Annotated in this window: 41 protein-coding genes; 22 read left to right on the top strand and 19 right to left on the bottom strand. The window is 62.0% G+C overall.

From position 1 onward, the window contains the following. Window positions 1-85: 85 nt before the first annotated feature. The gene (locus HX899_RS27350; protein WP_181293847.1) at window positions 86-1,276 is read right to left on the bottom strand and encodes a winged helix-turn-helix domain-containing protein; all 1,191 of its coding nucleotides are present in this window, start codon (window positions 1,274-1,276) and stop codon (window positions 86-88) included. 118 nt (window positions 1,277-1,394) lie between these two features. On the opposite strand from HX899_RS27350, the gene HX899_RS27355 reads away from it, so the two are divergent. The 6 genes from HX899_RS27355 to HX899_RS27380 all read left to right on the top strand — a co-directional run bounded on the left by HX899_RS27355 (window position 1,395) and on the right by HX899_RS27380 (window position 5,973). Beyond that, window positions 1,395-2,069 carry an energy-coupling factor ABC transporter ATP-binding protein gene (locus tag HX899_RS27355; RefSeq protein WP_181293848.1) on the top strand — a complete coding sequence of 225 codons (675 nt, stop codon included), beginning with the start codon at window positions 1,395-1,397 and terminating at the stop codon, window positions 2,067-2,069. Next, the gene (locus HX899_RS27360) at window positions 2,069-2,677 is read left to right on the top strand and encodes an energy-coupling factor transporter transmembrane protein EcfT (RefSeq protein ID WP_138387976.1); all 609 of its coding nucleotides are present in this window, start codon (window positions 2,069-2,071) and stop codon (window positions 2,675-2,677) included. The genes HX899_RS27355 and HX899_RS27360 overlap by 1 nt, the downstream gene beginning before the upstream one ends. A 24-nt stretch (window positions 2,678-2,701) precedes the next feature. After that, window positions 2,702-3,265 (top strand): biotin transporter BioY, encoded by a 564-nt coding sequence (locus HX899_RS27365; protein WP_012756299.1) that lies wholly within the window; start codon window positions 2,702-2,704, stop codon window positions 3,263-3,265. Window positions 3,266-3,379: 114 nt separating this feature from the next. After that, window positions 3,380-3,916 carry a GXWXG domain-containing protein gene (locus HX899_RS27370; RefSeq protein ID WP_181293849.1) on the top strand — a complete coding sequence of 179 codons (537 nt, stop codon included), beginning with the start codon at window positions 3,380-3,382 and terminating at the stop codon, window positions 3,914-3,916. A gap of 129 nt (window positions 3,917-4,045) precedes the next feature. Further along, a complete protein-coding gene (locus HX899_RS27375) occupies window positions 4,046-4,837 on the top strand; it encodes an alpha/beta fold hydrolase (RefSeq protein WP_138328831.1) in 792 nt (263 codons plus the stop codon). Continuing rightward, the gene (locus tag HX899_RS27380; RefSeq protein ID WP_181293850.1) at window positions 4,834-5,973 is read left to right on the top strand and encodes a PAS domain-containing sensor histidine kinase; all 1,140 of its coding nucleotides are present in this window, start codon (window positions 4,834-4,836) and stop codon (window positions 5,971-5,973) included. Before HX899_RS27375 ends, HX899_RS27380 begins: the two co-directional genes overlap by 4 nt. 512 nt (window positions 5,974-6,485) lie before the next feature. Here HX899_RS27380 and HX899_RS27385 read toward each other — a convergent pair. From HX899_RS27385 to HX899_RS27400, 4 genes are all read right to left on the bottom strand, one after another. Then, entirely contained in the window at window positions 6,486-8,030 is a 1,545-nt protein-coding gene (locus HX899_RS27385; protein ID WP_181293851.1) for a methionine--tRNA ligase, read from the bottom strand. Between the two features lie 212 nt (window positions 8,031-8,242). Next, entirely contained in the window at window positions 8,243-9,589 is a 1,347-nt protein-coding gene (locus HX899_RS27390; RefSeq protein ID WP_181293852.1) for an SLC13 family permease, read from the bottom strand. 95 nt (window positions 9,590-9,684) lie between these two features. Then, complete coding sequence (locus HX899_RS27395; protein ID WP_181293853.1) at window positions 9,685-11,199, bottom strand: malonyl-CoA synthase; 1,515 nt, start codon at window positions 11,197-11,199, stop codon at window positions 9,685-9,687. Further along, a complete protein-coding gene (locus HX899_RS27400) occupies window positions 11,196-12,620 on the bottom strand; it encodes a malonyl-CoA decarboxylase (RefSeq protein WP_181293854.1) in 1,425 nt (474 codons plus the stop codon). The genes HX899_RS27395 and HX899_RS27400 overlap by 4 nt, the downstream gene beginning before the upstream one ends. A gap of 178 nt (window positions 12,621-12,798) precedes the next feature. Here HX899_RS27400 and HX899_RS27405 point away from each other — a divergent pair, with 178 nt between their 5' ends. Then, window positions 12,799-13,449, top strand: a complete 651-nt coding sequence (locus tag HX899_RS27405) for a GntR family transcriptional regulator (protein ID WP_181293855.1) — start codon at window positions 12,799-12,801, stop codon at window positions 13,447-13,449. A 61-nt stretch (window positions 13,450-13,510) separates the two neighbouring features. Here HX899_RS27405 and HX899_RS27410 read toward each other — a convergent pair whose 3' ends face one another. After that, window positions 13,511-13,912: a thioesterase family protein gene (locus HX899_RS27410; RefSeq protein ID WP_138328841.1), complete on the bottom strand. Its 402-nt coding sequence runs from the start codon at window positions 13,910-13,912 to the stop codon at window positions 13,511-13,513. 288 nt (window positions 13,913-14,200) lie between these two features. Between HX899_RS27410 and HX899_RS27415 the strand changes: the two genes are divergently transcribed. The 5 genes from HX899_RS27415 to dxs all read left to right on the top strand — a co-directional run bounded on the left by HX899_RS27415 (window position 14,201) and on the right by dxs (window position 19,505). Beyond that, on the top strand, window positions 14,201-15,136 hold the full coding sequence (locus tag HX899_RS27415; protein ID WP_017959231.1) for a histone deacetylase family protein: 936 nt from the start codon (window positions 14,201-14,203) through the stop codon (window positions 15,134-15,136). 2 nt (window positions 15,137-15,138) lie between these two features. Continuing rightward, complete coding sequence (locus HX899_RS27420) at window positions 15,139-15,390, top strand: exodeoxyribonuclease VII small subunit (RefSeq protein WP_003545921.1); 252 nt, start codon at window positions 15,139-15,141, stop codon at window positions 15,388-15,390. A gap of 86 nt (window positions 15,391-15,476) precedes the next feature. Further along, a complete protein-coding gene (locus HX899_RS27425) occupies window positions 15,477-16,244 on the top strand; it encodes an SDR family NAD(P)-dependent oxidoreductase (protein ID WP_138328842.1) in 768 nt (255 codons plus the stop codon). A 186-nt stretch (window positions 16,245-16,430) separates the two neighbouring features. Then, a complete protein-coding gene (locus HX899_RS27430; RefSeq protein WP_138328843.1) occupies window positions 16,431-17,354 on the top strand; it encodes a pirin family protein in 924 nt (307 codons plus the stop codon). 234 nt (window positions 17,355-17,588) lie between these two features. Then, entirely contained in the window at window positions 17,589-19,505 is a 1,917-nt protein-coding gene (gene dxs / locus HX899_RS27435) for a 1-deoxy-D-xylulose-5-phosphate synthase (protein WP_131713769.1), read from the top strand. A 264-nt stretch (window positions 19,506-19,769) separates the two neighbouring features. On the opposite strand, the gene HX899_RS27440 is transcribed toward dxs, so the two are convergent. Then, complete coding sequence (locus HX899_RS27440; protein WP_171599129.1) at window positions 19,770-21,704, bottom strand: methyl-accepting chemotaxis protein; 1,935 nt, start codon at window positions 21,702-21,704, stop codon at window positions 19,770-19,772. A 217-nt stretch (window positions 21,705-21,921) separates the two neighbouring features. After that, on the bottom strand, window positions 21,922-22,917 hold the full coding sequence (locus HX899_RS27445) for a DUF4424 domain-containing protein (RefSeq protein WP_181293856.1): 996 nt from the start codon (window positions 22,915-22,917) through the stop codon (window positions 21,922-21,924). A gap of 93 nt (window positions 22,918-23,010) precedes the next feature. Between HX899_RS27445 and HX899_RS27450 the strand changes: the two genes are divergently transcribed. From HX899_RS27450 to HX899_RS27460, 3 genes are read left to right on the top strand one after another with little or no spacing between them, the layout of a single operon-like run. After that, entirely contained in the window at window positions 23,011-23,796 is a 786-nt protein-coding gene (locus tag HX899_RS27450; RefSeq protein WP_181293857.1) for a TlyA family RNA methyltransferase, read from the top strand. Further along, a complete protein-coding gene (locus HX899_RS27455) occupies window positions 23,793-25,043 on the top strand; it encodes a class I SAM-dependent RNA methyltransferase (RefSeq protein ID WP_171599126.1) in 1,251 nt (416 codons plus the stop codon). The genes HX899_RS27450 and HX899_RS27455 overlap by 4 nt, the downstream gene beginning before the upstream one ends. A gap of 2 nt (window positions 25,044-25,045) precedes the next feature. Then, complete coding sequence (locus HX899_RS27460) at window positions 25,046-26,056, top strand: MBL fold metallo-hydrolase (RefSeq protein ID WP_171599125.1); 1,011 nt, start codon at window positions 25,046-25,048, stop codon at window positions 26,054-26,056. 60 nt (window positions 26,057-26,116) lie between these two features. On the opposite strand, the gene HX899_RS27465 is transcribed toward HX899_RS27460, so the two are convergent. Both HX899_RS27465 and HX899_RS27470 read right to left on the bottom strand, forming a co-directional pair. Beyond that, window positions 26,117-26,872: a crotonase/enoyl-CoA hydratase family protein gene (locus HX899_RS27465; protein ID WP_181293858.1), complete on the bottom strand. Its 756-nt coding sequence runs from the start codon at window positions 26,870-26,872 to the stop codon at window positions 26,117-26,119. Window positions 26,873-26,881: 9 nt separating this feature from the next. After that, window positions 26,882-28,660, bottom strand: a complete 1,779-nt coding sequence (locus HX899_RS27470; protein ID WP_181293859.1) for an acyl-CoA dehydrogenase — start codon at window positions 28,658-28,660, stop codon at window positions 26,882-26,884. A 208-nt stretch (window positions 28,661-28,868) separates the two neighbouring features. Here HX899_RS27470 and HX899_RS27475 point away from each other — a divergent pair, with 208 nt between their 5' ends. Next, window positions 28,869-29,864 (top strand): transporter, encoded by a 996-nt coding sequence (locus HX899_RS27475; RefSeq protein WP_138328851.1) that lies wholly within the window; start codon window positions 28,869-28,871, stop codon window positions 29,862-29,864. A 290-nt stretch (window positions 29,865-30,154) separates the two neighbouring features. On the opposite strand, the gene HX899_RS27480 is transcribed toward HX899_RS27475, so the two are convergent. Both HX899_RS27480 and HX899_RS27485 read right to left on the bottom strand, forming a co-directional pair. Next, the gene (locus HX899_RS27480; protein ID WP_138328852.1) at window positions 30,155-30,634 is read right to left on the bottom strand and encodes a BA14K family protein; all 480 of its coding nucleotides are present in this window, start codon (window positions 30,632-30,634) and stop codon (window positions 30,155-30,157) included. A 146-nt stretch (window positions 30,635-30,780) separates the two neighbouring features. Further along, window positions 30,781-32,025, bottom strand: a complete 1,245-nt coding sequence (locus tag HX899_RS27485; protein WP_138328853.1) for an aromatic ring-hydroxylating dioxygenase subunit alpha — start codon at window positions 32,023-32,025, stop codon at window positions 30,781-30,783. A gap of 404 nt (window positions 32,026-32,429) precedes the next feature. Between HX899_RS27485 and HX899_RS27490 the strand changes: the two genes are divergently transcribed. The 3 genes from HX899_RS27490 to HX899_RS27500 all read left to right on the top strand — a co-directional run bounded on the left by HX899_RS27490 (window position 32,430) and on the right by HX899_RS27500 (window position 35,676). Beyond that, a complete protein-coding gene (locus tag HX899_RS27490) occupies window positions 32,430-33,038 on the top strand; it encodes a DUF6656 family protein (RefSeq protein WP_164048109.1) in 609 nt (202 codons plus the stop codon). A 191-nt stretch (window positions 33,039-33,229) separates the two neighbouring features. Further along, window positions 33,230-34,204 carry an L-threonylcarbamoyladenylate synthase gene (locus HX899_RS27495; RefSeq protein WP_181293860.1) on the top strand — a complete coding sequence of 325 codons (975 nt, stop codon included), beginning with the start codon at window positions 33,230-33,232 and terminating at the stop codon, window positions 34,202-34,204. 35 nt (window positions 34,205-34,239) lie between these two features. Beyond that, window positions 34,240-35,676 (top strand): FAD-binding oxidoreductase, encoded by a 1,437-nt coding sequence (locus HX899_RS27500; protein ID WP_181293861.1) that lies wholly within the window; start codon window positions 34,240-34,242, stop codon window positions 35,674-35,676. 18 nt (window positions 35,677-35,694) lie between these two features. Here the strand turns inward: HX899_RS27500 and HX899_RS27505 are convergent, their stop codons facing one another. Next, window positions 35,695-39,024 carry a DUF1217 domain-containing protein gene (locus HX899_RS27505; RefSeq protein ID WP_181293862.1) on the bottom strand — a complete coding sequence of 1,110 codons (3,330 nt, stop codon included), beginning with the start codon at window positions 39,022-39,024 and terminating at the stop codon, window positions 35,695-35,697. A gap of 300 nt (window positions 39,025-39,324) precedes the next feature. Here HX899_RS27505 and HX899_RS27510 point away from each other — a divergent pair, with 300 nt between their 5' ends. Then, on the top strand, window positions 39,325-39,891 hold the full coding sequence (locus tag HX899_RS27510) for a DUF6101 family protein (RefSeq protein ID WP_018486292.1): 567 nt from the start codon (window positions 39,325-39,327) through the stop codon (window positions 39,889-39,891). 159 nt (window positions 39,892-40,050) lie between these two features. Here HX899_RS27510 and HX899_RS35615 read toward each other — a convergent pair whose 3' ends face one another. Then, window positions 40,051-40,512 (bottom strand): Lrp/AsnC family transcriptional regulator, encoded by a 462-nt coding sequence (locus HX899_RS35615; RefSeq protein ID WP_181293863.1) that lies wholly within the window; start codon window positions 40,510-40,512, stop codon window positions 40,051-40,053. Between the two features lie 89 nt (window positions 40,513-40,601). Here HX899_RS35615 and HX899_RS27520 point away from each other — a divergent pair, with 89 nt between their 5' ends. Further along, window positions 40,602-41,579 (top strand): threonine/serine dehydratase, encoded by a 978-nt coding sequence (locus HX899_RS27520; RefSeq protein ID WP_181293864.1) that lies wholly within the window; start codon window positions 40,602-40,604, stop codon window positions 41,577-41,579. 63 nt (window positions 41,580-41,642) lie between these two features. Here the strand turns inward: HX899_RS27520 and ubiA are convergent, their stop codons facing one another. The 5 genes from ubiA to HX899_RS27545 form a co-directional block, all read right to left on the bottom strand. After that, window positions 41,643-42,602 carry a 4-hydroxybenzoate octaprenyltransferase gene (gene ubiA / locus HX899_RS27525; protein ID WP_138388001.1) on the bottom strand — a complete coding sequence of 320 codons (960 nt, stop codon included), beginning with the start codon at window positions 42,600-42,602 and terminating at the stop codon, window positions 41,643-41,645. Window positions 42,603-42,761: 159 nt separating this feature from the next. After that, window positions 42,762-43,574 carry a MipA/OmpV family protein gene (locus HX899_RS27530; RefSeq protein WP_181293865.1) on the bottom strand — a complete coding sequence of 271 codons (813 nt, stop codon included), beginning with the start codon at window positions 43,572-43,574 and terminating at the stop codon, window positions 42,762-42,764. Between the two features lie 125 nt (window positions 43,575-43,699). Then, the gene (locus HX899_RS27535; RefSeq protein WP_181293866.1) at window positions 43,700-44,281 is read right to left on the bottom strand and encodes a histidine phosphatase family protein; all 582 of its coding nucleotides are present in this window, start codon (window positions 44,279-44,281) and stop codon (window positions 43,700-43,702) included. Between the two features lie 67 nt (window positions 44,282-44,348). Continuing rightward, a complete protein-coding gene (locus HX899_RS27540; protein WP_181293867.1) occupies window positions 44,349-45,608 on the bottom strand; it encodes a cyclopropane-fatty-acyl-phospholipid synthase family protein in 1,260 nt (419 codons plus the stop codon). A 133-nt stretch (window positions 45,609-45,741) separates the two neighbouring features. Further along, window positions 45,742-48,051: a Tex family protein gene (locus HX899_RS27545; RefSeq protein WP_181293868.1), complete on the bottom strand. Its 2,310-nt coding sequence runs from the start codon at window positions 48,049-48,051 to the stop codon at window positions 45,742-45,744. Window positions 48,052-48,270: 219 nt separating this feature from the next. On the opposite strand from HX899_RS27545, the gene glyS reads away from it, so the two are divergent. After that, a complete protein-coding gene (glyS, locus tag HX899_RS27550) occupies window positions 48,271-50,385 on the top strand; it encodes a glycine--tRNA ligase subunit beta (RefSeq protein ID WP_181293869.1) in 2,115 nt (704 codons plus the stop codon). The last annotated feature ends 123 nt before the right edge of the window (window positions 50,386-50,508 follow it).

The following is a 50,508-nucleotide window of genomic DNA, read 5'->3' on the forward strand; positions in this document are numbered from 1 at the left end:
TCCTCAACGCCATCATCAGGGACGGACGACCATGGCAAAACGCTTGACAAACAAGACAGTCGCTCTCCCCGCTGGGGAGAAGGGATTATCCTCTCCAGCCGTCGAGAAGCACGACCTTCTCCACACCCGCAAACCGCGCAACCCGGTCAAGCTCCGCTTCCAGTCGCTCCAGCCTCCCAGCCGAAGGTTTCACGCCCGGCTCCAGCCAGAGCCGCTTGACATCGAGCGTCGACTTTTTCCGATCCGCCTTCATGTCGATGCGGCCGATCAGCCGGTCGCCTTCGAGCAGCGGGAAGACATAGTAGCCATATTCACGCTTCGGCTCGGGCACGAAGATCTCGATGCGGTAGAAGAAGCCGAACAGGCGTTCGGTGCGGTTGCGGTCGCGGATCATCGGGTCGAAGGGGCTGAGCACGCGGATGCGCGGCGGAGCACCGGGGTAGTTGTCGAGCGTCGAGAGGAAATCGGCAAAAGCCCAGGATGGGCGCGCCTTGCCGCCGAGCGCCGGTTCGATCAGCACTTCGATCAATTCGTCGCGATGGGCTGATACCCAGGCCTTGGCCTCATCGGGCGAGACCAGGTTCCAGAAGGCTGATATCTCGCCGTGGGTGGCGAAGCCGAGCCGGGTGAGCGCGCTGCGGCAGGCCCAGTCGACGAAGTCCTCGCGGCTCACCTCAGGCTCGCGGAACTCGCTCGGGATGACGCGCTCCGCCAGATCATAGATCTTCTGAAAGTTCGAGCGGCCGGCGATGGCGAACTTGCCGGTGTGCCAGAAATATTCGAGCGCCGTCTTGTTGGGATGCCAGTTCCACCAGCCGCCGGAAACGTGTCCATCGGCCTTGATATCGCGCGAGAGGATTGCGCCGTCGCGCTCAACGCGCTCATAGGTCTCCGCGAACGCCGCCTCGAAGCCCTCGCCGCGCCATTTGCGCCAGCGTTCGATGAGCACCTTCTCCTGATGAAGGAACTTGTGCTTCCAATAGACGAAGAAGGCGCTCGGCAGGATCGAGGCGTCATGCGTCCAGTGCTCGAACAGCGCGCCGTCCTTTTCGAGCAGTGCCGTCAGATGCTCGCGCCTGTAGGTCTGGTTGCGGGAAAACAGGATCTGATGATGGGCCCGCTCCACCGTCTGGATGCTGTCCACCTGGACGAAACCCAGTTCATGGATGAGCTGCAACAGGCCGGCTTTGGTCAAGGCGCGGTTTGGCGGGGCGCTGAGGCCCTGCTTGGCAAGAAAGACACGGCGGGCGTCGGAATTGGAAAGCAGATTCGTCATGGTCACATCATAATCCGGAAAATCTTCCTAGCCACCCGATATCGACAAGGAGATTTACTCTTTCATCACCGGGGATTCCCCGTATAGAAGCGGGATCGCGTGGATGCGAGGGATTGGTTTGGATATTCGTTTCGAAGGCGCCGGGGTCAGTTTCGGGGCACGGGTGGCGCTGCAGCCGCTGACGCTTGGCATCAGTGGAAAACGTATCGGCGTCATCGGGCTGAACGGCTCGGGCAAGACGACTTTCGCGCGGCTGATCAATGGATTGACCAGACCGTCGGTCGGCCGCGTCACCGTCAACGGCCGCGACACGAGCGATGAGAAGACTGCGGTGGCCGATGTCGGTTTCATCTTCCAGTCGCCGCAGAACCAGATCATCCTCCCGATCGTCAAGGACGACATCGCCTTCGGGCTGAAGCGGCGCGGTTTCACCAAGGCGGAGATCGAGGCGAAGGTCGAGGCCGTGCTGGCCCGCTTCGGCGCTGAGGCGCTGGCCGATCGGCGTGCACACGAGCTTTCCGGCGGCGAGTTGCAGGTGGCGGCCCTCTGCTCGGTGCTGGCAACGGGGCCAGGCATTCTGATCCTCGACGAGCCGACCAACCAGCTCGATCTCAAGAACCGGGCGCTGGTCGAAGGGATTATCGCCGGACTGCCGGAAAGCGCCATCATCATCACGCATGATCTGGAGCTGATCGCCGATTTCGAGCGGGTGCTGCTGTTTCATGAAGGGCGGCTTGCCGCCGATGCGCCGGCTGCCGAAGCGATCGCCCGCTACAAGGAGATCGCCGCCTGATGCAGTCGCTCTATGTCGAAGGCAACAGCGTGATGCACCGGCTTTCGCCGCGGCTAAAACTGTTGTCGCTGACGATCTTCGGCGTGGTGCTGTTCATCAGCGGGAACCTGATCCTGCTGTCGATCGCCGTGCTGCTGACGGCGGTTCTCTACCGGATGGTCGGCTTGCCGCTTGCCGATGGGCTCAGGCGGCTGCGGCCGATCTTCCTGACGATCGCGGTCGTCGCACTCTTCAACCTCATCTTCAATCCCTGGCAGGAGGCGCTCGTGCCCCTGCTGCGGCTGACGGCGCTGATGCTGCTTGCCGCCACCGTGACGGCGACGACGTCGATCACCGAGTTCATCGACGAGGTGACGGCGCTTGCCCGCCCGCTCGAACGCACCGGCTGGGTGCAGGCCGACGATATCGGCCTGGCGCTCGGGCTGGTGCTGCGTTTCGTGCCGGAGATCGTCGGGCGTTATCAGGCGATCCGCGAGGCGCATAAGGCACGCGGGCTGAAGGTGCGGCCGACGACGCTACTTGCGCCGCTGATCATCCTGACCCTTAAGGATGCGGATAATATCGCCGCGGCGATTGACGCGCGCGGCATTCGGCGGCATGTGAGTTAACGATTGATAAACACGGAATTCATGATGAGCACTCGCGACCTCGTTCTTACCGCCCTCTTTGCCGCGATCATCGTGGCGCTTGGCCTGCTGCCGCCGATCTCGCTCGGCTTCATTCCGGTGCCGATCACCGCCCAATCCCTCGGCGTCATGATGGCCGGCGTCGTGCTCGGCGCGCGGCGCGGCGCGATTGCCGTGCTGATCGTGCTGGTGCTGGTCGCGATCGGCCTGCCGGTGCTTTCCGGCGGCCGCGGCGGGCTTGCCATCTTCGCGTCGCCGACGGCCGGCTTCCTGATCGGCTGGATCTTTGCCGCCTTCGTCACCGGCTATCTCAGCGAGCGGCTGGTCAACCATCAGCAATCCGGCCTGGTGCAGACGGTGAGCTTCTTCCTCACCGCCATGGCCGGCGGCATCGTCGTGCTCTACGCCTTCGGCATCACCTATCTCGCCACCGTCGCCGGCCTCGGCTTCACGAAAGCCTTCGTCGGCTCGATGGCCTTCATTCCCGGCGATGTGATCAAGGCTTTCGTCGCAGCCCTGCTTGGCCGCGCCGTCATGGTCGGCTATCCCCTGCTGCCGTCGCGCGCCTGACGCATAGGCCTGTCTTGTCTGGCGAATACCCCAACGGCCCCTTCGGGGGCCGTTGCGCTTCCGACCGGTCCGCATGAACGGGAACTTTCCAAACCTTCTTTTCATTTTTCCGCAATGAACGTCCTTGAAGGAGAAACCATGCGAGGCGACCAGCAGGAGGAGATGGCTGCCTGGTTCCGCTCGCTGGAGCCCGTCCAGCCGAAGGACATGGTCGGCCTTTGGAGCGGCGTCGGTATTCCGTCGGGCCATCCACTGGACGGCGTGCTCGAGAATCTCAACTGGTTTGGCAAGCGCTTCCATTCCGACATGCGGGCGGACGCCCTGCTCTTCAACTGGAGACCGGGCCGGCTCGTGGCGATCGAGCCAAATTTCTTACCCATTGGGCTGGCGATCAAGATGGCGCCCCTTGGCCGGACGTTCGTCGCCCGCCACGGGTTCTCGTACCTGCAGAAGCTGCTTCGAGCCAGAGGCACGACCGCTTCGTTGCGGCTTCAGGCGCTCGACGGCATCGAAACGGCTGCGATGATCTACGACAAACAGCCGATCGTGGACTACTTCCGGAGGATTGACGATGACGGGATTGCCGGGATGATGTGCGTGCGCGACGATCCTCGGCGATTCTTCTTCGAGCTCCGGAAAGTGATGGACTAGGCATGCCGCAAATGGCCGGGCGGCCGCCTCGGGAACATCGCGGCACAGAGCCATCGAACCGTTGCCGGGCTGATCTTTCCCCGATCCAAAACAGGCGGAACATGTTATGAAAGCAGGGAAGAGGGCGAGATGACCGTCATCGATCGAAATCATGTTCAAGTCCGGGGCGATGGCCAGCGTGCGATGATCTTTTCGCATGGATTCGGCTGCGACCAGAATATGTGGCGTTTCGTGGCGCCGGCTTTTGAAGGCGACTTCAAGACGGTGCTGTTCGATCACGTCGGCGCGGGGCGATCCGATCTCACGGCCTATGATGCCCGGAAATATGCATCATTGGCGGGCTATGCGGATGACCTCGTGGAAATTTGCCGCGCGCTCGGCCTGACGCAAACGGTGTTCGTTGGGCACTCCGTCAGCGCAATGATCGGCGTCATCGCCTCGCTGCAGGCACCGGAACTGTTTGACAGCCTGATCCTTGTCGGGCCGTCGCCGCGCTATATCAATGACGATGACTATATCGGCGGGTTCAGCGCGGCAGACATAGACGAACTGCTGACGTCGTTGGACGACAACCACATGGGGTGGTCTGCCGCTATGGCGCCCGTCATCATGGGCAATCCCGATCGACCAGAACTTAGCGAAGAGCTGACCAATAGCTTCTGCCGCACCGATCCTGAGATCGCCAAGGCGTTTGCACGGGTGACATTCACCTCAGACAATCGCAGCGACCTTCCGAACGTCACCGCCAGAACGCTGATCCTTCAATGCCGCGATGATATCATCGCCTCTGAAGAGGTCGGCGAATTCGTCCATCAGCAGGTCCCGAATAGTCAATTGGTCGTGCTGAACGCGAGTGGCCACTGCCCTAACCTCAGCGCTCCCGACGAGGTCATATCTGCAATCCGGCGGTTCGTCCGATGACCGGTAGCGACACGCAGATCTTCATGCCGGCGGAAGACCTTGAGGACTTGTACGAAAACGCGCCATGCGGCTATCTTTCGCTGCGGCCGGACGGGCGCATCGTCAAGGTCAACAGAACGCTGTCGACCTGGATCGGCATCCCTGTCGAGCAGCTCCTCGGCAAACGACTTCACGACCTGCTCAACACGTCGGGCCGTATATTCTACGAAACCCATTTTGCGCCTCTGCTGCGCATGCAAGGGTTTTTCAATGAGGTTGCCCTCGATCTCGTGACGGCGGACGACAGAAGGCTGCCTGTGCTCGCCAATGCCATGGAAAGACGTGCAGACGACGGTGCCCTGCTTTTCACCCGCGTGACGATGTTTCAGGCTGCCGAGCGTCGCCGTTATGAACGGGAGCTGGTCGACGCGCGCACAGCCGCCGATGCTGCCGGCGCCACGATCAAATCCAAACTCGCCTTCGAACAGCAAACCGCCGAGTTGCGGGAAGAGTTCATTGCTGTTCTCGGCCACGACCTGCGCAACCCGCTTGCCTCGATTGCAGCCGCGGCGCGCATGCTCCGAAAAGAGAAGCAGACCGATCGCGCGATTAAAGTTCTCGATTTGATGCAGGGCAGCGTCGTTCGCATGTCTGCCCTGATCGACAACGTCCTCGACTTCGCGCGCGGACGATTGGGTGGCGGCATTACGCTCGAGAGGCGGGCGGAGCATCTCGAGCCGCTCTTGCGGCAGGTCATCGAAGAACTCCGCTTCAGTCATCTCGACCGCGCAATTGAGGTGACGATCGAATTCGATGGGCCGATAAACTGCGACAGCGGCCGGATCGGCCAGCTGGTGTCCAATCTTCTGGCGAATGCCCTGACCCATGGGACACCGGACGAACCGGTGCGGCTATCGGCGGCAACTGTCGACGGAAGGTTGGAGCTTTGGATCGCCAACGGCGGCGCTCCGATTTCCAGCGACGCGATGACACGGCTTTTTCAGCCTTTCTTCACAGGCGAGGCCGGCACAAGTCAAAGAGGATTGGGGCTGGGTCTGCACATCGCCTCGGAAATCGCCCGCGCCCATGGCGGGACGATCACGGTCAGTTCCGATGACAAGGAGACGCGCTTCACCTTTGTGATGCCGTTGGATTGATCGGGAACGCAGCCGCGCCGGTATGGGCCGACTGTCCGGTTGATTGCCGCCTCGGCAGCCGGGCAGCCAGGAATCCGGGCAACAAAAAACCGCCTTGAGGCGGTCGGGCATTCTATCGATTTCAGTTTGATTTAGTCTCCTCCTCCACCATCTCCGCCACCGCCGTCACAGTCGCCTGAGGCGTCGAACCAGCCTCCACCTCCATCGCCGGAGCTTCCTGAACTGCCCGACCTGCGCTTGGTGTTTGCGGTGGTCTGGGCAGTGCGCCCTCGTGCTGCCCCGGTGATCATGGCAAACAGGACAAAGCCTGCGATGAGCATGATAGTTATAAGAAATATACTCAATCAGTCTCCTTCGTTTGTTTCAGGAAATCTTGCTTCCTGATTAAAATAGTAGATTATTTTCCCGCTCCCGAAAATAGCCTGAATATGAAACTTTCATGACATACTGGATCACGTCAAAACTCTGCGCTGCCTAAGGTGCAGCACAGAGGATCTCGGGCTGGTTCCCCTTCAAGCTGCCGTGCGTTGCGGAAAGAGGACGGCTTGCGGGGCGGTTTTGACTCCGCCCACGATCAAGGGGTCCCGATAGAGGCGAGGAGACGGTATTCCCAGCCTCGAATGGAGCTTTGCGGCCGAACTTGGCAGGAACGGCAGGAGGCAGCGGGCAATGATCGCAAGGCCGTAGACCTGCTCGGCCAGGCAAGCGCCAAGGCGAGCAGTGGTCGCCTGCCGATCCTCCGGCGTGAGATCGGCAAGCAGGGCTTTCGCATCCGCCCACGGCGCGCATTTTGTAAACCGCCTGTTCGCCTCGCCGATAAACACAAAAATATCGGCGAGGCCGAGATGGAGCTCGTAGGCATCAAAGGCTTCAGCCACCTTCCCCGGAAGGCGGGCAGCCTGGTCCACGAACGCGCTGTCGGGCACAGGCGGAACGATGCCGCCGAATGACGTGGACAGAAGCGCAAGCACCCGGTTGGCGAGATTTCCGAGCTGCCCGGCGAGCTCGCCCGACCACGCGGCTTCGAGACGTTCGCCGGAGAAGTCGCCATCGTCTCCCGAGCGTATATGCCGGAGCAGGTAATATCGCAGTGCGTCCGGCGTTGCGTAGGATTGGATGATGCGTTCCGGATCGATGCCGTTGCCGGCCGACTTGCCGATCTTCCGGCCGTCTACCGTGACGTAGCCGTGCACGAGGATCGACGATGGCGGCGGCAGACCTGCGGACAAGAGGATGGCCGGCCAGTAGATGGCGTGGAACTTGGAGATGCCCTTGCCGACGACATGGATGCGTTGGCCGCCGTTCCAATAGTGCTGCAGCAGGGTCGGATCGGACCCGTGGCCGAGACCAGTGAGATAGTTCGCCAGGGCATCGAACCAGACATAGACGACCTCATCCCCATCGGGCACGGGAACTCCCCAGCCGCGCGCCCGCTCCGCACTGCGCGACACGCTGATGTCGGTCAGGCCACGCCGAAGCAGGGCAAGGATTTCATTTCGCCGATGAGCCGGGACGATCCGAAGCTCGCCGGTCTCGACGAGCTCAAGCAGCCGGTCGCCATATCGCGAGAGACGGAAGAACCAGTTCTCCTCGCGGATGGTCTCAAGGGCAAGCCCATGTTCCGGGCAGCGCCCATCATCGAGTTCCGACGGCTCGTAGAATTGCTCGCAACCGACGCAATAGAGACCCTCATATGCCTTGCGATAGAGGTCGCCATTGCCGGCGCATGCCCTCCACAAGGCATGGACGCAGGCGATATGCCTTGGATCGCGGGAGGTGCGGACGAATTCCTCGTTGGAGATATCGAGCAGGCCGCCGAGGCGCTCGAACCTGTCGGCGTTCGCGTTCACGAAGTCCTTGACCGGCACTCCCGCGGCTTCCGCCGAACGGACATTCTTCAGGCTGTTGTCGTCGGTTCCGCACTGGAACCTGACGTCGTAGCCGAGAAGGCGAAAATGGCGGGCATAGGCATCGGCCTGGACCAGTTCGAGGGCAAAGCCCACATGCGGCGCGGCATTCACATAGGGGATCGAGGTGGTGATGTAGATCTTGTTCATCGGTGTTTCCTTTCGAAGGCTGTTTGCCCCGCGAGACGGATCGACCCATGAAAAGACCGCCTCGAGGGCGGTCGCTGGTGCATTCTGGACGCACGAAACCCGCCACGCTATGAGCGCGGCATCATCATCACGAAAGTGCTGATCACGGTATTGTCCATGCAATTTTCTTAACACTAAGGGCGGTTTCGGACAAGCGCGCTCGTTGCCAGCCGTCACACCAGCCCGGGCACCACGAACACCAACCAGGCGACGATCGGGCCGATGATCGCGATCAGGGCGCTGTAGATCAGTAACTGTCGCAGCACCTGCTCACGGCTGTCATCCGGTGCATTGGCGACGACTAGCGCGCCATTGGTGGAGAATGGGCTGGTATCGACGATCGTCGTCGAGATCGCGATCGCCGCGACCACGCCGATGGCGCTGACATGTCCTTGCAGGAGGAATGGAACGGCGAGCGGGATGATCGCGCCGAGCAGCGCGGTCGAGGAGGCAAAGGCCGAGACGATGGCGCCGGTAAAGCAAAGCAGGAGCGCCACCAGCAGCGGCATGCCGAGACTGGATATGCCGTTCGCCACGTAGTCGACCGTCCCGGCCTTCTCCATGACGCCGACATAGGTGATGATGCCGGCAATCAGCAGTACGGTCGACCAGCTGACCTTGTCGATTGCTGCCTTCTGGGTCTTCGGTGACAGTAGCGCCAAGGCGACAGCCACGGTCATGGCGACGAGGCCGACGTTGAACTTGAAAACCAGGGCGCCGATACCGAGCGCCGTCAGGCCGATCAAGGTGGTAATTCTCTCATTGTTCAGGCGCAATGTCGTCGCGGTATCAGCCGCCGTGCCATAGGCATGCTCTCTGATCGGTTTTGCCGGCGTGCCGCCGTGACCTCTGATCGACGCCGATACACCCTCGGGATGGAGTTCGGGCAAAGGGCCAAGCGATGTGGCGTCCTGCTTCATCACCCTGGCGCCGCCGAAAATGAAGAAGACCAGCACCGCGATCGCCAGGTTGAAGAAGAAGCTGGAGAGAAACAGCGAGGTCGGCGCAAAAGGCAGGCCGGCCTTCGCAACGATCTGGTTGGTGATTCCGCCATAGATGCTGATCGGCGAAAATCCGCCCGCCTGCGCGCCGTGGATCACCATCAGACCCATCATGACAGGGTGAATGCGGTACTGCACGGCAAAGCTCAACGCGACGGGTGCGAGAATGGCGACCGCGGCAGGCCCAAGAGCACCGAAACCGGTAATGATGGCGGCGACCAGGAACATCACCCAGGGAATCAAGCCGATCCGCCCGCGCACCAGGCGGACCGCACATTCGACGAGCCAGTCAATCGTGCCGTTGATCTGCGCTATGGCGAAGAGGTAAGTGACGGCGACGAGCGTCAGGAACAGATCACTCGGAAAGCCGGCGAAAATATCGCTGGTTTTCATCCCGATGATCATCGAGCCGAGCACGAAGGCGCCGGCAAAGGCGAGCGCACCCATGTTGATCGGCTGGATCGTCGCAATGATGAACATGGCGACCAGCAGGCCTATGGCCAGTAATTCAATACCCATGATTCCCCTCCCTCCGACGCCTCCAGCGCCGTGGTTGTTGTGTTCAAGATCGATGCGATTGTCGGCGCACCCTCCTCCCAGAGGCCGCGGTCCTCTTACGTCCTGGTGTAAAGATCGGCGTATTGCTGCCGCAGGATGTTTTTCTGAACCTTGCCCATCGTGTTGCGCGGCAGGTCGTTGGCAAAGATGATGCGCTTGGGTTGTTTGTAGCGGGCGAGACGTTGCTGGAGGGCGCTGACGATGGTCTTTTCATCGAGGACTGCGCCGGGCTTGCATACGACGACGGCGGTCACGCCTTCTCCGAAATCGGGATGCGGCACGCCGATGACAGCGCTTTCGACCACACCCTCGATCTGGTCGATCTCGCCTTCGACCTCTTTCGGATAGATGTTGTATCCACCCGAAATCACCAGATCCTTGCCGCGGCCGACGATGTGGACATAACCGTCCCGGTCGATCTTGCCGAGATCGCCGCTGATGAAGAATCCATCTGCCGTAAACTCCGCCGCCGTCTTTTCCGGCATGCGCCAATAGCCCTTGAAGACGTTCGGCCCTTTGATCTCGATCATTCCCGTTTCTTCAGGCGGCAGCGCGAGCCCGCTGGCGGGATCGGTGACGCGCACCGTCACATCAGGCAGCGGGAAGCCGACCGTTCCGGCAATGCGTTTCCCCTCATAGGGGTTCGACGTGTTCATATTGGTTTCCGTCATGCCGTAGCGCTCAAGAATGGCGTGACCGGTGCGAGCCTGGAACTCGGTATGGGTTTCGGCAAGCAGCGGAGCCGAACCGGAAATGAAGAGGCGGATGCTGGCAACCGCTTGCTCGTCGAGGCGCGGACTTTGCAGAAGGCGCACGTAGAAGGTCGGCACGCCCATCAGCATCGTTGCCTGCGGCATCAGTGAAACGACCTCGTCGGCGTCGAACTTCGACAGCAGGAACATCGAGGCGCCGGCGAGCAGTGTGACATTCGTGGCGACGAACAGCCCATGCGTGTGGAAGATCGGCAAGGCATGGATCAGCCGATCGCCTGATGTGACGCGCCAATAGTCTCGCAAGGTCAGGGCGTTCGAGAGCAGGTTCCCATGCGTGAGCATCGCCCCCTTGGAGCGTCCGGTCGTTCCCGACGTGTAGAGGATCGCAGCCAGATCATCGGCAGAACGCGAGGCATCGACAAAGTCGGCCGGCTCGTCGCGCGCCAGATCCAGCAACGAGCCGCTGCCATCGGCATCGAGCGTTTCGACGATGGCGCCGTGGGGCTTGGCGATCGTCTCCACGCCTTCCCGGGCAGCCGGCGCAACAACCACCAAACGCGGCTCCGCATCGCCGATAAAATAATCGAGCTCAGCCAGCGTATAGGCGGTGTTGAGCGGCAGGTAGATCGCGCCGGTTCGAAGACAGGCGAGATAGAGGATCAGTGCCTCGGGACTTTTCTCGACTTGCACCGCCACCCGGTCGCCGGGGCGAATGCCGAGCGTGTCCATCGCGCCGGCAATGCGGCCGGAAAGAGCGAGCGCGTCATCATAGGTCCATGTGCGATTACTATCGATCCGGATGAACGGTGCGTCACCGGGCGCGGCCGTCCGCATGGCGTCGAAAAGATGGTTGCTCACTTTCGCCCTCCTCCAAGCGTTGAGTTCACTATTTGTTGGAATGGCCGGGAGCCTTGCTGGCCATTGCCACCGCGGCGGCTTTCGTCGTTCTGGCTGAGCAAGCTTTTGACGGCAGGCGAGGCAATCACTTCGCCGCGCTGCGCCAGAGCCTCATGGTTGGCCACGATGTCGTCCAGCTTGTAGAGGTAGTTGACCATCAGGCCGTGGGCCTGCTGCATCGCCTTGGCCGAGCGGTCACCGAGAAAATTCAGTCTTTCCAGTCGAGCGCCGTTGCCGAGATGGAAGCGGGCGACAGGATCGACGGGGCGGCCCTCCGGCGTCCGTTCCGTCAGGAAATAGCGCGCCGCAAGCGGCAGCAGCACGCGCTCCACTTCCGTCGCCGTCTTCTCGTTGTCAGGCCAGCTCGGATCGTCCAGCAGCATCAGCGTTTCGCGGGCCGCTTCCGGCAGCAACAGGTCGGCGGTCGAGGCACGCGCCTTGGCAAGCCAACGGGCAAAGCCTGGAACGGGCGACAGCGTGACGAAATTCTTGAGGCCGGGCAGGTCTCTGCGCAGGTCTTCCACAACCTGCTTGATCAGGAAGTTGCCGAACGAGATTCCCCGCAAACCATCCTGGCAGTTGGAGATCGAATAGAAGACAGCCGTCGTCGCCTCGTCGGCATTGATCTGCTCCCTCCCCTCGACCAGCACATCGCCGATCGCGCTCGGCACCGATCGTGTCAGCGCCACCTCGACGAACACCAGCGGCTCGTCAACCAGCCGGGGGTGGAAGAAGGCAAAGCATCGGCGGTCGGCCGGCGCCAAACGACGGCGCAATTCTTCCCAGCCGGCGATCTCGTGCACGGCCTCGTATTTGATGATCTTTTCAAGAATGTAAGCCGGCGTCGTCCAGTCGATGGGGCGCAGCGTCAGGAAGCCGCGATTGAACCAGGAGCCGAACAGATGCGTGAAGTCGGCGTCAAGCGCGCGATAACCTTCGGATTGGTCTTTGGATGCAAGCAGCTGCTCACGCATCCGGACAAGCTTGGCGGTGCCGTTCGGCGCGTGGTTCAATCGGCGCAGAAGCTCCTGTCGCCGCGGCTCGGCTGCCTGGTGGAGAGCAATGACCGCAGCAGAGCTTTTATCGGTGCGGTAGTTTTCGATCGCCTGGTCGAGCCTGGCCGTGTCGGGTCCGAACTTTTCATGCAGCATATCGAGGAATGCCTGCGCGCCTTCGCTTTCGAGCGCGCCCCAGCGATCGAGGATCTCGGCGGCAAGCGCCATGCCCGAGGCTTCGCCCCGGCTCGATAGCAGCATTTCACAGAGTGTCTGGAGATCGGCCTTGGCTGCGACCTGCGTGGCGCGCGAGCCGGAAAACAGAAGCTGGCGTCCGCGATCGGTGATGCTCTGCAGCATGTCGGTGAAGAAGGAAGCCTCAGACATGCCGTTCTCCTCTCTTTGGCTGGTCTCTTCTGTTGGGCCGGCTGGTTTCGCGGGCTGCTTTGACGGCTGCTTCCCATTGTCGGGTTTCACCGGTAGTATGTAGAATGCCACTCTTCGTACACGAGGTCAATGATCGTGTATACAAGAATTGCGTTTGTGTATGATGGAAGTGAGACGAATGTCCGAGAATGTCGGCCGATGGCTTCGTGATGAGATTGAAAACTCAATTCTTTCCAACGAGTTCTCCCCCGGTGAGCGGCTCGACGAAATGGTGCTTGCGACGCGTTTCGGGGTCTCCCGCACACCGGTGCGCGAGGCGCTGATGCAGCTCGATGCGATCGGCCTCATCGAAATTCGGCCGCGCAGAGGCGCCATCGTCATCGATCCGGGGCCGCATCGCGTCTATGAGATGTTCGAGGTGATGGCCGAGCTGGAGGGCCTGGCCGGATCGCTCGCCGCACGACGGCTGGACAAGGCCTCCAGGGAAGCGATCACGGCGACCCACAGCCGCTGCGAGCAATCGGCCGCGGCCGGTGACAGCGATGCCTATTATTACGACAATGAGGAATTCCATAAGGCCATCTACGCAGCCGGCCGCAGCGAGTTCCTGGAGGAGCAATGTCTGCAATTGCACCGCCGCCTCAGACCCTATCGCCGCCTCCAGCTGCGCGTGCGCAACCGCCTGTCGACCTCCTTCTCAGAACACTGCGCCATCGTCGACGCGATCTTTGCCGGAGACGGCGATGAAGCCCGCCGCCTGCTGCGGACGCATGTCGGCATTCAGGGAGAGAGGTTTAGCGATCTGGTCGCCAGCATGGCGGCCAGGTGATTGGATGGCGTGACATAAGCAGCGAAATCCATTTCACAAAGCGTCCGCCGTCCGCACAACGCTAATCCAAAAACCGATAAAGCCAGTCGCGCGTTTCCTCCGGCAGCGAGGCGGGCAACTGGTCCTCGCGGGTGCGGGCCTGCCAGATGATCTCGACCTCGGCGGCACGCTCCTCCCCGGTGTCGATCGAAACGAGGAAGCCGATGGAATGCATGCCGATCTTGTCGACGGTGGCGGTGAAGGTTGCCGGCTCGTCATAGTGCAGCGGACGGTGAAGCATGCAGGAAACCTTGCTGGGGCTATAGACGGGTTCGTCATCGACATCGGGCCGCGACGACCAGAAGCCCGCCAGGACGGATTCGGCATAGGAAATATAGGAGGCCAGAAACATCTGGCCGTTCATATCGACATCGCGAAACGGCACGCGTATTTCCGCCACATCCGGGCGTTTCGACTGACTCATCAACAGATCTGCCCTACTGAGTTCCCCATGACAACATTACTGCATAATTGCTTATACCGGAACCGGCTTAAGGATAAAATTACGCAATAGTTCAAAGTGTTACAGTATCCTTTGTACGTCTTAAAAGATGCGGCGCCGCTGCAATGGACCGGCTCGACGGAAACGGCGAAATGAAGCAGTGTAGTAGGCCAACGGTCGGAAGGCGCGCGGCAAGAGCACTTGTTGAAATCGTCAGGCGATGCCCCATCTGCTGTGGCACATGACATAAGCGACCGATAGAGTGTCTTCATGAGCACCCGTCTTTATGAACACCCGATCTTCCTGGAACATGTGACCCCCGCCGGCCATCCGGAGCGATCGGACAGGATCCGCGCCATCAATGTCGCGCTGGAACATCCGAATTTCGAGCGACTGGAGCGCCGGCAGGCGCCGCAGGCGAACGAGGATGCGGTGCTGCTTGCCCATCCGGAGGAGCATCTGACCGCCGTCATGCGGGAGATCCCCGAGGAAGAGGGGGAGATCAATCAGATCGAAGCCGATACCTATGCCAGCAGCAAAAGCCTGCAGGCGGCGCTGACCGGCATTGGCGGGGCGATGGCGGCGGTGGACGACGTCTTTACCGGCCGGGCCGACAATGTCTTCGTCGCAGCCCGGCCGCCGGGGCACCATGCCGAGAAGATGACGGCGATGGGCTTCTGTTTCTTCAACAATGCGGCGATCGCCGCCCGCCATGCGCAGAAGACGCACGGCGCCGAGCGCATCGCCATCGTCGACTGGGACGTGCATCACGGCAACGGCACGCAGGATATCTTCTGGGACGATCCTTCGGTGCTGTTCTGCTCGACGCATCAGATGCCGCTCTATCCCGGCACCGGGGCCAAGGATGAAAAGGGCAAGCACAACACCATCGTCAATGCGCCGCTGTCGCCGAATGTCGGCAGCGACCATTTCCGCGAGGCGTTCAAATCGCGCGTCCTGCCCGCCCTTGACGATTTCCGGCCGGATCTCATCATCATCTCCGCCGGCTTCGACGCGCATCACCGCGATCCCTTAGCGCAGATCAATCTGACGGGTGAGGATTTCGACTGGGCGACCGGGCGTGTGCTGGAACTCGCGGACCGGCACGCGAAGAACCGGGTCGTCAGCCTGCTCGAAGGCGGTTATGATCTCGAGGGACTCGCCGAATCGGCGGGCATGCATATTCTGAGAATGATGAAGGGTTGAGAATGACTGACAGCGCCAAGCCGGAGGTGTCCGGCCTTTCCTTCGAAAAGGCGGTCGCCGAACTCGAAAGCATCGTCGCCCGGCTGGAACGCGGCGATGTGGCGCTGGATGAATCGATCGAGATCTACGAGCGCGGCGAAGCGCTGAAGAAACATTGCGAGACGCTGCTTTCGGCCGCCGAAAACCGCATCGAGAAGATCCGGCTCGACCGCGCCGGCAAGCCGCAGGGCGTCGAGCCGCTGGACGGCGCCTGAGACAGCAAACTCCCTTTCGAAGACGCTTGGCTATCGGCTTCCGGCCGATCTATGATCCCCTTGCAAAACGATGAGGGGACGGAAAAATGACGGACAGATTGAAGGGCAAGGTCGCCATTATCTCGGGCGGCGCGACCGGCATGGGCGGTGCCGCCTCGAAGCTTTTTGCAGCGGAAGGCGCGCGTGTTGCGATCATCGACCGCAATGGCCAGGCGGCGGCCGAGACAGTCCAAGCGATCCGTGATGCCGGCGGCGAGGCCGACTGCTGGACGGCCGATGTCTCGGACGAATCCGCCGTCAATGCCGCCGTCGCAGGCGTCGAAGAACGCTACGGCGCAGTGACCGTGCTCTTCAATCACGCCGGCACGATCGTCATCAAACCTTTTCTGGAAACGACCGTCGAGGAATGGGACTGGCTGCATGCCGTCAACGTGCGCTCGATGTTCCTGATGACCAAGGCGGTGCTGCCGAAGATGATTGCGAGCGGCGGCGGGTCGATCGTCTGCACCTCGTCGATCTCGGCGGTCGCCGCCACGCCGATGGAAGTGCTATACGACACGACCAAGGGGGCGGTGCATATGTTTGCCCGCGCCATCGCGGTGGAATTCCGCGATCGCAACATCCGCTGCAACGCCGTCTGCCCCGGCTTCATCCGCACGCCGCATGGCCTGCGCGAGGTGGCCGACCTGCAGGCGCTCGGCGTCGACGTTTCGGATGCCGCCATTGCCGCGCAGCAGGGACGGATAGGCGAGCCCGAAGACGTTGCGCGGGCCGCGCTTTACCTCGCCAGCGACGAATCGAGCTTCGTCAATGGCGCCCATCTCTTCGTCGACAATGGTTTTACCGCGATCTGAGCCCCGACGCGTGTCCGATTGGACGCACGGCGAACTTTCAGGGCTGAGCGTCCTTACGCGTCTGATTGGACGCGCGGCGCGCTTTCAAGTGTTGGAGCGTCCTTAAGCGCGTCCGATTGGACGCGCGGCCCTCCAGGCGCTATCTGTGGGCGATGACGCTCGGCACTGTAGCGATCGGAGATCCCCATGTCCTTCTTTCCCGGTAAAGACCCCCTGCCCGGCGATGCCTTCGCCTGCGATGCGATCGAGAACCTGATCATCCCGCGCACCAGCGATATCGGCGGTTTTCAGGTGCGCCGCGCGCTGCCCAGCCGGCAGCGGCGGCTGGTCGGGCCGTTCATCTTCTTCGACCGCATGGGGCCGGCGATCCTGAAGCCGGACGAGGCGCTCGACGTCAAGCCGCATCCGCATATCGGACTGTCGACAGTCACCTATCTGTTCGACGGCGAGATCCGCCATCGCGACAGCCTCGGCACCGAAAAGGTCATCCGTCCCGGCGATATCAACCTGATGACGGCCGGCCGCGGCATCGTCCATTCCGAGCGCACGCCCGAAAATCTGCGTGGCCATCCGCTGCTGATGTCGGGGCTGCAGACCTGGCTGGCGCTGCCCGATGACAAGGAGGAGATCGATCCCGCCTTCGCCCACACGGAAAAATCCGCCATGCCGCTGATCGAGACGAGCGGCGTGCGCGGGCGGGTGGTCATCGGTTCGTTCGAAGGCATGACATCGCCGGTCGGCGTTTTCTCTGACACGCTCTATATCGATCTCGACCTGCAGGCGGGCGCCAAATTTCCCTTCGGCGCGGCGCATGAAGAGCGCGCCATCTATGTGCTGTCGGGCGAGGTCGTCATATCAGGCGACCGCTTCGCCGCCGACCAGTTGCTGGTCTTCCGGCCAGGCGATGCGATCACGCTGGAAGCCGGCCGCGATGGCTGCCACCTGATGCTCTTCGGAGGGGCGGCGCTGAATTCGAAACGTTATATCTGGTGGAATTTCGTCTCCTCCTCAAAGGAGCGGATCGAACAGGCCAAGGAGGAATGGCGCACCGGCCGCTTCGATATCGTTCCCGGTGACGAAGAGGAATTCGTGCCTTTGCCGGAAGGCTGAACCCCTGATCCGAATGCTCCGGATCGAAGAAATAGAGGGTGATATCCGCCGAAAACCGCTCACACTTTTCGGCATCATGCTTTAATAGTGGGAGCATGATGTTGCCCGAAAACCGCTCACACTTTTCGGCATCATGCTCTAAGGTGAAAACCTTCGGTTCCTGAAATGCACTTGTTTTGCCGCAATCTAATCGAATAAAGCGGAACAAGGAAAAGCAAGAAAGAGCGCCCGCCCGTGACACAACTGCCGAAGACCCCCCTGCTCGACCAGGTCATCTATCCCGCCGACCTGCGCAAGCTCGAGGATCGCGACCTGCCGCAGCTTGCCCGCGAAGTCCGGGACGAAATGATCGATGCGGTGTCGCGCACCGGCGGCCATCTCGGCGCCGGTCTCGGCGTCGTCGAGTTGACGATCGCCATCCACAGCGTCTTCGACACACCTGATGATCGGCTGATCTTCGACGTCGGCCATCAATGTTATCCGCACAAGATTCTCACCGGCCGGCGCGACCGCATCCGGACGCTGCGCCAGGAAGACGGGCTGTCCGGCTTCACCCGCCGGGCGGAGAGCGAATACGATCCCTTCGGTGCAGCGCATTCCTCGACCTCGATCTCGGCCGGCCTCGGCATGGCGATTGCCGCCGACCTCGACAAATCAGACCGCCGCGTCATCGCCGTCATCGGCGACGGGGCGATGTCGGCCGGCATGGCCTATGAGGCGCTGAACAATGCCGGCGCACTCGATGCGCGCCTCATCGTCATCCTCAACGACAACGATATGTCGATCGCGCCGCCGACGGGCGCCATGAGCGCCTATCTCGCGCGCCTTGCCTCGGGTCGCACCTATATGGGATTCCGTGACTTCGGCAAGAAGCTGACGGCCTATCTCGGCAAGAACATCGACCGGGCGATCACTCGCGCCGTCGAGCATGCGCGCGGCTATGTCACCGGCGGCACGATGTTCGAGGAGATGGGCTTCTATCATATCGGCCCGATCGACGGGCACTCCTTCGACCACCTGCTGCCCGTGTTGCGCAACGTGCGCGACAATGGGCGCGGGCCGGTGCTGATCCATGTCGTCACCCAGAAGGGCAAGGGCTATCCGCCGGCGGAAGCCGCAGCCGACAAATATCACGGCGTCAACAAGTTCGACGTCATCACCGGGGCCCAGGCAAGGGTCAAGCCGAATGCGCCGAGCTATACCAGCGTCTTTGCCGAAGCGCTGGTGCAGGAAGCCACACTCGACGACAAGATCGTCGGCATCACCGCCGCCATGCCGAATGGTACCGGCCTCGACAAGCTCGCCGAAGCCTTTCCGTCGCGCTGTTTCGACGTCGGTATTGCCGAACAGCATGCCGTGACCTTCGCCGCCGGCCTTGCCGCAGAAGGCTACAAGCCATTCGCCGCCCTCTATTCCACCTTCCTGCAGCGCGCCTACGACCAGGTCGTGCACGACGTGGCGATCCAGGGACTGCCGGTGCGTTTCCCGATCGACCGTGCCGGCTTCGTCGGCGCCGACGGGCCGACGCATGCCGGCTCCTTCGACACGGCCTTCCTCACCACCCTGCCCGGCTTCGTGGTGATGGCGGCGGCCGACGAGGCCGAACTCAAGCACATGGTGCGCACGGCTGTCGCCTATGATGGCGGGCCGATCTCGTTCCGCTATCCGCGCGGCGAAGGTGTCGGCGTCGACATGCCGGCACGCGGCGAAATCCTGCAGATCGGCAAGGGCCGCATCGTCAAGGAAGGCACCAAGGTTGCCCTGCTCTCGTTCGGCACCCGGCTTGCCGATTGTCTGCTGGCCGCCGAGGATCTCGACGCCGCCGGGCTTTCGACGACGGTCGCCGATGCGCGCTTCGCCAAGCCGCTTGACCACGACCTGATCCGCCAGCTTGCCCGCCACCATGAGATCGTGATCACCGTCGAGGAAGGCTCGATCGGCGGCTTCGGCAGCCATGTGATGCATTTCCTCGCCACCGAAGGCCTGCTCGACAACGGTCTGAAGCTGCGCTCGCTGGTGATGCCCGACATCTGGATGGAACAGGCCAAGCCCGAAGCCATGAACGCCCACGCCGGCCTCGACCGCGCCGGCATCGTTTCGACGGTGTTCAAGGCGCTGGGACGTGGTGTTGCGGTTGGGGTTGCGGGATAGGATTTGGGTGAGGGCATGCCGTGTGGCCCCCTCATCCGCCCTACGGGCACCCGGCCGGGGTCGAGCTACGGGTCTCGACCCGTCCTTCGGACCCCCGAGGGGAGAAGAGGGAGTCGAGACGTCGCCGCGAATCTCTTCTCCCCCCGGGGAGAAGGTGCCGGCAGGCGGATGAGGGGCCGCACGGCAGGTCCTCTCAATAAAAAAGGCGGCGCATCGCTGCACCGCCCTCTTGATTTAACGTCCCTTCCCTAAAAAGGCTGCCTCTCAGAATTCCGTCCAGTCTTCCTTCACGGCCGCAGCACTCGCCTGTCTTCCGCCGAAAGCCTTGGCGACGGTGCGGGTCAAAGCGTGGGCCGGGGAGGCGACCGGGCGGGCGTTGGTGCCGGCAACGCTTGCGCGCGGCGCCGGGGCCACCTGGCCGAGCTTGAACTGGCGCAGCAGTTCTTCGAGGGCGTTTGCCTCCTGGGCGAGCGCATGGCTGGCCGCGGTCTGCTCCTCGACCATGGCAGCGTTCTGCTGCGTGCCCTGGTCCATGTTGTTGACGGCGGTGTTGATCTCCTGCAGGCCGATCGACTGTTCGCGCGTGGCGGTGACGATGGCGCTGACGTGGTGGTTGATCTCCTGCACCTCGGAGACGATGACCTCCAGCGCCTTGCCGGTCTCGCCGACGAGGCCGACGCCGGCAACGACTTGTTCGCCGGAGGTGGTGATCAGCGCCTTGATCTCCTTGGCCGCCTTGGCCGAGCGCTGGGCCAGCTCGCGCACTTCCTGGGCGACGACCGCAAAGCCCTTGCCGGCATCGCCGGCGCGGGCGGCTTCGACGCCTGCGTTCAAGGCCAATAGGTTGGTCTGGAAGGCGATGTCGTCGATGACGCCGATGATGTTGGAGATTTCGCCCGAGGACTTCTCGATCTGCTGCATGGCGGAGACGGCCTTGCGGACGACTTCGCCTGACTTTTCGGCGCCGAGGCGAGCGCGCTCGACGAGATTGCCGACATCCTCGGCGCGCTTGGCGCTGTCGCGGACGGTGGTCGTCACTTCTTCAAGCGCTGCTGCGGTCTGTTCGACGGCGGCAGCCTGCTGCTCGGTGCGGTGGGCAAGATCGTCGGCGGCCGAGCGGATTTCGCCAGCGCCGGCATTGATCGCCGAGGCGTTGCGGCCGACCGATTGCAGTGCTGCCTGCAGCTTTTCGACGGCATGGTTGAAGTCGTTGCGCAGGCTGTCATATTGCGAGGCGAACGGCGTCTGGATACGACCGGCCATATCGCCGTTGGCAAGCTCGGCAAGGCCGCCTGCCAAGGCGTCGATGGCATAGCGGATCTCGCCTTCCTCGCGCGCCTTCTGCTCGTCGCCTGCCCGGCGCTGGCGCTCGGCGTCGTCGCGCATGCGGTCTGTTTCGCCGGCAAGGCGCAGCTTCTCGATCGCCGCCTGCTTGAAGACCAGGACGGACTGAGCCATGCGGCCGATTTCGTCGCCGCGGTCGGTCGCCGGAACCTCGATATCGTTCTGACCGCCGGCGAGGCGATCCATGGCGCTCGTCATGCCGACGACCGGGCGGACGATCGTGCGCGACATCAGCCAAGCAAGCATGGCGGCGGCAAGCGAGGCGACGATGCCGCCGGCAAGCAGCGTCGTCTTCAGATGGCTGTTGGCATCGGCGCGGATCGCGGCCAGCGCTTCCGACTTTTCACGCGCGGTGGCCTTGATCTTGGCCGAGGCCTGGCGGAACCCGTCGAGCTGGCCCTTGGTGGCGTTGACGCCGATCTTGACGACCTCTTCGATCGGCATGTCGGTTTCCTTGCGCGCCTTGGTCTGCGGCTCGGCAAGTTCATGGAAATAGAGATCGGCAGCCTTCTGCATGCCGTCGATCATCTCGACCAGCTGCGGCTCGCCGGCCGCCGTCTGCTTGGCGGCGGCAATCGCCTTCAGCATGCGCTCGCGGTTGGCGAAGACATCGCCATAGGTGCTGTCGCTGCGGAAGAGGATGAAGCCGCGCAGGTTGACGGCCTGCTCGAGCATCGCCTGCAGCGCATCGTCGATCTGGTTGACGAGCAGCTCGGACTTTTCCTGCTCGGCAGACGCGGCCGCAGACGCCGTCGCCTTGGAATAGACGAAAGCGGAAACGGCGACGAAAATGAGAATGAGGGCTGCGAACGTGGCCGCAAGCTTACCGTTCAAGGATATGTTTTTGGCGGACATCGGTGATTTCTCCTGACGACAGTCGACGCGGCGAGGCAGGTCGCACGAGACGCAACCGCCGGGATGTTTGAAGCTGAGAACATGATCGGCGTGGAAACGCTTGCGCCGTCATGGCGCCGAGCGGCTTGGATGAACCGCTACAATCACGCCGAACCTATCCGGCCAGGCTTTAAATTTGTTTAAATTTGTGCGGCGCAACAGCGGCCAAGCCTGAGGATTATTGTGCCGTTTCTGGAGGATTGAGGATCAGGATGTCGAAATCCTTCGCAGGATCGAAATCCTCGGCCGTCATCCGGAAGGTCGTCGGACCGATCTTCTGAACATTGCTGCCGCAGAAGCTGATGAGGCTGCCGGGCTTGCCCTTGTCGATCGTCAGCTGGAAGCGCTTGATCGGTCCCGCCCAGTTGGCGCCGGTCGACAGCACATAGGAGATCCAGCTTTCGGTATAGTTGGCGCCTCCGGCCTCGGCTTCCCGCGCACGCTGCTGGGCAACCCTGACGAAATCTCCGTCGAGGCAGTATTTGCGGGAATATTCCTCGAAGCGCTCACCCTTCGGCTCACCACCTTCGAGAAAGCTGATGGCGACGGTGCCGCCGACGGCCGGCTTGTAACGATGCTCGACGCTGACCTTTTTCTTCGCCGGGAAGGTGGTGCGCCACCAATAGGTCGAGCGCAGCGTCCAGAGCGGCACGAGATCGACCTTGGCATCGCCGGCGCCCATGGGATAGATCAAGCCGCGGGCGATCCAGTCCTTGCGGACGGTTTCGGGAAGTTTGGCGAGCGCCTCAGTCGTCTTCTGGCTGTAGGGCAGGACGGGAATGCCCTGCTTGGCGAACTCGTCGGTCACGTCGATGCCGAGCGAGACGACGCGCTGCTGCAGCTTGGCGGTGATCGGACTGCCGTCCTGCACGGTGGAGAAATGCAGGAAATTATCGCTGTCATAATCGGAGATGGCGGAATTGTTGTCCACCTGGCCTGATATGTCAGGCATCGGAAAGGCGACCAGGCTTTCGACATCCTTGTCGGAGCTGTTCTCAAAGACGTAGTCGACACGCACTTCCGAAGCGGAGATGAAAAGATCCTCTTCCGCCATGCTGACATCGTCGGATTGGGCAAAGATCAGCCCGCCGGTCTTGACCTCGGCCATAGTGTCGTTCGCGAGCGCGGGCGACGCGATCACTGCCGCGACAATCAGAGTGAAGAGCTTCAGCATGGAACACCCCCGTGTCTGCGGCACGCCCCGCGATCGCCGCGGCAGGATTATCGCCGAAAGCTTTTGAGGGTCAATGACGGTCTTGGGAACAAAATGCTTGCAACCGGCGGCTTTGCCGGTCATGCACAGCCGATGTCAGATCAAAACACCCAACGCCTCGACCAGCTTCTCGTCTCCCTCGGCCTCTTTGCCAGCCGTTCACGCGCCCGCGACGCCGTGCAGCGCGGCACCGTCAAGATCGGCGGCCAGGTGGTCACGAAGGCCGGCGCGCTGTTTGGCGCAGACGCGGCAATCGAGATCGACGATCCGGCGCAGGACTATGTCTCGCGCGCCGCGCTGAAGCTTGCCGCAGCACTTGAGCATTTCCGGCTCGATCCCGCCGGCCATCACTGTCTTGATGTCGGCGCTTCCACAGGCGGCTTCACCGAGGTGCTGCTGCAGCGCGGTGCCGCGCATGTCACCGCGATCGATGTCGGCCATGGGCAGATGCATCCGCGCATATCAGGCGATCCGCGGGTGACCAACAGGGAGGGCCTCAACGCCCGCAACCTGACGGCAGAGGATATCGACCATCCCGCCACCTTCATCGTTTCCGACGTCTCCTTCATCACGCTGAAGCTGGCGCTTGCGCCGGCGCTCGAGATCGCCGAACCGGGCGCTGTCGCGATCTTGCTGGTCAAGCCGCAGTTCGAGGCCGGGCGCGAGGCGATCGGCAAGGGCGGGATGCTGAAGGACCCCTCGTCTGCTCCCGCCGTTGCTGCAGAACTGGCGCGCTGGTTCGTCGAGGACATGGGCTGGAAAAGCCTTGGCCTCATCCCCTCCCCGATTTCCGGCGGCGACGGCAATCAGGAATTCCTTCTGGCAGGATTGAAGCCGTGAGCACCGAAACCGTCACGATCGAGAAGCTCGGCGCCCAGGGCGACGGCATCGCCAGCAGCGCCGGCGGGCCTGTCTATGTGCCCTTTTCCCTGCCCGGCGAAACCGTGGCGATTGCCCGCGTCAAGAGCCAGGGCACGATCATGTCGATCACGACACCCTCGCCCGACCGGCAGGAGCCGCCCTGCCGGCATTTCGGCCCGGATGGCGTCAACGGCACCTGCGGCGGCTGCACGCTGCAGCATATGGCAGATGCGCCCTACCGCGCCTTCAAGCGCCAGCTGGTCATCGACGCGCTGAAATCCAAGGGGCTGACGCCGGAGGTCGGCGAGATCGTTCCGGCCCGGCCGGGCGAACGCCGGCGTGTCGTCTTTGCGGCACGCAAGACCGAGAAGGACATGCTGATCGGTTTCAACCAGGCCGAAAGCCACCATATCGTCGCCATCGAGGAATGTCCGATCTCGTCGGCAGGGATCATTGCCCGGCTGCCGGCGATCAGGGCGATTGCTGCTTCGCTCGCGACCAGCGCCGAACCCTTCCGCGTCGCGGTGCTGGAAACGCTTTCCGGCCTCGACATCTCCGTCGACGACGTGAAGAAACTCTCCGACCCGCAGCGGCGCAAGGCAATCGAGACCGCGCTCAGCCTGCGCGGCATCGCCCGTGTTTCGCTGAACGGCGAAATCCTCGTCGAGCCGTCGAAGCCGATGGTCGAATTCGGCGGCGTCCAGGTTTCACCACCGCCGGGCGGCTTTACCCAGGCGACGAAGCCGGCGGAAGAGGCGATGGCGGAGCTGGTCACGGCTCATGCCGGCAAGTCGAAGCGGATCGCCGATCTCTTTGCCGGCTCCGGCACGTTTTCGCTGCGGCTGGCGCGGATCGGCCGCGTGCACGCCGTCGAAGCCGAAGCAAAGGCGCTCGCAGCTCTCGATCATGCCGCCCGCAACACACAGGGGCTGAAACCGGTCACCGTCGAAAAGCGCGATCTCTTCCGCCGTCCTTTGATGACGCAGGAGTTCAAGCCCTATGACGTCGTCGTCTTCGATCCGCCGCGCGCCGGTGCCGAGTTCCAGTGCCAGGAGCTTGCCCGCTCAGGTGTGAAGAAGATCGTGGCCGTTAGCTGCAATCCGCTGACGCTGGCGCGGGATCTCGCGATCCTCGTCGAGGGCGGCTACCGGATCACGCAAGTGACGCCGATCGACCAGTTCCTCTGGACCTCGCATGTCGAGGTGGTGGCGACGCTGGAGAAATAGGCGTGCCTGTCGGAAAGACGAAAAGACGCAACCCATACTATAACGGCCCAGTGTCCGATCACTTCGACGGCACACATTTCTTCAATCCCGAAGGTATTGAGCCCCTTGGCTTCCGCGATCTGCTGCGGTGGCAATTCGGCGGTGGCCGTGAGCGCTGGCCTCAGTCGGTCCCAAGTCCATACCCGGCGGCCAAGCCGGATCCATGCGTCGACGGCGAGGATCTGAGGGTGACCATGGTTGGTCATGCAACAATGCTCGTGCAGGTCGCTGGGCTCAATATCCTCACCGACCCGGTATGGTCAGAGCGCGCGAGTCCCCTCGCTTTTGCCGGACCCAGGCGCGTCGTCCCACCGGGTATCGCGTTCGATGATTTGCCCCCGATTGATCTCGTGCTGGTGTCGCACAATCATTATGATCATCTCGATATCGCAACGCTCAGGCGGTTGGGTGCGAAGCATCGGCCGCGTGTCGTGACGCCACTCGGCAATGACACGATCATTCGCCGTGCGGTGCCCGATATACAGACGACATCGATGGACTGGGGCCAGCACATTTCGCACGCCGGAATAAGCATTGATGCGGAGCCTGCACACCATTGGTCCGCCCGCGGAACCGCCGATCGCCGGATGGCGCTCTGGGCGTCGTTCGTTTTGTCGACTCCAGCCGGAAAAATTTATCACGTCGGAGATACGGGCTTTCACAACGGCATCAATTACAAAGCGGCACAGCAGAAGCATGGCGGCTTTCGCTTGGCCATTTTACCCTTCGGCGCCTATGAGCCGCGCTGGTTCATGAAAGGGCAGCACCAGAATCCACAGGAAGCGGTGATCGGGATGAAGTTGGCAAATGCGGCCTATGTGGCCGGGCATCACTTCGCCACGTTCCAACTGACAAATGAAGCGGTCGACGCGCCGGCAAGAGCGTTGCAAGACGCAATGAGCGAGCATGATATTCCCCCGGAACGGTTCCGGCCGCTCAGGGCCGGCGAGGTATTTAATGTGCCAGCTGTCTAGTCGCTATCCGTTTGCTCCCGGTGTTGGTGTCGATCGCCGCGAAGCGATGCCAGGCGGCGCTCAGCGACGCATGAAGGCTTCGAAGGCCGCCCGCGCCTCGGCACTTTTCAGCCGCGCGGAGAAATAGCGGGCCTCCTCGTCGATGCGGGCGATGATCTCGCCACGATCGCCGCGAATGAGGTCGCGGGAGATACGCAACGCTTCCGGCGGCTTGGCCGCGAGCTTCGCGGCGAGGCCAAGCGTCAGTGAATCGACCTCGCCTGGCTCGACGACCTTCCATACCAGACCGGCTTCCCTCGCTTCCTCGGCCGAGAATGCTTCGCCGGCCGCCAGCAGGGCGAAGGCGCGCTGATGCCCCATCAGGCGCGGCGCGACGAGGCTGGAGCCGGCCTCCGGGACCAGCGCCAGATCGACGAAGGGTGTGCGGAACTGGCTGCGGCTAGAGGCGATGGTCAGGTCGCAAAGGAGATGGATCGTCGTGCCGATGCCGACCGCCAGACCGTCGACGCCGGAGACGACGGGTTTTTCGGCATTCACCAGCGCATAGAGGAAATCGAGGATCTCCTGCTCCAGGCCGCGGCCACCCATCGCGGCAGCCAGAAAATCGTTCAGGTCGTTGCCGGCCGAAAAGCAGCCTTCGGTGCCGAGCAAAGCGGTGGCGCGGATGCCGGGATTTGTGTTGGCCGCATTCAGCGCATCGGCCATTGTCCTGTACATGGCGCGGGTGATGGCGTTCTTCTTCTCCGGGCGATTGAAGCGGATAGACTGGACGCCGGGATGGGCGGAAGGCTGCTCGACGATGATGTGATCGGTCATAAGGTCTCCTCAGGCAAGCAGGATGCGGGCGGCGGCAAGGCTTGCCGCACCATTGACGACCCGGTCGCGCAGGGCGGCGGTCTCGGCAAGCAGGTTTTCGGCGGCAAAGCGGCAGAGCGCGATGCGGTTTTCGGCCGCACCATCGGCACTCTCGGCGAGACCGCCCTTGGCAAGATAACAGCCGGTGAGCACCAGCCCGAACAGGCGCTGATAGGGGGTGGCACCGGAGAGCGCCTCGGCGGCCTTGTCATCGGCAAGCGTCTTTATCAGCCAGGCGGTCGCCTGCTCGAGATCGGCGATCGCCGCGTCGAGCCTCACAGCGGTCTCGCCGAAACCATTAAGATTGGAGCGGCGGACGTCGTCGGCGATCTGCTTAAGCTCGGCGATGAAGCCCTTCACCTGATCGCCGCCGGAGAGCGGCAGTTTGCGGGTGACGAGGTCGATCGCCTGGATGCCGTTGGTGCCCTCGTAGATCGGGGCGATGCGGGCATCGCGAAGATAACGCGCCGCACCCGTCTCCTCGATGAAACCCATGCCGCCATGCACCTGAATGCCGAGCGAGGCGACGTCGACGCCGGCATCGGTCGAAAAGGATTTGGCAATCGGCGTCAGCAAAGCGGCGCGCTCCTGCCAGTGGCGACTGGTCTCCCCTGCCCGGTGCGACATGTCGATCGCATGGGCGCAGGCATAGGAGATGGCGCGCGCGCCTTGAGTCAGCGCCTTCATGGTGAGGAGCATGCGGGCGACATCGGGATGTTCGACGATCGGGCTCATACCGGCGCCGCTTGCGCCCGGCGCCCTGCCCTGCGTGCGTTCCCTGGCATAGGCGAGCGCCTTCTGGGTGGCGGCTTCCGCGATCGCCACGCCCTGCATGCCGACGGCAAGGCGGGCATTGTTCATCATCGTGAACATGCAGGCCAGTCCCTTGTTCTCCTCGCCGACCAGCCATCCGACAGCGCCCTTTTCACCACCGAATTTTCCGTCGCCGTAGATCATCGTGCAGGTCGGCGAACCATGGATGCCGAGCTTGTGCTCCAGCGAATGGCAGAACAGATCGTTGCGGGGCCCAAGCGAGCCATCGTCGTTCACCAGGAATTTCGGCACCAGGAAGAGCGAGATGCCGCGGGTGCCGGCCGGCGCATCCGGCAGACGGGCCAGCACCAGATGGATGATGTTGTCGGCGGCGTCATGTTCGCCCCAGGTGATGAAGATCTTCTGGCCGAACAGGCGGTAGCTGCCGTCATCGCGGCGCTCGGCGCGGGCCTTGAGCACGCCGAGATCGGAGCCGGCATGCGGCTCCGTCAGGTTCATGGTGCCGGTCCATTCGCCGGAGACCATCTTCTCCAGATATGTGTCTTTCAGCGCAGCACTGCCATGGGCGCTGACGGCTTCGATGGCGCCCATCGTCAGCGTCGGGGCGAGCGCGAAGGCCATGGAACCGGAATTCCACATTTCCAGTGCCGCGACATTCAGCATATGCGGCAGGGCCTGGCCGCCGAAGGCCTCGGGGGCCGTCAGGCCATTCCAGCCGCCGGCGATCCAATGGCGATAGAGGTCGCGCCAGCCATCCGGCAGCCTGACCTCGCCATCGATCAGCCGGGCGCCCTGGCGATCGCCGATTTCGGCAAGCGGCGCCACTTCTTCTGTGGCAAAACGTCCCGCCTCAGCGAGGATCGCATCGACCAGATCTTCGCCGAGATCGCCGAGCAGCCCTTTTGAAATCGCCTCGCCCATGCCCGCTACATGCTTCAGCGTGAACGCGATTTCTTCGACGGGCGCCTTGTACATGGTTTTTCCTCCGCAGACCGGCCTGCACTTGGGCAAGCCCCTCCGAGGCAAGGGCTAATTGATTTTTACGTAAACGTCAATTTCGATTTCCTTGGCCGGCATGCGATAAATCGCCGGACATGGCGCTTTGCTCTTGCACCTTTGGACAAATGGACGTCATGAACAATCTCTAAGGGAAGACATCGCCTTCGCAAAGGACCGGCGAACAATGGATACATTGCCCGTCAACATACCCGGTTTCGTCTGGGCCTATCGCTTCTCGCCGGGTGAAAAGACGGCGGTGCGACTGAACAATAGTGCGACGGTGGCGGAACTGACCGCCGACAACTGTTTCTACTGGCTGCACCTCAACCTTGTCGACGCCCGCGTGCCGGCCTTGCTCGATACGCTGGACGGGCTGACGGAGGACGCGAAATCGGCGCTGACGACGCGTGATACGCATGCGGCCATCACCGTCGACGAGCAGATGCTCTATGGCACGCTCGTCGATTGCCAGCGCGATTTTGCCCAGGATACCAACAATCTCGGCTGGCTGCATTTCGCCATGTCCGACCGCTTCCTCATCACCACGAGGCTGCAGCCGCTGCGCAGCGTCGAACGGGCGCGGGCGCTGATCGAGAAAAACCCGGGCAAATTCTCCCGGCCGGTCGATCTCTTCGAACTGCTGGTGATCGAGTTCCAGCGCACGCTGATCGCGATCGTCATCGAACTCACCGAAGAGCTGAACCAGATCGAGGATATCGTCTACGACAGTGCGCAGCGCGACGAGCGCCGGCGCCTGGCGCCGGTCCGGCGCACGGTGGTCAGGCTGCATCGGCACCTGCGCACCGTGTTGGCGCTGATGCGCCGGGCGGCGGCGGCCGACGACGACGAGATGCCCTTCGGCTTCGACGACGTGGCGCGGCGGCTGACGAGCCGGCTGGAAACGGTCGACCACGATATCTACGCGCTGCAGGACCGGGCACGCCTGCTGCATGAAGAAATCGATTCGAAACAATCCTCCGAAACCAACCGCCACCTCTATCTGCTGTCGATCATGACGGCCTTCCTGCTGCCGCCGACGCTGGTGACCGGCTTCTTCGGCATGAACACGGCAAACCTGCCCTTCGCCGTCGGCGACTACGGCACCGAATACGCCGTCGTCCTCATCGTCGGCTCCATTGCCTTTGCCTGGTGGCTATTGAGGCGGGTGGATATTCTTTGAGGGTGAAGGTTCGACATGACTGTCGGAGAGGCGCATTCCCCACCCGTCGCGGTACTTGCTCCAGAAGCTCACCCCACCCTCCGTCATCCTCGGGCCCGACCCGAGGATCCATGTTGGCCTCCATCAGCCGAGGGCATGGATCCTCGGCTCAAGGCCGAGGATGACGGAAGGTGGGGTTACGTTCCGGCCGAACTCGCCGCCGACGCAACGAATGGAACGGCGCTGCGCCTATGGCATCACGCTGCGTTGACACTTAGCGATTGGAAGCGCAACGCGCTTCCTACGACTTATCAATACGGCGAATAGCACTGCTGGCGCGGGCCGTTATAGGGTTGGAACGTGTTGTCGTAGGCGCGATAGGACCGGTAGCGGTTTGCGCACCAGGCGACGTGGCTCGAACCCATGCGGGGAGCGGGCGCGACGTAACGCGGCTGCGCGACGATAGCGCCGCCGATGACCGCGCCGGCGCCGAAGGCGGCGAGCGGATACCAATAGCCGTTATAGCGGCGATAGCCCGGACGCTGATAGGAATAGCCGCGATAGCCGCCGTAATAACCGGGCCGGTAATAGGCGCCGGGACGATAGCCAGGCCGGTAGCCGGGACGGTAACCGGGGCGATAATAGCGGCGGTACTGGACGCTCTCGACGTCGGAGGATTTTTCCACCTGCGGGGCGGTGGGCATCTGGATTGCCTGGGACGGCACGAAGCCCGTCAGCACCACGGCGGCAGCCAGAACTGCGGTCGCAATCTTGTTTCTCAAACCGATCATTGCTTCAACTCCCATTCAACAGCGATCACCGCCTGCCCAGCAACGTCTTCGCGCCCGAATGGTTCCGAAAGCGGCCGGGGCCGGCCTGCTCTCCCTTTTAGATCAGTTGAACTGAACCGGACATTAACCGGTGCGGCAAAGCGCTATCAGGCAACGGCGGAGATTTTCGCCTGGTCGCCCTGCAGACGGTTGACCATGAAGTTCGAATACCATTCGAGGAACTGCATGACGCCGCCCTCGTGCAAGGCGGAATAGGGGCCGGGCTCATAGGCGGGCGAGCGAATGCCGAAGGCGTTTTCCTCGACAATGCGGCGATCCTGATCGTTGGTCTCGGTCCAGACGTGGGTCAGTTCCTCGAGATTGTAATCCACACCTTCGACGGCATCCTTGTGGACGAGCCACTTGGTCGTCACCGCCGTCTCATTGGCGCTGAGTGGCAGCACTCGGAAGGAGATGGCGTGGTCGCCGAGAAGGTGGTTCCACGTCGTCGGGTAATGGAAGAGCAGCATGGTGCCGATATGGCTGATCGAGATATCGTCGGAAAGCGCGCGCTTGACCGCGCTCTTGCCCGACATGGTGTAGCTCTCTGCATCCTCGATCAGCGGCATGCGGGCGGTGCGGAACTGACCGTCCGGCGAAATCTGGAACTTGCTCGGCAGGCCGGCTGCCTCGCAGCGCGCCCAATGGCCGGCGATCTCGGGGTCGTCGGCGCCGCCATCCGTGCCGGTGACACTCGGAGCCTCGGGATAGGTGCGGCAGAGTTCGGGGTGATTGGCGGCGCAGTGATAGCACTCGCGGTTGTTTTCCCAGACAAGCTTCCAGTTGCCCTTCTCGATGATCGTGCTCTGGAAGGCGACCTTGCTCTCGCTGATCCGGTGCGGCGCGACATAGGGTTCGATCTTGTCGCGCACCGGCTGGAAATCCGGGGCGTTATTGGCAAGGCAGATGAAGACATAGCCAGCGACGATTTCGCAATGGACGGGCTTCAGGTTGAAGCCAGTCTTATCGAAATCATCGCCCATGTGGCGGGCGAAGGCGAGCTTGCCTTCGAGATCATAGGTCCACTGATGATAGGGACAGACGAGGCGCACGGAGGAGCCGTGCTCCTTGGTGCAGACGCGCGAGCCGCGATGGCGGCAGCTGTTGTGGAAGGCGCGGATGACGTTGTCGCGGCCGCGGACGATGACGACAGGATAGCTGCCGATCTGGACAGTGAAATAAGCGCCCGGCTTCGGCAGCTCGCAATCATGGCCGATGAACAGCCAGTCGCGATAATAGATCATCTCCATGTCGAGCTGGAAATAATCCTCGTCGATATAGAACGGCTGTTCGAGGCTGAAGCCCTCACGGCGGCTCTTGAGCTGACGCAAAACGTTGCTGCGAATATCCATCTTCATGTCCTCGTGCACCCGGCTGCCGCCTTCCGGCAAGAAGGCCGGCGGAAGCGCGCCCGCTTCCTTCTCTCATGGCGTCATTTAATCACCGAGCCTGCCTGCCGCTTGGTTGTAATGCGACATCGGCTTCGAAATTGACGACAGGATGCGGCACGGCTTGAAGCTGCCGATCCCGGTCGATGACATCGCCCGACTCTCCGGGCAATTATCGTCAATTGCGACATGGCGTAAAGACCCGCTCCGCAAAGAGGTCGGCTGCCTGATATCGATGTCAGTCGCGTTTGCGACATCTGCCGGCATTTGCCCTTCAGCCGGCCGGCTGAGGGGCCATTTTTTAACATCGCCTTAAGCATACGGTCCTATCCTCCTGATGATCACCGACCGACCGAAGAACGCGAACCATGGCCAGACTCCGTTATTTCGACGCGAAAGATGCGAGCAGATCGCAAGAGCCGCAGCTGATTGCCGCCCATTCCGAATTCCTCCGCACCGGCCGCATCCCCCGCGAGCGGCGGCATTGGCTGGCCGAGGAAAAGCGGTATTTCACCCATGACGAGGTCGCCGCGAAGACCGGCCGCAAGCTGCAGGTGGCTGGCGAGAAGACGCATCAGCACATCAACGGCTTTCACCACTCGATCCAGTTTCCGAAGATGATCTTCCACCGGACGCTGGAGGACAGCCCGCATCTCGGCTATTGCCACGTCACCGCCGCGCGGACGAAATTCGCTCATTACGAAGACGTGAGCTGGGCCTTCTACATCTCGAATTTCTATTCCGACATCGGCGAGAACGATAATTTCTTCGAGCGCATCGATGTCGGTTATTCCCGCATGTATTTCGCCGTCGCCATCAAACCTGGCGAGAACTCCGCGGAAAAGATGACCATCGACCGGTCGGTACGCGGCAACGGCCTGCTCTTTCGCACCCACGATCCGCAGGCGGCGATCCGCAACATCCTGCTGCTCGGCGCCCGCAACGAACAGCTGCGCGAAATCATCCGGCAACTCTAAAGCGCGACGCGCTTTAGGTCCTTGCTTGATGCATGTCGTTGTCCCAAAACCGCTGCACACTTTTGGGCGACATGCATAGATGAACAACGCGATTGATCGCGGGCGGCGGAAAGCCTAATGACTGCCGGAATTACAGCGCCGCGCGTCTTTTCAGACGCGCAAAGGGTGCAGTCGCAAGTACCGGGCAGGACATGGCACGCACGATCGATATCACGGCAGACAGGCAGGCAGCGCTCGAGGCGGCCTCAGCCGCTCTTGCCGGCGGCTTTGCCATCGCCATCCCGACGGAGACCGTCTACGGCCTTGCCGCCGACGCCACCAATCCTTTGGCCATCGCCCGCATTTACGAGACAAAGGGACGGCCGCGCTTCAACCCGCTGATCTGCCATATGGCCGATCTCGCGATGGCCGAAGAGCATGCCGAGTTCGACCCGGTCTCGCGGGCGCTCGCCAAAGCCTTCTGGCCCGGCCCGCTCACCCTCGTGCTGCCGCTGAAGCGGGAAAGCCCGATCCATTCGCTGGCAACTGCCGGGCTCGACAGCGTCGGCATCCGCGTGCCGAAGGGATTTGCCGGCGCTTTGATCGGCGCCTTCGGTCGGCCGCTCGCAGCCCCAAGCGCCAATACCTCAGGCGGGGTCAGCGCCACGAGTGCCGCCCATGTCGAAGCCGATCTCGGAGCGAAAATCCCGCTGATCCTCGACGCGGGACCAAGCGCTGTCGGCGTCGAATCGACGATCGTCAAGGCGGAAGGCGGCCAACTCAGGCTGCTTCGGCCGGGTGGACTGGCGGCGCGTGAGATCGAGCGCGTCGCAGGCCAACCGCTGCTGCGGGCGAAAGCGGCATCGGCGGCCATCGAGGCGCCGGGCATGCTTGCCTCGCATTACGCGCCGGGTGCTTCCGTGCGCCTCAATGCAACGGCCGTCGAACCCGGCGAAGCGCTGATCGCCTTCGGCAGCGCTGCGGTCTCCGGCGCAGACAGTGCCCGCATCGTGCTTGATCTCAGCCCGCGCGGCGACCTTGCAGAGGCCGCCGCCAATCTTTTCGACTATATGAAGCGGGCCGATGCCAGCGGCGCCCAGAGCATCGCCTTTTCAGCGATTCCCGAAGAGGGGTTGGGCGAGGCGATCAATGACCGCCTGCAGCGGGCGGCGGCACCCCGCGACTGAAAAGACCGCGCATGACGATGGAGGACCGAGCCCGAATGAGCAATTCCAGCATTTCCACCGAACTCCTCAACCGCTTCGCCGCAATTGTCGGCGAAAAGTACGCCCTTCGCGGCGAGGCCGATCTTGCGCCGCATCTGATCGAAAACCGCGGGCTCTATCACGGCTCCTCCCCTCTCCTCTTGAAACCCGGCTCGGTTGAGGAAGTCTCTGATATCATGAAGCTTGCGACGGAGACCGGCACGGCGATCGTGCCGCAGACCGGCAATACCGGCCTCGTCGGCGGCCAGACGCCGCGTCAGGGCAAGTCCGATATCATCCTGTCGCTCGAGCGGATGAACAAGATCCGTGATGTCGATCCGGTGGCGAACGTGCTGGTGGCCGACGGCGGCGCCATCCTGGCCGAGGTGCAGAAGGCTGCCGAGGCGCATGGGCGGCTGTTTCCGCTGTCCCTCGGCTCGGAAGGCTCCTGCCGCATCGGCGGCAACCTTTCCACCAACGCCGGCGGCACGGCAGTGCTTGCCTACGGCAATATGCGCCAGCTCTGCCTCGGCCTCGAAGTGGTGCTGCCGACTGGCGAGATCTGGGACGGGCTGCGCCGCCTGAAGAAGGACAATACCGGCTACGACCTGCGCGATCTCTTCATCGGCGCCGAGGGCACGCTCGGCATCATCACCGGCGCGGTGCTGAAGCTCTTTCCCCAGCCGCTCGGCCATCAGGTGGCCTTCGCCGGCCTGAATTCGGTGACGGATGCGCTTGCCCTCTTCAACCTCGCCTCCAGCCTCTGCGGCACCTCGCTCACCGGTTTCGAGCTGATGCCGCGTTTCGGCGTCGAGATCACCACGCGCCACATCGACGGCGTGCGCGATCCGCTGGAGGCCGCCTATCCCTGGTACGTGTTGATCGACATTTCGACATCGGATTCGGCCGAGACGGCGGAACGGATGATGAATGGTGTGCTGGAACAGGGCTTCGAGGCTGGGCTGGTGCTCGATGCCGCAATCGCTGCATCGGTAGCACAGCAGAAGGCGATCTGGCACATGCGCGAAAGCATGTCGGATGCGCAGAAGCCGGAAGGCGGATCGATCAAGCACGATGTTTCGGTGCCGGTATCGAAGATCCCGCATTTCATGGCCGAGGCCGAAGAAGCGGTGATGGCGGCCATGCCTGGCGCCCGCATCTGCGCCTTCGGCCATATGGGCGACGGCAATATTCATTACAATATTTCCCAGCCGCTCGGTGCCGACAAGGCCGCCTTCATCGCCCGCTGGCGCGAGATGAACCATATCGTCCACGGGCTGGTGCTGGCCCATGGCGGCTCGATCTCGGCCGAGCACGGCATCGGCCAGCTGAAGCGCGACGAACTGGCGGCGATCCGCCCAACGATCGAAATCGAGCTGATGCGCCGCATCAAGCGCGCCTTCGACCCCGCCAATATCATGAACCCGGGAAAGGTCGTCAGCCTCGATCCGTGAGGCTGCACGCCATCAGGCCTACTGCGTACCGCCGTTGGTCAGGATCATCAGCGCCGGCGACTGCTGGGTGGCGTTCTGGACGTCGTACATCGCGGTGAACCGGCGCAGCAGCTTGTCGACCTTCTTCGGATCCTGGAGATCCTCGAGCTTGACGAAGCGATTGATCAGATCGGCCTGTTTGGCGACATCCATGCCCGAGATCTGCGACGGCAGGCTGTAGGCGGTAGTGATGACCTGATAAAGCGCCTTGTCGCCGAGGATCCCATAGATCGAGGTGATGCTCGAGGCCTTGCGGCTGAAATAGAGCGCCAGGCGGACGCCGTCATTGCTTTCGCCTTCCTGGGCTTCCATCGTCTGCTGAACGTAGAGCTCCTGCGTATGCTCCTCGGCCGCCTTGTTCTGGATGGTGCCGATCTTGGCGCGGGTCAGGTTGCCATCCTTGTCGAAATTGAAGGCGGCGACGATGTCCTTGAATCGCGCATCGGCGGTGGCGTTGAGATAGCTCTTCTTGTCGTCGGGATCGGACGTGAAGATCTTCTTCAGCGTCGCCTTGTCGTAATCCTTAGGGTCAAGGTTGTTCGCCTTCAGCACCAGATCGGTCAGTCGGCTGTCGTCCAGGAAGTCGTCGAGCGACTTTACTTTCGCCATACCCTTGGCGAAATAATCGACTTCGGCCGTCGCATCCTTCGCTGCCTTGTCCTTTACCGGACCGTCCTTCATCAGCATGGTGATATGCGATCTATAGTCGGTGGCGTATTTGGCCATGGTCGCGTCGGGAAGCGCCTGGAAGGGTGAAGCCGCCTTGCCGTCGGGGCCGAAATTGAAGGCGCGGGCAAGATTGGTGATACGTTCATCCTTGAGCGAGGCGACATAGCCGTTAGGATCATAGGCATCGCTGGTCAGGATCTTGCGCATCATCGAACGCGATACGTCCTGGTCAGTCAGGCCGAAAGCCTGCAGCGCCACATGGAAGAGATCCGGCAGATTGTCGTTGCTCTTGCTGAAATCGACCGCCGAATTGGTGCGCAGGAAATCATTGACGCTCTTGATGTCGGAGAAATTCTGCAGGCGGCTGGTATCCGCCATCAGGCTCTTGTAATTGGCAGCGACCTCGTCGATCGCCTCGTCGCGCTCGTCGTCATAGCGCGCGGCGTAGTTATCGTTGGTGGTCTGCGCCTGGTCGGCCGTCTGGACCGAGCTGACGACGGGAAGCGATCCATCGGCGGCGAAGTTGAAGTCGGCATTGAGATCGGCGTGACCGGCTGCTGCAGCCGCCGTCGCATCGGTCAGAATGCTCTTCAGGTCGGCGTTCGAGATATCGAAAGGCAGATTGTAAGTGCTCTTCAGGAAATTGGTGATGCCGTCATCGGCAATAAGATCATCGACATTGGCGATCGCCCCCATGCGTGCGGAATAGTCGTTGGTCCGCGCTGTCGCACTAATTTTCGTATTGCTGATCTGGGCGGCCGTCTGCGCCTGCATACCATCTTCAAGCGTGCCGTCCGCCTTGAAGTTGAAGGCAGCGGCAACGTCGGCATAAGTGCCGGTGCCGCTCTGGTCAGTCAGGATATTCCTGAGATCGACATCGCTGACCGTCGATGGGATGCCGAAGGCATTGCGGACGAAATTGTTCAGTTTCTGGTCTGCCAGCAACTGATCGACGTCCGAGATGCCGGCGATGGTCGCCTGATAATAGACGGCCGCATCATTCGCCTTGCTGGTGGTGCTCGCGCTTTGTGAGGCGCTTTGCGAGGCGTAAAGGGTGGCGACAGAACCATCCGTCTTGAAATTGAAAAGATCGTGGACGTCGCTATAGCCCTGGGCGCTGGCAGCCGCGGGATCGACCAGGATGGTCCTCAAGGTCGCATCAGAGACGCTGTCTGCGATCTGCATGCTGTTTCTGATGTAGCTCACGGCAACGGCATCCGACATGATGTCATCGACATCGGTGACATTGCCGATCATGCCGTTGAAATGCGCGGCGTTCGCCGCCGACTTGTCGGTGGTCGACTTGCGCTGTGCTTCCGTCTGAATCACCGAACCGTTGATCGAACCGTCCGCCTGGAAATTGAAGTCGGCATTGATGTCGGCATGGCCCTGAGCTGCGGCATAGGCCGAATCCGTCAGGATGTTTTTCAGGTCGGCATTGCTGAAGCTCGTGCCGAGACCATAGGCATCCTTGATGTAGCGCGCCAGCACGTTGTCGGCGAGCAGGTCATCGACATTGGTGATGCTGCTCGATTGCGAGGTCAAGGTATAATAATTGCCGGTGTTCGACGCAGCCGACTGCAGATTGTTCGCCTGGGCGATAGACTGGACGCGCGCCGTGTTCGACGTCGAACCGTCGGCCTTGAAATTGAAAGCATTGTAGACGTTGGTGAAGCCCATCAGCTGGGCATAGCCGGGGTCGGTCAGCACCGTGCGCAGCGCTGCAGCGGTAAAGTCCGCGCCCATGCTGTAGGCCGTCGTGATGTAGGAGGTCAGGCGCTTGTCAGCGACCAGGTCGTCGACATTGGTGATCGTGCCGATCTTGGCGGTGTAATAGGCCTTGTTGTATTCGGCCGCCGTCTTGCCGACATAGTAGACGTCGGAGCCGACCGAATTGTCGATGATGACCGATTGGGAATTCAGCGTGTAGGACTCGATGACCGAGGCCTTCTGCGCGGCGGTCTGGGCCGTGCCGGTGACGGTGCCGTCGGCGTTGAAGCTGAACTGGGCGGCAAGCGCCTTGTATTTGTCGCCGCCCTGCGTATTGACGACGCTCGTGGGATCGCTGAGATCGCTGGTCAGCACCTGCCGCAGAAAATCCTTCGACGCATAGGTGGGGTCGATGTTGAAGGTCTTCAGCACATAGGTGCGCAGCCGGGTGTTGTTGACCAGGTCGTCGACGCTCTGCACGCTATCGATATTGTTGCCGTAATAGGTGCTCTCGGCGCTCGCGGCCTTTTCGGCATCGGCGAAAGACTGCTTGTAGAGGCCGATGAGATCGTCCTCCTGCGCGTCTGTCTGCACGTCCTTCTCCGGCGCATTGAAATTAAAGGCGGCGGCGAATTCGCGGTAACGCGTATCGGAGAGCTTGTTGGCGTAGCTGTTGGGATCGGTCAGATCGCTTTCCAACACCTTCTTCATGAAGGCCTTGGCGTAGGTCATGTCCTCGAGGCCATAGGCCTTCATCGCATAGCTGTAGAGCTTGTAGTCGCCGAGGAAGTCGTCGACGTCGGTGACCTTGTTGATATGGTCGGCGTAATACTGGGCATCCTTCTTGACCGTCGTCTGCGACGCGACCTTGTTGAGGCTCGACGTCATGTCCCGCGACAGGATCGTGTAAGCAAGGGAAGCCGTGATCATGGAAAGCGCCCTTTTCGGCAAAATCTCTAAAAGAACGACGAAATGCTGGTGAGCACATTTTGCCATGCAAAGCTTACCTGAGGCTTACCTCCGGATGCATCATTCCAGGACACCGCATCGTTCACCTTCCGGAAACCCTGCCGGATTCGGTTTTGATAACCATCAGAGGAGGCAAAGTTTTCTTAACCGCAATTTTTAAGCTGTACGGAAGGGCAGCTGCCTATTGTCGGCCATAGAGGACGAAAAGTCCCAAGGAGAAGACCGGAAATCGGCTCTCAGGTAAGACAAGGGTAGAATGAAATGAACAATCCCGTTATGAAGCCCGCCTGGGCTGGCACGACGTTACGCCTCGATCCGTCCCGCTTTCCCCAGCAGGTCAGCTACGCCATCCACGATTGTTCGGATGACGTCAATATCACCATAGACGAACGCGGTGCGGTCCTGCGCAAGGTCCTCCCCTCCAGCGGCCTGCCGCTCTCGATTGCGCTGCCGAAGCGCGTTTTCAAGGGCGTCGCCGCCCGCGCCATCGACCATGGCGACGGCGATGTCACCGTCACTCTCGAACTCCATCACACCGATCCGGAGCTCTGCATTCCGCTGCTCGTCGCCCATGATCTCAGCGACATTGCCGCAGACTGGCGCAGCTGGTCGGAAGCCTTCCGCATTCCGATGCTGATGGTCGAGGCCGACGGCGTCGCCCGGCCGCTCGAAGACCACATCGGTGCCTTGCGCACCAGCGACCTCAAGCCGCGCCGCCGCCATTCCTACTTCGCCAATCGCCGTCCGCGCTTCCTCGTGCGCCGCACCACCGGCCGGCTGGGCGTCGCCATGAAGATCGAAGGTAAGGAAATCATCGCCCGCAACTGACCGAAATCGCGACACCGGACATCATTGCCGGGCATTCTGCGCACTCACCTGTCGCGGAATGCCCGTTTTGCGACGCTGTCGAATTCGGCCGTAGACTGTCTCGATTGGCACCGCGGGATGAGTTTTGACTGGATCACTGCGTAGCCAGTAAAAAGCCTCTCATTCAAAGACGGAAAGTCCCAATCCGTGCTTGACCGTTTTGAGTGCGATCAGGCTCTTGTATTTTCGCACGAGCGCCTGCTGCTCGCCCATAAGCCGCTCAATGAAGGCATTGTATTCCTCAAGATTGCGGACGGCCACGAGCAGGACATAGTCCATGTCGCCGGTGACATACCAGCATGACTGAACTTCAGGCGCACGGTCCAGCCATCGTTGGAATTGCTCCAACGCGTGTCGATGTTCGTTCTGAATTTCGAGCTCAACCAGAACGGACAAGGTGCGATCAACGGCTTTCGGACTGACCACCGCCACGATCTTCTCGATGATCCCATCTTGTTTCAGTTTGCTGATGCGCCGTTCGACGGCCGAGGTAGAGAGATTGACCGCGTCAGCAATGACCTTGCCGGGAATGTCGGCATTCTCCTGCAGCATCGACAGAATAGTTCGATCAATATCATCCACAGCGTATAACCAAGCCCATAAGCAGAAATTCCGCTATAAATTTATCATGAGCGCGGTTTTTCCGCGCCGAAAGTTCCTATCATCTGCCCATGACAAAACAAACACCTCTTTCAGCCGCCAAAATCGACGATGCACGCAAAAAAATCGATCCGATTTTCCTGAACACCAATCTGTTGCGTTCCGATAGGCTCGCGCTGTCGCTCGTCGCCAAGGACGAAACGGAAAATCCCATCCGCAGCTTCAAGGGGCGCGGGACGGGGTATTTTCTCGCCGATCTCGTTGGCGACAGAACTCCTCTGGTCACGGCATCAGCCGGGAATTTCGGCCAGGGGCTTGCTTATAATGCCGCGCGGCATGGGCGATCCCTGGTGGTGTTCGCCAGTGTCAACGCCAATCCGTTGAAGATCGAAGCCATGCGCAGGTTTGGGGCGGAGGTCTTTCTCGCCGGGGAAGATTTTGACGCTGCAAAGGAGGCCGCCAAAATCTACGCCGCCGAACGGAAACTGCAGTTCGTCGAGGACGGTGCGAGCGCAACCATTGCCGAAGGGGCAGGAACGATTGCGGCGGAGCTGACTGAAGAGGTCGAAGATATCGATGCCGTTTTCATTCCGCTTGGCAACGGTGCCCTGGCGGCCGGAATAGGGTGCTGGTTCAAATCACGATCACCGCGAACAAGGGTCGTCGCAGTTGCCGCAAAGGGCGCACCTTGCATGGCCCTGTCCTACAATGCGGGTGACGTGATCTCAACGCCGGAGGCACGCACGATTGCCGATGGAATTGCTGTGCGGATTCCCGTCCCGTCGGCCGTCGGCTGGCTTCAAGACACGATCGATGACGTCGTTCTCGTGGATGACGATCAGCTTTTCGATGCAATGCGGTTTGCTCATGACACATGGAAGCGTCTCGTCGAACCAGCCGGAGCAGCGGGACTCGCAGCTATTCTTGCGCAGGCATCTGCCCTGAAAGGCTGCCGCGTAGCGACTATGCTGTGTGGTGCCAACCTCACGGGTCAACAGATCAAGGCATGGCTTCCATCTGCCGCAAAGGACGCCACGAATGGCTGGTAGACCAATCCTCCTATCTGAGGACAGGCGCGAGGGCTGGCGCCCGCGCCCGGTTCATCGTCCCAATCAGGGAATGGCAAACAGCAGCGAGACGAAGAGGCCGAAGAAGATGATCAGGCCGACGCGGTTGTTCGATTTGAAGAGCGCCAGGCACTGGTCGGCATCGTTGATATCGAGCCGGACGATCTGCCAGGCGAACATGCCGGCCGCACCGAGCAGACCCAGAAACGCGATGAGATTGGCGCCGGCGAGAGCGAAAGCGATAAACATCAGCACCAGCGTCAGCCCATAAAGGCCGATCAGCCATTGCCGTGTCCTGTCGCCGAACAGGCGCGCGGTAGAGCGGACGCCGATCAGCTCGTCATCCTCCTTGTCCTGATGCGCATAGATCGTATCGTAACCGATCGTCCAGGCGACGGAGGCGGCGTAGAGCAGGATGGCGGCAAAGGAGAGGCCGCCGAGAATGCCGGCCCAGCCCATCAACGCGCCCCAGGAAAAGGCAAGTCCGAGGTAGAATTGCGGCCAGTCGGTGAAACGTTTGGCAAAGGGATAAAACGCCACGATCCCGAGCGAGAGCACGCCGAGGAAGACGTTGAGCCAGTTGAACTGCAACAGCACGAACAGGCCGACCAGCGTCTGCAAGCCGATGAAGATCTTCGCCCGGCGGCGCGTGACGCGGCCGGAGGGCAGCGGACGCGACCGCGTGCGCGCCACTTCCATGTCGATCTCGTGGTCGACGAGATCGTTATAGGTGCAACCGGCGCCGCGCATGGCGACCGCGCCGATGAAATAAAGGAACAGGTGAGACACCAGCAGGCTGCCGGAATAGAGCCCCTCGCCGATCGCCGCATTGGCGGCAAGTGTCGCCGACCAGAAGCACGGCCACATCAGGAGCTGCCAGCCGATCGGGCGATCCCAGCGCGCCAGCTGCGCATAAGGCCAAAGCCATGACGGCAGGATCCGGTAGACCCAGTTATCGGAAGGTGCGTCGGAGACGCGATCGTTGAAGTCGCCGGTATCGTGCATGCCGCTCATCTAGCGGCGGGCGGCCGATCCGGTCAAGAAGCGATCATTGCACTGCCACTTGCATCATCCCTAGATCAGAATCGATCCCGGGATGAAATTATGCTGCAATTCAAAGTGTTACAGCGCTGCGCATCTGAGAGGGATGCGCAGCCGCGTCAATCACTGCAGGGAAAAATTGAACTTGTAGGTCGCCGAGACGCCGATCAGGACCTGGTTCTTCGAGCCGCGCTCGCGCACGAGGCTGCTGTCGGCGGCGGGACCCGCCAGCCGCTTATATTCGAGGAAGGAACTGGCCGAGAGGTTTTCCGTCGCCTTCCAGGTGAGCGCCGCGCCTGCGCCATAGGATTGGATGCCAGACGACGGCTTATAGGGATCAAGGCCGCTTGCCGCCGCCTGCTTGGCGTTGACGCCGTAATAGGCGTCGTAATAGCCGCTGGTGGCGAAGGTCGCGCGCGGGCCGCCTGATAGCTGCAGGTCGGGGGCGATATCGGTGAAGGCATCGACCGCGAGATCGGCGACGATGCCGTCATGCGAGCGGATGCCCTGGCGGACTTCGGCGCGGGCGCGAAGGAAGTCGGTCGGGTAAACCTCGACGAAACCGCCGGCTTCCGCCCCCCATTTGACCTTCTTCAAGCCCTTCAGCTCGCTGCCGTCGCCGTCATCGCGCGACGGCACGAACTTGCCGACGATGCCGGCGCGGAAGGCGCCCTTGTCGATGAGGGCGAAGGACGGATTGTCGTTGCGCGAGGAAAAACGCGGGCCAGCACCCTGGCGGCCGACCGAGATCAGCGGGCTGAACTTGAATTCATTGTGCGACGAGCCCTCGAATTTCGGGGCGGAGAAGCCGGCGACGCCAACGCTCAGATACCAGTCGCCGGACCAGAAATGCTGGCCGCTTTCCTGGGCGGCCACTGAGCCAGCAGATAAAAGGGCAATAGCCAAAGAGATCGATACGACTGATCGATAAGACACGTCCACACTCCAGAAAACGCAAAAACAAAGCCGCGGAGGGCGGCGCTCGCTACATTTATCCCGATGTCGTTACCCCAATGTTAACCACGGCGGCGATTGATCAGGCAGAGGACTGCGTCTGGTTTTTACCGCTGGTTCCAGCGGCGGATGACCGGTTCGGTCAGATCATGCTCGTAGCCGAGCACGCTGATGCTGGCCGTATCGAGCACGAAACGGGAGCCGTCTTCCGGCGGCAGCCCAAGCCAGCGGGCGGCCAGCACGCGCAGGAAATGCGAGCTCGAAAAGACCAGGATAGTGCCGGCCGTTTGGCGAAGCGCATGGATGACGGCGTCGGCGCGATCGCCGACATCGGCGGCGAATTCGCCCTTCGGGCAGCCGTCGCGAAAGAGCTGCCAGCCGGGGCGGTCGGCAAGGATCGCCTTGGTGGTGATGCCTTCATAAGCGCCGTAGTCCCATTCGGCGAGATCGTCCTTGATCACCGCGCCCGATCCGAACCCGGCGAGCGTGCAGGTCTTGCGGGCTCGCTCGGAGGGGCTCGACCAGACGGCGGAGAAGCTAAGGCCCGTCAGGCGGTCGGCGAGTCGGCGGGCGGCGGCCTCGCCGTTCGCCGTCAAGGGAATATCGCTGCGTCCGGTATGGCGCCCTAACAGGCTCCATTCGGTTTCACCGTGGCGGACCAGGTAGATCTCGGGAAACGCATTGCTCATCGGCACGTCCTTTCATGAGAATCCGTCCCTCGGCAAAACCGCCAGCGGAAGCGGCACTTCCGCGGGATCAGAACGTCACTTTTTCAAGCGGGGCGCGCCCCGCCTCGAATTCCTTCAGCTTCGCTTCGTTGCGCGCGATGTAACTGCGATTGTCGGGAACGGCGAACTGGTTCTTGGCGATCTGGATCTGCAGGATGAAGAGCTCGTCCCAACGGAAGCCTATTTCGGAACCGGCCAGATAGAGTTCCCACATGCGGAAGAATTGCTCGTCGTAAAGCGCCACCGCTTCGGCCTTACGCGCCACGAAACGCTCGCGCCAATGGCGCAGCGTATAGGCATAATGCAGCGGCAGGATTTCGATATCCTTGACCAGCAGCCCGGCCTTTTCAAGCGGCGGCACGACCTCGCCGACGGAAGGGATGTAGCCGCCCGGGAAGATGTATTTCTCGATGAAGGCATTGGTGCCGAAGCTCGGCTTCGGGCGGCCGATCGAATGCAGCACCATGACGCCGTTGTCGTCGAGGAGATCCGATACCTTGCGGAAGAAATTGCCGTAATGGCCGATGCCGACATGTTCGAACATGCCGACCGAGACGATGCGGTCGAACTTCCTGCCCGTCATGGTGCGGTAGTCCTGCAGTTCGAAACGCACACGGTCGGCAAGGCCGCGCTTTTCGGCGCGCGTACGCGAGACCTTGAACTGCTCTTCGCTCAGCGTGATGCCGGTGAACTCTGCACCTTCGGTCGCCTCCGTCAGGTACATGCCCATGCCGCCCCAGCCGGAGCCGATCTCCAGGATGCGCTGGTTCGGCTCGAGCAGAAGCTTGGCGGCGATATGGCGTTTCTTGGCGAGCTGCGCCTCGTCGAGACCAATGCCCGGCGGCTCGAAATAGGCGCAGGAATATTGCCAGTCCTCATCGAGGAAAAGATCGAATAGCTTGGCCGACAGGTCGTAATGATGGGCGACATTGTGCTTGTTGCGATTAACTGGCACACGGCTCTTCAGCTGCTGCCAGGCAATGCGGCCGAGGAGCAGTGCCGCCATCTTGAAATCGAAGATTTCGTTGGTGGTGTTCTGTTTCACCAGCGACAGGAAATCGTAGATGTTGCCCTGTTCGAGAATGAACCGGCCTTGCATGTACATTTCGCCGAGCTTCATCGCCGGGTCGCGCCGGATGGCGTCCTCGGCCTCCTGATCGGCAAGGCGGGCGACAACGGTTTCACCCGTGCCGTCGCCGATAGTGTGGGTTTCGCCATTGGCAAGGGTAAGTTTCAACGAACCCTTGCGGACGATTTGCTGGACGATCGATAAGAATGCCGACGCCATGGACGCCTCGCAAATGTGACGGGATGGTCACATCAACTTAATAGCTCCCTTTCGCCTTACAAGCGCCGGATTTAGCACTCCGTTCAGAACGCTGCCAAACTGTTGCATTTTTGCCGAAATTCCGGCTAAGCCCTTATTTTCGCTTCATGGCTTCGGCAAGTGCCGCGCCGAAGGCGCCCTGGCTCTCCGGTTTCTGAGCCGCGGGCCGGCGCTCGTTCTGCGGCCGCGACACTTGGTTTCCGCGAGAATCACCACGCGGCGGCGGCGCCGAGGAGCCGTCATCGCGGCGCATGGAAAGACCGATGCGTTTGCGCTTGGCATCGACTTCGACAACCCGCACCTTGACGACATCGCCCGCCTTGACGACCTCGTGGGGATCCTTGACGAAGCGATCGGCAAGCTGGGAGACGTGCACCAGACCATCCTGGTGCACGCCGATATCGACGAAGGCGCCGAAGGCGGCGACATTGGTCACCGTGCCTTCCAGCACCATGCCGGGCGTCAGGTCGGAAATTTCGTTGACGCCCTCGGCAAAGGTCGCGGTCTTGAAGCTCGGACGCGGGTCGCGGCCGGGCTTTTCCAGCTCCGCGATGATGTCCCTGACCGTCGGCAGGCCGAATTTCTCGTCGATGAACTGGCGCGGATCAACCGATTTCAACACGGCGCTATCGCCCATCAGCGCGCGCAGATCGCGGCCGCAGGCAGCGACGATCTTCTTGGCGACGCCATAGGCCTCCGGGTGCACCGAGGAGGAGTCGAGCGGCTCCTTGCCATTGGGAATGCGCAGGAAGCCGGCGCATTGCTCGAAGGTGCGGCCGCCGAGTCTGGCGACCTTCAGCAGATCCTTTCGCGTCTCGAAACGGCCCTCGCTGTCGCGGTGGCGGACGATGGCATCGGCGATCGACGGGCCGAGGCCGGAGACGCGCGACAGCAGCGGCGCAGACGCGGTATTGAGATCGACACCGACGGCATTCACCGCATCTTCCACCACGGCATCGAGCGAACGCGACAGCTTCTGCTGGTCGACATCGTGCTGATACTGGCCGACGCCGATCGACTTCGGCTCGATCTTGACGAGTTCTGCCAGCGGGTCCTGCAGGCGGCGTGCGATGGAGACGGCGCCGCGCAGCGATACGTCGAGATCGGGGAATTCAGCCGCGGCGGTCGCCGAGGCGGAATAGACCGAGGCGCCGGCTTCCGACACGATGACCTTGGTCGGCTTCGGCGCCGGCAACTCGGCCAGCATATCGGCCACCAGCTTTTCGGTTTCGCGGCTGCCGGTGCCGTTGCCGATCGAGATCAGCTCGACATTGTGCTTGCGGATCAGCGATGCGAGCTCGACCTGGGCGCCACGCACGTCGTTCCTCGGCTGGAAGGGATAGACGGTCGATGTCGCCACCACCTTGCCGGTGCCGTCGACGACGGCGACCTTGACGCCGGTGCGGATGCCGGGATCGAGACCCATCGTCGCGCGCGAGCCGGCGGGCGCTGCCAAAAGCAGATCCTTGAGATTGCGGGCGAAGACGTGGATCGCCTCTTCTTCGGCCCTTTCGCGCAGTTCCCGCATCAGGTCTAGCGAGAGCGACATGGAAAGCTTGACGCGCCAGGTCCAGCTTGCGACCTCCATCAGCCAGCGGTCGCCGGGGCGGCTCGTACCGATCTCGTAGGCCGTCACGATCATGCGTTCGACCGGCTTGTTCGGAGAGGTCGTCTCGGCGTCGGCCTCGATCGTCAGCGTCAGCACCTCCTCGTTCCAGCCGCGCAGCATGGCCAGCGCGCGGTGGCCGGGGGCGGTCGCCCAGCGTTCGGAATGGTCGAAATAATCGGAAAACTTCTCGCCGGTCGCCTGCTTGCCGTCGACGACTTTCGCCTTCAGCAGCGAGGCCTGGCGCATATGGGCGCGCAGCTTGCCGAGCAGGTCGGCATTTTCGGCAATGCCTTCGGCGATGATGTCGCGCGCGCCTTCGAGCGCCGTCTTCACATCGGGCACATCGGCGGTGACGAAGCCTTCGGCCAACACCGCCGGTTCCCTGGCGCGGTCGGCAAGGATCGTCTCGGCGAGCGGGCCGAGGCCGCGTTCGCGGGCGATTTCGGCCCGCGTGCGGCGCTTCGGCTTGTAGGGCAGATAGAGATCTTCGAGCTCGGCCTTGGTTTCGGCGCCTGCGACCTTGGTCATCAGCTCGTCGGTCATCTTGCCCTGGCCGGTGATCGATTCGACGATCGCGTCGCGCCGGGCTTCGAGTTCGCGCAGATAGACCAGCCGCTCGGCGAGATTGCGCAGCTGCGTATCATCCAGCCCGCCCGTCACTTCCTTGCGGTAGCGGGCGATGAAGGGCACGGTAGAGCCTTCGTCAAGCAGCTCGATGGCGGCTTTAGCCTGTTCGGGCCGGGCGTTGATTTCGGCGGAGATGCGGGCTGCAAGAAAACGGAGGTCTGCGGCCATGGGATTTCCTGTTTCGTCAGAGGTGGCGGGACCATAGCGGCGAAAAGCGGCAAGGCAATGTTGGAGTTTACGGCCGAGCGCCGATCCACAGGATAAGCATGCCGGAAAGGCGGCGATTTTGCGGTTGTGCAGATGCGCCATTCTTTGCTAGCAGAAGCAACGTTTTGACCCGGCGCCCATGCCATCCCTCCCCTGTCGCGGGAGGCAAGGAAATTCGACATGCCAAACCTTCTTCTCGAACTCCGCTCCGAAGAGATTCCGGCCCGCATGCAGCGCAAGGCTGCCGGCGACCTGAAGAAGCTCGTCACCGATGCGCTTGTCGAAGCGGGTCTTTCCTACGAGGGCGCGCGCGAATATTGGACGCCGCGGCGGCTTGCGCTCGACATTCATGGCCTCACGGCCCGCTCCGCCGATGTGCGCGAGGAGCGCAAGGGACCGCGCACCGACGCCAACGAGAAGGCGATCGAAGGCTTTTTGCGCGGCGCCGGCCTTTCCTCGGTCTCCGAGGCGCAGGTGGTGAGCGATCCGAAGAAGGGCGATTTCTACGTCGCGGTCATTTCCAAGCCCGGCCGCGCAACGGAAGAGATCGTCACCGATGTCATGCCCGGCATCATCCGCGATTTTCCCTGGCCGAAATCGATGCGCTGGGGCAAGGCCTCGTCGAAGCCCGGTGCGCTGCGCTGGGTGCGGCCGCTGCAGTCGATCATTTGCACCTTCGGACCGGAGCATGAAGAGACCGTCGTGATCCCCTTCGAGATCGACGGCGTTACCGCTTCCAACATCACCTATGGCCACCGTTTCCATGCGCCCGAGGCGATCACCGTCCGGCGCTTCGACGATTATGCGGCGAACTTAGAAAAGGCGAAGGTCATCCTCGATGCCGAACGGCGCAAGGACATCATCCTGCACGACGCTCGCGACATCGCCTTTGCCAACGGGCTGGAGCTGGTGGAAGACGAAGGGCTGCTGGAGGAAGTCTCTGGCCTCGTCGAATGGCCGCAGGTGCTGATGGGCAGCTTCGAGGAGGATTATCTCTCGATCCCCTCCGAAATCATCCGGCTGACGATCAAGACCAACCAGAAGTGTTTTGTCACCCGCAAACAGGGTGAAGAGACGCTTTCGAACAAGTTCATCCTCGTCTCAAATATCCAGGCGAGCGACGGCGGCAAGGAAATCGTCCACGGCAACGGCAAGGTGGTGCGGGCCCGGCTTTCGGATGCCCTGCACTTCTGGAAGCGCGACCAGGGCAATCTGCCGGATCTCGAGACGCTCACGGCTTCGGCGGCAAAGTTCAGCCTCGACATCAAGAAGCCGCTCGATCAGCGCATGGCCAAGCTCGATGCGCTTGACGTGACGTTCCATGCCAAACTCGGCACACAGGGCGCGCGTGTCGCCCGCATCCGCACACTGGCCAAGGAATTGGCTGATATCACCGGCGCCGACGCGGCTCTCATCGATCGCGCCGCCGTGCTCGCCAAGGCCGATCTGCGCACCGAAGCGGTCGGCGAATTCCCGGAACTGCAGGGCTTGATGGGCCGCAAATATGCGGTGTTGCAGGGCGAGAATGCTTCCGTTGCCGCAGCGATCGAGGATCACTACAAGCCGCAGGGTCCATCGGACCGCGTGCCGGAGGACAAAGTGGCGATCACCATCGCCCTTGCCGACAAGCTCGATACGCTGATCGGTTTCTGGGCGATCGACGAAAAGCCGACAGGGTCGAAGGATCCATTTGCGCTGCGGCGGGCAGCACTCGGCGTCGTCAGGATCCTGCTGGAGCGAAGGATCCGCCTGCCGCTGCTGGCAACGACAAGGGATGGCGACCTGCTCTCCTTCTTCCACGACCGTCTCAAGGTCTATCTGCGCGACCAGGGCGCCCGCCACGATCTGATCGACGCCGTGCTGACGCCCGATGCCGACGACCTGCTGATGGTGGCGCGCCGCGTCGAAGCGCTGACGGCCTTCATCACCTCGGAGGACGGCAAGAACCTGCTTTCCGGCACCAAGCGGGCGACGCAGTTGCTCGCCGCCGAGGAGAAGAAGGGCACCGTGATCGCTGACGGCGTTTCGGAAGCGCTTCTGACGCTCGATGCCGAGAAGGAGCTGTTCGCCGCAATCTCCAGCGCCTCGAAGGATGCGTCGGACGCCGTCGCCGGCGAGGATTTCCGCTCGGCAATGGAAGCGCTTTCCAAGCTGCGCGGCCCGGTCGACCGCTTCTTCGAAGACGTGCTCGTCAACGACCAGGACGCCGCCATCCGCGCCAACCGCCTCGCCCTGCTGCGGCTGATCCGCGAGGCGACGGGAACGGTTGCGGATTTCTCGAAGATTTCGGGGTGATGTTCGGCTTCTTGCAGTGTCGATGCAGCGCGGTTTCGAAAAACATCTGCCCCTCACCCTAACCCTCTCCCCGCTTGCGGGGAGAGGGGACTTGCCCCACTAGAGGTGAGCGAGGAACGGAGA

Origin of the sequence: Rhizobium sp. WYCCWR 11146, from assembly GCF_013591995.1 — a bacterium.
Lineage (GTDB): Bacteria > Pseudomonadota > Alphaproteobacteria > Rhizobiales > Rhizobiaceae > Rhizobium > Rhizobium indicum.

Bases quoted from the DNA above. Each gene is read 5' to 3' on its own strand.
- HX899_RS27350 (WP_181293847.1), bottom strand. From the start codon at position 1,276: ATGACGAATCTGCTTTCCAATTCCGACGCCCGCCGTGTCTTTCTTGCC.
- HX899_RS27360 (WP_138387976.1), top strand. From the start codon at position 2,069: ATGCAGTCGCTCTATGTCGAAGGCAACAGCGTGATGCACCGGCTTTCG.
- HX899_RS27365 (WP_012756299.1), top strand. From the start codon at position 2,702: ATGAGCACTCGCGACCTCGTTCTTACCGCCCTCTTTGCCGCGATCATC.
- HX899_RS27370 (WP_181293849.1), top strand. From the start codon at position 3,380: ATGAACGTCCTTGAAGGAGAAACCATGCGAGGCGACCAGCAGGAGGAG.
- HX899_RS27375 (WP_138328831.1), top strand. From the start codon at position 4,046: ATGACCGTCATCGATCGAAATCATGTTCAAGTCCGGGGCGATGGCCAG.
- HX899_RS27380 (WP_181293850.1), top strand. From the start codon at position 4,834: ATGACCGGTAGCGACACGCAGATCTTCATGCCGGCGGAAGACCTTGAG.
- HX899_RS27385 (WP_181293851.1), bottom strand. From the start codon at position 8,030: ATGAACAAGATCTACATCACCACCTCGATCCCCTATGTGAATGCCGCG.
- HX899_RS27390 (WP_181293852.1), bottom strand. From the start codon at position 9,589: ATGGGTATTGAATTACTGGCCATAGGCCTGCTGGTCGCCATGTTCATC.
- HX899_RS27400 (WP_181293854.1), bottom strand. From the start codon at position 12,620: ATGTCTGAGGCTTCCTTCTTCACCGACATGCTGCAGAGCATCACCGAT.
- HX899_RS27405 (WP_181293855.1), top strand. From the start codon at position 12,799: ATGTCCGAGAATGTCGGCCGATGGCTTCGTGATGAGATTGAAAACTCA.
- HX899_RS27410 (WP_138328841.1), bottom strand. From the start codon at position 13,912: ATGAGTCAGTCGAAACGCCCGGATGTGGCGGAAATACGCGTGCCGTTT.
- HX899_RS27415 (WP_017959231.1), top strand. From the start codon at position 14,201: ATGAGCACCCGTCTTTATGAACACCCGATCTTCCTGGAACATGTGACC.
- HX899_RS27420 (WP_003545921.1), top strand. From the start codon at position 15,139: ATGACTGACAGCGCCAAGCCGGAGGTGTCCGGCCTTTCCTTCGAAAAG.
- HX899_RS27425 (WP_138328842.1), top strand. From the start codon at position 15,477: ATGACGGACAGATTGAAGGGCAAGGTCGCCATTATCTCGGGCGGCGCG.
- HX899_RS27430 (WP_138328843.1), top strand. From the start codon at position 16,431: ATGTCCTTCTTTCCCGGTAAAGACCCCCTGCCCGGCGATGCCTTCGCC.
- HX899_RS27440 (WP_171599129.1), bottom strand. From the start codon at position 21,704: ATGTCCGCCAAAAACATATCCTTGAACGGTAAGCTTGCGGCCACGTTC.
- HX899_RS27445 (WP_181293856.1), bottom strand. From the start codon at position 22,917: ATGCTGAAGCTCTTCACTCTGATTGTCGCGGCAGTGATCGCGTCGCCC.
- HX899_RS27450 (WP_181293857.1), top strand. From the start codon at position 23,011: ATGCTTGCAACCGGCGGCTTTGCCGGTCATGCACAGCCGATGTCAGAT.
- HX899_RS27465 (WP_181293858.1), bottom strand. From the start codon at position 26,872: ATGACCGATCACATCATCGTCGAGCAGCCTTCCGCCCATCCCGGCGTC.
- HX899_RS27470 (WP_181293859.1), bottom strand. From the start codon at position 28,660: ATGTACAAGGCGCCCGTCGAAGAAATCGCGTTCACGCTGAAGCATGTA.
- HX899_RS27475 (WP_138328851.1), top strand. From the start codon at position 28,869: ATGGATACATTGCCCGTCAACATACCCGGTTTCGTCTGGGCCTATCGC.
- HX899_RS27480 (WP_138328852.1), bottom strand. From the start codon at position 30,634: ATGATCGGTTTGAGAAACAAGATTGCGACCGCAGTTCTGGCTGCCGCC.
- HX899_RS27485 (WP_138328853.1), bottom strand. From the start codon at position 32,025: ATGGATATTCGCAGCAACGTTTTGCGTCAGCTCAAGAGCCGCCGTGAG.
- HX899_RS27490 (WP_164048109.1), top strand. From the start codon at position 32,430: ATGGCCAGACTCCGTTATTTCGACGCGAAAGATGCGAGCAGATCGCAA.
- HX899_RS27495 (WP_181293860.1), top strand. From the start codon at position 33,230: ATGGCACGCACGATCGATATCACGGCAGACAGGCAGGCAGCGCTCGAG.
- HX899_RS27500 (WP_181293861.1), top strand. From the start codon at position 34,240: ATGAGCAATTCCAGCATTTCCACCGAACTCCTCAACCGCTTCGCCGCA.
- HX899_RS27505 (WP_181293862.1), bottom strand. From the start codon at position 39,024: ATGATCACGGCTTCCCTTGCTTACACGATCCTGTCGCGGGACATGACG.
- HX899_RS27510 (WP_018486292.1), top strand. From the start codon at position 39,325: ATGAACAATCCCGTTATGAAGCCCGCCTGGGCTGGCACGACGTTACGC.
- HX899_RS27520 (WP_181293864.1), top strand. From the start codon at position 40,602: ATGACAAAACAAACACCTCTTTCAGCCGCCAAAATCGACGATGCACGC.
- ubiA (WP_138388001.1), bottom strand. From the start codon at position 42,602: ATGCACGATACCGGCGACTTCAACGATCGCGTCTCCGACGCACCTTCC.
- HX899_RS27535 (WP_181293866.1), bottom strand. From the start codon at position 44,281: ATGAGCAATGCGTTTCCCGAGATCTACCTGGTCCGCCACGGTGAAACC.
- HX899_RS27540 (WP_181293867.1), bottom strand. From the start codon at position 45,608: ATGGCGTCGGCATTCTTATCGATCGTCCAGCAAATCGTCCGCAAGGGT.
- HX899_RS27545 (WP_181293868.1), bottom strand. From the start codon at position 48,051: ATGGCCGCAGACCTCCGTTTTCTTGCAGCCCGCATCTCCGCCGAAATC.
- glyS (WP_181293869.1), top strand. From the start codon at position 48,271: ATGCCAAACCTTCTTCTCGAACTCCGCTCCGAAGAGATTCCGGCCCGC.